General features: G+C 31.2%; 52 protein-coding genes and 1 riboswitch (1 of these 53 running past the window's edge). Of the genes, 38 read left to right on the forward strand and 14 right to left on the reverse strand.

Annotated elements, in window-relative coordinates:
• Position 1: 1 nt before the first annotated feature.
• From CIW83_RS17335 to CIW83_RS17360, 6 genes are all read right to left on the reverse strand, one after another.
• Positions 2 to 1,717: a hypothetical protein gene (locus tag CIW83_RS17335; RefSeq protein WP_094903542.1), complete on the reverse strand. Its 1,716-nt coding sequence runs from the start codon at positions 1,715 to 1,717 to the stop codon at positions 2 to 4.
• Between the two features lie 143 nt (positions 1,718 to 1,860).
• Entirely contained in the window at positions 1,861 to 2,892 is a 1,032-nt protein-coding gene (locus CIW83_RS17340) for an ABC transporter permease (RefSeq protein ID WP_094903545.1), read from the reverse strand.
• On the reverse strand, positions 2,889 to 3,926 hold the full coding sequence (locus CIW83_RS17345) for an ABC transporter (protein WP_094903547.1): 1,038 nt from the start codon (positions 3,924 to 3,926) through the stop codon (positions 2,889 to 2,891). The genes CIW83_RS17340 and CIW83_RS17345 overlap by 4 nt, the downstream gene beginning before the upstream one ends.
• Positions 3,927 to 5,510, reverse strand: coding sequence for a sugar ABC transporter ATP-binding protein (locus CIW83_RS17350; protein ID WP_369819408.1), 1,584 nt, complete (start codon positions 5,508 to 5,510; stop codon positions 3,927 to 3,929).
• Positions 5,511 to 5,572: 62 nt separating this feature from the next.
• On the reverse strand, positions 5,573 to 6,694 hold the full coding sequence (locus CIW83_RS17355) for a DUF3798 domain-containing protein (RefSeq protein WP_094903549.1): 1,122 nt from the start codon (positions 6,692 to 6,694) through the stop codon (positions 5,573 to 5,575).
• 196 nt (positions 6,695 to 6,890) lie between these two features.
• A complete protein-coding gene (locus CIW83_RS17360; protein WP_201259998.1) occupies positions 6,891 to 8,138 on the reverse strand; it encodes an HlyC/CorC family transporter in 1,248 nt (415 codons plus the stop codon).
• A gap of 199 nt (positions 8,139 to 8,337) precedes the next feature.
• On the opposite strand from CIW83_RS17360, the gene CIW83_RS17365 reads away from it, so the two are divergent.
• On the forward strand, positions 8,338 to 10,035 hold the full coding sequence (locus tag CIW83_RS17365; RefSeq protein ID WP_235601395.1) for a M3 family oligoendopeptidase: 1,698 nt from the start codon (positions 8,338 to 8,340) through the stop codon (positions 10,033 to 10,035).
• Between the two features lie 41 nt (positions 10,036 to 10,076).
• Here the strand turns inward: CIW83_RS17365 and CIW83_RS17370 are convergent, their stop codons facing one another.
• The gene (locus CIW83_RS17370; RefSeq protein WP_143598585.1) at positions 10,077 to 10,934 is read right to left on the reverse strand and encodes an aromatic acid exporter family protein; all 858 of its coding nucleotides are present in this window, start codon (positions 10,932 to 10,934) and stop codon (positions 10,077 to 10,079) included.
• Positions 10,935 to 11,154: 220 nt separating this feature from the next.
• On the opposite strand from CIW83_RS17370, the gene CIW83_RS17375 reads away from it, so the two are divergent.
• From CIW83_RS17375 to panF, 12 genes are all read left to right on the forward strand, one after another.
• Positions 11,155 to 11,529, forward strand: a complete 375-nt coding sequence (locus CIW83_RS17375) for a flagellar protein FlaG (protein WP_094903557.1) — start codon at positions 11,155 to 11,157, stop codon at positions 11,527 to 11,529.
• Between the two features lie 11 nt (positions 11,530 to 11,540).
• A complete protein-coding gene (gene fliD / locus CIW83_RS17380) occupies positions 11,541 to 13,223 on the forward strand; it encodes a flagellar filament capping protein FliD (protein ID WP_094903559.1) in 1,683 nt (560 codons plus the stop codon).
• A gap of 16 nt (positions 13,224 to 13,239) precedes the next feature.
• Positions 13,240 to 13,629, forward strand: coding sequence for a flagellar export chaperone FliS (gene fliS / locus CIW83_RS17385; RefSeq protein ID WP_094903561.1), 390 nt, complete (start codon positions 13,240 to 13,242; stop codon positions 13,627 to 13,629).
• 8 nt (positions 13,630 to 13,637) lie between these two features.
• Positions 13,638 to 14,108: a flagellar export chaperone FlgN gene (gene flgN / locus CIW83_RS17390; RefSeq protein ID WP_094903564.1), complete on the forward strand. Its 471-nt coding sequence runs from the start codon at positions 13,638 to 13,640 to the stop codon at positions 14,106 to 14,108.
• Positions 14,109 to 14,343: 235 nt separating this feature from the next.
• Complete coding sequence (locus tag CIW83_RS17395; protein ID WP_094903566.1) at positions 14,344 to 15,684, forward strand: MATE family efflux transporter; 1,341 nt, start codon at positions 14,344 to 14,346, stop codon at positions 15,682 to 15,684.
• A gap of 403 nt (positions 15,685 to 16,087) precedes the next feature.
• On the forward strand, positions 16,088 to 16,927 hold the full coding sequence (gene panB / locus CIW83_RS17400) for a 3-methyl-2-oxobutanoate hydroxymethyltransferase (RefSeq protein ID WP_094903568.1): 840 nt from the start codon (positions 16,088 to 16,090) through the stop codon (positions 16,925 to 16,927).
• Between the two features lie 26 nt (positions 16,928 to 16,953).
• Positions 16,954 to 17,877 (forward strand): ketopantoate reductase family protein, encoded by a 924-nt coding sequence (locus CIW83_RS17405; protein WP_094903570.1) that lies wholly within the window; start codon positions 16,954 to 16,956, stop codon positions 17,875 to 17,877.
• A 55-nt stretch (positions 17,878 to 17,932) separates the two neighbouring features.
• Positions 17,933 to 19,192, forward strand: coding sequence for a M20 family metallopeptidase (locus tag CIW83_RS17410; RefSeq protein WP_094903572.1), 1,260 nt, complete (start codon positions 17,933 to 17,935; stop codon positions 19,190 to 19,192).
• Positions 19,193 to 19,214: 22 nt separating this feature from the next.
• Positions 19,215 to 20,381, forward strand: a complete 1,167-nt coding sequence (locus tag CIW83_RS17415; protein WP_094903574.1) for a branched-chain amino acid transport system II carrier protein — start codon at positions 19,215 to 19,217, stop codon at positions 20,379 to 20,381.
• Positions 20,382 to 20,403: 22 nt separating this feature from the next.
• Positions 20,404 to 20,553, forward strand: a complete 150-nt coding sequence (locus CIW83_RS24995; RefSeq protein ID WP_369819409.1) for a hypothetical protein — start codon at positions 20,404 to 20,406, stop codon at positions 20,551 to 20,553.
• Positions 20,554 to 20,620: 67 nt separating this feature from the next.
• Complete coding sequence (locus CIW83_RS17420) at positions 20,621 to 20,962, forward strand: YhdT family protein (RefSeq protein WP_235601396.1); 342 nt, start codon at positions 20,621 to 20,623, stop codon at positions 20,960 to 20,962.
• Between the two features lie 15 nt (positions 20,963 to 20,977).
• Entirely contained in the window at positions 20,978 to 22,474 is a 1,497-nt protein-coding gene (gene panF, locus CIW83_RS17425; protein ID WP_094903576.1) for a sodium/pantothenate symporter, read from the forward strand.
• 154 nt (positions 22,475 to 22,628) lie between these two features.
• On the opposite strand, the gene CIW83_RS17430 is transcribed toward panF, so the two are convergent.
• On the reverse strand, positions 22,629 to 23,384 hold the full coding sequence (locus tag CIW83_RS17430) for an IclR family transcriptional regulator (RefSeq protein ID WP_094903578.1): 756 nt from the start codon (positions 23,382 to 23,384) through the stop codon (positions 22,629 to 22,631).
• A gap of 395 nt (positions 23,385 to 23,779) precedes the next feature.
• On the opposite strand from CIW83_RS17430, the gene CIW83_RS17435 reads away from it, so the two are divergent.
• The 12 genes from CIW83_RS17435 (at position 23,780) to CIW83_RS17485 (ending at position 39,156) form a co-directional block, all read left to right on the forward strand.
• Positions 23,780 to 24,484, forward strand: coding sequence for a TraX family protein (locus tag CIW83_RS17435; protein ID WP_094903580.1), 705 nt, complete (start codon positions 23,780 to 23,782; stop codon positions 24,482 to 24,484).
• A 152-nt stretch (positions 24,485 to 24,636) separates the two neighbouring features.
• Positions 24,637 to 25,335: a response regulator transcription factor gene (locus tag CIW83_RS17440; protein WP_094903582.1), complete on the forward strand. Its 699-nt coding sequence runs from the start codon at positions 24,637 to 24,639 to the stop codon at positions 25,333 to 25,335.
• Between the two features lie 95 nt (positions 25,336 to 25,430).
• Entirely contained in the window at positions 25,431 to 26,318 is an 888-nt protein-coding gene (locus CIW83_RS17445) for a HAMP domain-containing sensor histidine kinase (RefSeq protein WP_235601397.1), read from the forward strand.
• A gap of 99 nt (positions 26,319 to 26,417) precedes the next feature.
• Positions 26,418 to 27,191, forward strand: coding sequence for an ABC transporter ATP-binding protein (locus CIW83_RS17450; protein ID WP_094903584.1), 774 nt, complete (start codon positions 26,418 to 26,420; stop codon positions 27,189 to 27,191).
• Positions 27,166 to 29,058, forward strand: coding sequence for an FtsX-like permease family protein (locus CIW83_RS17455; protein WP_094903586.1), 1,893 nt, complete (start codon positions 27,166 to 27,168; stop codon positions 29,056 to 29,058). Before CIW83_RS17450 ends, CIW83_RS17455 begins: the two co-directional genes overlap by 26 nt.
• Positions 29,059 to 29,436: 378 nt before the next feature.
• On the forward strand, positions 29,437 to 29,970 hold the full coding sequence (gene hpf, locus CIW83_RS17460) for a ribosome hibernation-promoting factor, HPF/YfiA family (RefSeq protein ID WP_094903588.1): 534 nt from the start codon (positions 29,437 to 29,439) through the stop codon (positions 29,968 to 29,970).
• 130 nt (positions 29,971 to 30,100) lie between these two features.
• Entirely contained in the window at positions 30,101 to 32,839 is a 2,739-nt protein-coding gene (gene secA, locus CIW83_RS17465; protein ID WP_094903590.1) for a preprotein translocase subunit SecA, read from the forward strand.
• Positions 32,840 to 32,951: 112 nt separating this feature from the next.
• A protein-coding gene (prfB, locus tag CIW83_RS17470; RefSeq protein WP_255374505.1) for a peptide chain release factor 2 occupies positions 32,952 to 34,059 on the forward strand; the annotation gives its coding sequence in 2 pieces (ribosomal slippage) (positions 32,952 to 33,026 and positions 33,028 to 34,059; 1,107 coding nt in all).
• 472 nt (positions 34,060 to 34,531) lie between these two features.
• Entirely contained in the window at positions 34,532 to 36,631 is a 2,100-nt protein-coding gene (locus CIW83_RS17475) for a Tex family protein (protein ID WP_094903636.1), read from the forward strand.
• A 138-nt stretch (positions 36,632 to 36,769) separates the two neighbouring features.
• Positions 36,770 to 37,927: an amidohydrolase gene (locus tag CIW83_RS17480; RefSeq protein ID WP_094903592.1), complete on the forward strand. Its 1,158-nt coding sequence runs from the start codon at positions 36,770 to 36,772 to the stop codon at positions 37,925 to 37,927.
• A gap of 108 nt (positions 37,928 to 38,035) precedes the next feature.
• Positions 38,036 to 38,179, forward strand: a complete 144-nt coding sequence (locus tag CIW83_RS23950; RefSeq protein ID WP_235601398.1) for a hypothetical protein — start codon at positions 38,036 to 38,038, stop codon at positions 38,177 to 38,179.
• Positions 38,180 to 38,232: 53 nt separating this feature from the next.
• On the forward strand, positions 38,233 to 39,156 hold the full coding sequence (locus CIW83_RS17485; protein ID WP_235601399.1) for an ATP-NAD kinase family protein: 924 nt from the start codon (positions 38,233 to 38,235) through the stop codon (positions 39,154 to 39,156).
• Positions 39,157 to 39,222: 66 nt separating this feature from the next.
• Here CIW83_RS17485 and CIW83_RS24510 read toward each other — a convergent pair whose 3' ends face one another.
• The 4 genes from CIW83_RS24510 to CIW83_RS17500 form a co-directional block, all read right to left on the reverse strand.
• Positions 39,223 to 40,068, reverse strand: coding sequence for an NAD(P)/FAD-dependent oxidoreductase (locus tag CIW83_RS24510; RefSeq protein WP_201259999.1), 846 nt, complete (start codon positions 40,066 to 40,068; stop codon positions 39,223 to 39,225).
• 23 nt (positions 40,069 to 40,091) lie between these two features.
• A complete protein-coding gene (locus tag CIW83_RS23275) occupies positions 40,092 to 40,922 on the reverse strand; it encodes an FAD-dependent oxidoreductase (protein WP_201260000.1) in 831 nt (276 codons plus the stop codon).
• Positions 40,923 to 40,942: 20 nt separating this feature from the next.
• On the reverse strand, positions 40,943 to 41,296 hold the full coding sequence (locus CIW83_RS17495) for a carboxymuconolactone decarboxylase family protein (protein WP_094903594.1): 354 nt from the start codon (positions 41,294 to 41,296) through the stop codon (positions 40,943 to 40,945).
• A 77-nt stretch (positions 41,297 to 41,373) separates the two neighbouring features.
• Positions 41,374 to 41,805 (reverse strand): MarR family winged helix-turn-helix transcriptional regulator, encoded by a 432-nt coding sequence (locus CIW83_RS17500; RefSeq protein ID WP_094903596.1) that lies wholly within the window; start codon positions 41,803 to 41,805, stop codon positions 41,374 to 41,376.
• 127 nt (positions 41,806 to 41,932) lie between these two features.
• Positions 41,933 to 42,052, forward strand: a riboswitch (FMN riboswitch).
• Positions 42,053 to 42,196: 144 nt separating this feature from the next.
• Between CIW83_RS17500 and CIW83_RS17505 the strand changes: the two genes are divergently transcribed.
• From CIW83_RS17505 to CIW83_RS17525, 5 genes are all read left to right on the forward strand, one after another.
• Positions 42,197 to 42,805 carry an ECF transporter S component gene (locus CIW83_RS17505; RefSeq protein WP_094903598.1) on the forward strand — a complete coding sequence of 203 codons (609 nt, stop codon included), beginning with the start codon at positions 42,197 to 42,199 and terminating at the stop codon, positions 42,803 to 42,805.
• A gap of 176 nt (positions 42,806 to 42,981) precedes the next feature.
• On the forward strand, positions 42,982 to 43,314 hold the full coding sequence (locus tag CIW83_RS17510) for a PadR family transcriptional regulator (RefSeq protein ID WP_094903600.1): 333 nt from the start codon (positions 42,982 to 42,984) through the stop codon (positions 43,312 to 43,314).
• Positions 43,314 to 44,099 (forward strand): hypothetical protein, encoded by a 786-nt coding sequence (locus tag CIW83_RS17515; protein WP_094903602.1) that lies wholly within the window; start codon positions 43,314 to 43,316, stop codon positions 44,097 to 44,099. The genes CIW83_RS17510 and CIW83_RS17515 overlap by 1 nt, the downstream gene beginning before the upstream one ends.
• 17 nt (positions 44,100 to 44,116) lie before the next feature.
• On the forward strand, positions 44,117 to 44,806 hold the full coding sequence (locus CIW83_RS17520; protein WP_158220166.1) for an SGNH/GDSL hydrolase family protein: 690 nt from the start codon (positions 44,117 to 44,119) through the stop codon (positions 44,804 to 44,806).
• 35 nt (positions 44,807 to 44,841) lie between these two features.
• Positions 44,842 to 45,729: a DegV family protein gene (locus CIW83_RS17525; RefSeq protein WP_094903606.1), complete on the forward strand. Its 888-nt coding sequence runs from the start codon at positions 44,842 to 44,844 to the stop codon at positions 45,727 to 45,729.
• A gap of 77 nt (positions 45,730 to 45,806) precedes the next feature.
• On the opposite strand, the gene recQ is transcribed toward CIW83_RS17525, so the two are convergent.
• The gene (recQ, locus tag CIW83_RS17530) at positions 45,807 to 47,963 is read right to left on the reverse strand and encodes a DNA helicase RecQ (protein WP_094903608.1); all 2,157 of its coding nucleotides are present in this window, start codon (positions 47,961 to 47,963) and stop codon (positions 45,807 to 45,809) included.
• A gap of 165 nt (positions 47,964 to 48,128) precedes the next feature.
• Between recQ and CIW83_RS17535 the strand changes: the two genes are divergently transcribed.
• The 5 genes from CIW83_RS17535 to CIW83_RS17555 all read left to right on the forward strand — a co-directional run bounded on the left by CIW83_RS17535 (position 48,129) and on the right by CIW83_RS17555 (position 53,682).
• On the forward strand, positions 48,129 to 48,800 hold the full coding sequence (locus tag CIW83_RS17535; protein ID WP_158220167.1) for a response regulator transcription factor: 672 nt from the start codon (positions 48,129 to 48,131) through the stop codon (positions 48,798 to 48,800).
• 16 nt (positions 48,801 to 48,816) lie between these two features.
• On the forward strand, positions 48,817 to 49,854 hold the full coding sequence (locus tag CIW83_RS17540) for a sensor histidine kinase KdpD (protein ID WP_094903612.1): 1,038 nt from the start codon (positions 48,817 to 48,819) through the stop codon (positions 49,852 to 49,854).
• A 110-nt stretch (positions 49,855 to 49,964) separates the two neighbouring features.
• On the forward strand, positions 49,965 to 50,645 hold the full coding sequence (locus CIW83_RS17545; protein ID WP_094903614.1) for an ABC transporter ATP-binding protein: 681 nt from the start codon (positions 49,965 to 49,967) through the stop codon (positions 50,643 to 50,645).
• Positions 50,642 to 53,173 carry an FtsX-like permease family protein gene (locus CIW83_RS17550; RefSeq protein WP_094903616.1) on the forward strand — a complete coding sequence of 844 codons (2,532 nt, stop codon included), beginning with the start codon at positions 50,642 to 50,644 and terminating at the stop codon, positions 53,171 to 53,173. The genes CIW83_RS17545 and CIW83_RS17550 overlap by 4 nt, the downstream gene beginning before the upstream one ends.
• A gap of 8 nt (positions 53,174 to 53,181) precedes the next feature.
• Positions 53,182 to 53,682, forward strand: a complete 501-nt coding sequence (locus CIW83_RS17555; protein WP_094903618.1) for a M15 family metallopeptidase — start codon at positions 53,182 to 53,184, stop codon at positions 53,680 to 53,682.
• A gap of 57 nt (positions 53,683 to 53,739) precedes the next feature.
• Here the strand turns inward: CIW83_RS17555 and CIW83_RS17560 are convergent, their stop codons facing one another.
• Positions 53,740 to 55,878 carry a molybdopterin-dependent oxidoreductase gene (locus CIW83_RS17560; RefSeq protein WP_094903620.1) on the reverse strand — a complete coding sequence of 713 codons (2,139 nt, stop codon included), beginning with the start codon at positions 55,876 to 55,878 and terminating at the stop codon, positions 53,740 to 53,742.
• Between the two features lie 476 nt (positions 55,879 to 56,354).
• On the opposite strand from CIW83_RS17560, the gene CIW83_RS17565 reads away from it, so the two are divergent.
• The 3 genes from CIW83_RS17565 to CIW83_RS17575 form a co-directional block, all read left to right on the forward strand.
• A complete protein-coding gene (locus tag CIW83_RS17565) occupies positions 56,355 to 56,663 on the forward strand; it encodes a hypothetical protein (protein WP_094903622.1) in 309 nt (102 codons plus the stop codon).
• 30 nt (positions 56,664 to 56,693) lie between these two features.
• Entirely contained in the window at positions 56,694 to 57,143 is a 450-nt protein-coding gene (locus tag CIW83_RS17570) for a peroxiredoxin (protein ID WP_201260001.1), read from the forward strand.
• Positions 57,144 to 57,423: 280 nt separating this feature from the next.
• Positions 57,424 to 57,671 carry the beginning of an AraC family transcriptional regulator gene (locus CIW83_RS17575; protein WP_094903626.1) on the forward strand. Its footprint extends 625 nt past the window's final position, so 248 of the gene's 873 nt are visible here — the first part of the coding sequence; the start codon lies at positions 57,424 to 57,426; its stop codon lies beyond the right edge, outside the window.

The following is a 57,671-nucleotide window of genomic DNA, read 5'->3' on the forward strand; positions in this document are numbered from 1 at the left end:
TTTATCTGCTTTTTTTAAAGGATTCTAGATTTATCACACTACACTCATGTTTTCTATTATTTCTTGATTCTAAAAAGTTTAAAACAGTCTTTCCCAAAGAAGTCAATTTGATTTCATAATTTGGATATAAATTGCATTTAATAATTCCTAGATATTGTAAGTATATATAAGATGCAAAGAAAAACTTAAGATTATTTGAGAATTTTGGTAAAATGCTCCCAATTTCATAATTTGTATTTTCACTTAGGGAAGATAGAGATAACATTAAATCCTTCTTGGATTTTTCCAATATATTTATATTTTCTATATCGCAAAGTTCAGATATAAATTCACTTTTCCAAATATGTTGAAAAAATAATGCATATTTATCTTCATCTCTTAATCTCAAATAATTAGTTCCCTTATTAGAAACAGATAATTTATTGCCGTTTATTGAAAGTAATCCTAGATTAAGAGAAAGCTTATAAAACATATGGATTATAGGGAAATCCTTTTGATTAGGTGAATCTTTATCTACATGATTAGAAAGTTCTAATATTTTATTCATTTCTAAAAGATTCTTTCTTTTTATGTATTTATTTTTTTCTGTTAAATCTAAGGGTTTATCTAATACATATAGCATAAATTTATCATAATCCATAATAAGAGATATTGCATCTTCATTTAGAAAGTCTGATACAATATTTGATAGTTCCTTGTCTATTACAAAGGGTGATTTAACTAGCTTTAACTGATTCATAAAGTCAAATCTAGTTTTACTGATATTTAATAGTTCTTTATATACCTCTTTATAATCTGAGTCTTTATTACTTAAAAATCCCAAATAATTTTTAAAAGTTGCTATATAAGAATTAAGGTCTTCTTGAGATACTATAAATCCTTCTTTTATGGCATCCTTAAAGAAATAATGAAAATCTACTTGATCAAGATCATATAAAGTTAAATCTTCATCTGCTAGATAGTATTCAAAAAAATCTATTAAATTTGCGATATATCTCTTTACTATGGATTTAGACACTTTAAGTCCCAGATATGCTTCGAACTCGTCTAATTCGTCATATAAAACTGAAACAATATCTTCATCCATTTCCATTGCCTCAAAGATGCAATTTGTATAGATTTTATATAAGTTTATGCTATATTTCTTTAGGTACTCTTTCATAGTAAGTGTTTGGAAATTTAATCTCAAACGATTAAAATCAATAAATACTTCTTCAAGGAACATGGATTTAATAGAAGAAGGTAAATAACTAATATCCCCTACAAAAGTAAAATATCCTAGTAGATTTCCAACTCTAGCAAGAGCAAAATCTCCAATGGATATAGTATGTGCTAATTCTGGTTCCCATAATTTATAACTTTTATTTTGAAGTAAATCAACGACTTTGATAAATTCTCCATCAATGTCAAGGACTTCAAAGAGAGATATATTTGATTTGTTACGTTCAATTAGAATATCTTTTTCTTGCTCTGTTAATACTCCTGATTTTTCTTCAAGAAATTTCTCAATAAAGGTTTTCCCATCTTTCCCCATGAAGTCGATGCTTATCCAGACATTGAAAGCTAAAGTATGTTTTTGTTCACCAAAATCAGGATAAAAAAATTCAAGTTTATCTAAAATACTCTCATCCTGTATTTCCTTAGATATATATTTTAACAACTTTTTAGTTGCAGACTTATCAATTTTTTGTATTTGCTTATAAGTTAAATCTTGCATAATTCCCCCCAAAATATATTACGAATAATTCTTCATTAAAGTATATTATATACTATTATATAAGAGATTGCACAGAAAAAAATCCTCTTTTACAAAAAGAGGATTTTTTCAATTAATTCGGAATTTTAAATCAACACAATTTATTATATATCAGATAATTGTGTTCTTGCTTTATTTTGTTCCCAAGCATGAAGTAGAAGTGCAAGACCTATAACACCGTATGCAATAAATACCCTAAAGTATTCACCTATTTGGGCATTTCCCATTAGATTTTGACCAGCTAGTGGAGAAATTATAAACAGTAGATGGAATAGGAAGGTGCCTATTAGAGCTTCCCGCCAAGATGCTTTATTTACTGATGCACCACCTATTAGAAGGGATGCAACCGCAAAAAGACCTACCTGCTCATGATTGCTAAAGGTATTTAATGTACCCATATTTTGAAGATATACTATTTGTCCCCAAGCAGCCAGTACTGTTGAGATTATTATTGCAATAATTCTAGTTTTATCTACATTGATACCGGAAACACTGGATATATGCATATTTTGCCCTACAGCTCTCATTTCCTGACCTAATTTAGTTTTTAGGAAAAAGTAAAGAGCAAAAAATAATAAGGCAGTTACTATCAATGTAACAATAGGGTAAGAGGTGATGTCTTTAAAGAATAAATTATCTAGAGATTTTCTAATAATATTTAAGTCTATGGTGTTTCTAAGTCCCACACCTGTGGGCATAAGTATATTTTTATTACTAATAGGTATGACTTTACCAGCAAGTACTATAAATATTAATTGATATATCCCATTGGCGAAGAATCCTAAAATCATGGAAGTTATCATTTCTTTTCCTTTAGCTTTGTTTAGTACTTTTCCAACTAGGTAACCAAGGATTATAGCTACAGGAGTAGATACTAATATTGCAATTAAAAATCCACCTATTCCTCCTATACCATAATTCATTATAAAGATAAGACCAATTTGTCCAGCCATGGCCCCTAGAACTATACCGAAGTTCAGTCCCATTCCAGTTATAACTGGAATTATAAGTGACATTACTAATATCAGATTTCTTGATAGTCTAAAAATCATTTCATTAAAAAGAAAGTTAAGTGGCAAACCAGATAAGAAAAAGCCAACTACGCATATAGCCATGAATACTATTGGAACTATCATGCTGCATCACCTGCCTTTCTAGTTAGTGCATAGATAATAATACCATTACTGATTATTATTCTTATTATTTCAGCCATACTTCCTTCAGATAAAATATTGATTACAGGAAGTGCTACAACTAATAAACCTTGAAACAAGAAAGTACCGATTATCACATGAATTATTTTTGCTTTTTGCAGAGTTGCACCACCTATCAATATAGAAGCAGCTGCTGGAAGTGCTACATAAAGAGGTGCATTATATAATTGTAAGAAACCAAAGGACTGACTGTATACTATGATACCAATAGCAGCCAATACAGTAGATAGCATAATACCTAAAATTCTTTGCTTATCTACATTTACTCCATTTGAGGTTGCAAAGGCTTCTGAGCTTCCAGCAACTCTCATGGCAGTACCCTTTTTACTTTTTGAAAATATCCATACGACTGCTGCGAGAATTATAAATATAAGGATTAAACCTGTAGGAAACTTTATTTTACCAAGAGAAAAGGATAAAAATCTATCTAATACTCCTCCCATTGAGGATTCTAAGGAAAGTGTAACACGAAGTCCTGATCCACCCATTGCCCAAATTAAACTCTCGTTTTTAAATGGGGCAACAAGCCAAAATATACACATAAAGGACACTATTGAGTAACCAAAATAATTACCTACAGTCATTTCCTGTCCTTTTACTTTATTGAGCATTAGGCCATATAGATATCCTGCTATAGTTGCCAATGGAATTGCAATAGCCAAAGATACGGCGAAACTGGCAAATCCAGTAAGCCCCAGCTCAATACTGACTAAGGCACCAATAAGCCCAAATATAACTCCAAGGGGAAGGTTAAAGTTAATACCGATACCTGATTGTATAGAAGGAACCATGGCTAGTACTAAAATTACATTCATACCAAATCTTGTGAATATGTCTTGCCATATCCCTGATAGTGGAATATCTAATATAGCTGCTGCAATTAATAAGACGATTAAAAATGCTGAAATTATCAATCTAGGAAATCCAATTTTTCTGTATATTTTCTTAAAGTCCATTTAACTCACCACCTTATCTATATCTTCTCCAGCCATGGCTAGACCAAAGGCCTGATCTGATGCATCTGGTGGAAGGATTGCATGAACTTTACCTTCTGAAATGATGGCTATTCTATCAGATACCTGCCTTAGCTCAGCTAATTCACTGGAAGTGATTATTATGGTCATATTGAGCTCTTGATTTAGCTTAACTAAAGTATCTAGAACCAGTTTTTTAGCTCCTATATCTATACCGCGGGTAGGCTCTGATACCAGTAAAATATCTGGATTTAGAGTAAGAGCTCTAGCTATACATACCTTTTGCTGGTTTCCACCAGATAAAAATCTCGTATATTGATTAGATCCTGTACATCTAATATCTAAATCCTTTATCATTTTTTCTGCATGAAATTTAATTGATTTGCTATCAACTATTTTAAAAGGGCCAATTTTATTGATAAACTTTTCTTGAATTTCAAGGGATGTAAATGCAATATTAAAATCAATCGGTTCATCTAATAAAAGCCCAACACCTTTTCTATCCTCAGAGAGAAAAGCCACAGCGTTATTTAGCATTTCCCTTGGATTATTTAATGGCATTTCTTTACCATCTTTCAATATACTCCCCTTAGTTGGATAGAGTCCCATGATTCCATTGGCTATACCAATTTTACCTTGTCCAGCCAATCCTCCAAGGCCTAGAATTTCACCTTTTCTTATTTGAAGGTTAACGCCTTTAACTCTTTCACCAGGCATATCTACATATAAATCTTTTAACTCTAAATATGGTGAGGTATCAGAGTCAATATCCTTTTTATCCGATATGGTAGAAGTTATTTCCCTTCCTACCATAAGTTTTGCCATTTCAATAATATTAATCTCAGAAGTCGGTATAGATTTAACTAAGGAACCATCTCTTAAAATAGTGATAGAATCTGTGACCTGTTTGATTTCATCTAATCTGTGAGTGATGAACAAAATAGCTATACCCATATTTGATAGATTCTGTATGACATCTAGAAATTGATCAGCTTCAGATTCTGTAAGTACAGCAGTTGGCTCATCTAGTATTAGGAGTTTTAGATTTGATTTATCTATTTCCCTAGCAATTTCAATAAACTGCATATAGCCAACGGGTAGTCCTGCTACTGGAAGGTATTCATCTACAGTCATATTTAATTTATTTAAAGCATTTTTAGCATCTTCTTTCATCTTGGTGAAATTGAGTTTTTCTAGTTTTGGTCCTAAGACTTTAGATAGTGTTGTAGGTTTAGTGTTTTCACGATTTAACTTTATATTTTCCGTAATAGTAAATCCAGGAATAAGCATGAATTCTTGATGTACCATTCCAATACCCATTTCCATAGCTTCTGTTGGAGATTTTGGGTTGCATGTTTTTCCATCAAAGAGAATTTCACCTTCAAATCCTCCGGTAGAGTGTATAACGGGCATACCAAATAATATATTCATTAGGGTTGATTTGCCTGCGCCGTTTTCTCCTACCAAACCATGAATTTCACCTTCTTTAATAGTCAGAGAAACATTTTTAAGTACTTGATTTCCAGAGTAAGTCTTTGATATATTTTTCATTTGGAGTAAATCCACTTTATAACCTCCTTTACTTAAAGAGAAGGGAGTCGTCGAAACGACCCCTTATATTTAGTTTATTAGAATATTTGAGATCCTAGTACAAATAACAAGAAGTTTGGAGTATCTTCATTAAGCTCTGAGAATTTAACTTCATTATTCTTATCTCCAGTTACTTCTTTCATATACTGAACCATAGCATCTTTATCGAATTTTTCTATTTTACCTTCAGCGTATGCTTTAGCGTATTCTACACCGGCTTCAATTATAGCTACGTTTGCTGGTCTATTCCAAGTACCAAATCTTCCAGTACCACCTTTTTCAGCTATCTTAGCAGAGATTTGTTCTGATAGATAATCTAAATCTCCTGCTTTATCGGAAGGAATTTCAATACCTAAAGCACCAGGATAAGCATGATATGGGGATGGACAGCATTGTTCAGGATAGATTGCACCTGTTTCAAGAGCTTGTTTAATTAAAGGCTCCTGCATAGAGCAGTTTGTACTGAAGAATGCAGTATCTTTACCGTATTTATCTACTTGTCTTGGAACATCTTCTAATATAAATAGTTGTGCACCTGGCACACCTGCATCTGAAAGTGGATCTGGAGCGTCTACTTCAACAAACTGAATGCCTAGATCAGCACAAGTTTCTTTGAATATATCCCTTCTAGCTGCTAACAATTCCATAGACATATGTCTTGGGAATGAGTAATGTATAAATGTCTTAGCTCCCATTTCTTTAGCTTTATGAATCACAGATTTCCCACGTTGAAGCTGGTCAAGTTCAAGTAAGATATCTCCACGAGAAGCTATTGTATCAGGATTTTCATGAGGTACACCTAAGATAAATAATATATCTGGTCTAGTTTCTCTAACTTTATCTATAGCTGGTGCAGCTCCTTCAACTGCTTGAACGAAAACTATAGCTTTTACAGCTGGATCAGCTGCCAATGAAGCAACTTGAGCAATGGTAGTTTCCTGTTCTTGAGCAAACTTGTCAGGATAAGTAATGTGTTTAATCATATCACCATATTTCGCGACCATTCTTTCACCTGCACGAAACTCTTCTTCCCCTTGAGATACAGTGCCAGTCACTATACCAATTTTATAATCGGTTTTACCTGATGTAGTTTTAGTTCCGCAGCCAGTTAAGCTAATCACTAGTATAGCCACTAGAAACAATACAAATATTTTTTTCATAGCTATTCCCCCTTAATTTTTATTATAAAAAAAGCCCAATTACTAGTTGGGCTTATATTTAGAGATACAAGAATAGAGAATCAAAATGATATAAAAATTAAAGGCTTGTTCTTGTATCTTATTATTTAATTTGTATTAAATGGGAGGTAAAAATATTCCTATTATTTCTATTAAATTACTAATAAAAATATGACTGTTAAGTAAGTATCCTCATCTTTTCAATTCTATTTTTTTCTATTTTTTCGATTATAAATTTAAGGTTTTCATATTCAATTATTTCATTTTCTTCAGGGAAACGATCTAATATACCTATTACGAATCCACCTATGGAATCAAAATCTTCAGATTCTATATTAGTTCCTATCATTTCATTTAGGAGGTCAAGCTTTGTACTGCCATCTACTAGGTATTCGTCCTCTTTAATCACTTCGATATCTTCGTGTTCTTCATCATATTCATCCTTGATTTCACCAACTATTTCTTCAACAAGGTCTTCTGTAGTAACCATTCCAACAGTACCACCATATTCGTCTAAGATAATAGCTACGGGAATTCTATTTAATCTCATTTCATCGAAAAGTTCAGCAGTTGATTTAAATTCATAGGTATAATAAGCAGGTCTTATTATATCCTTTAACTTGAAATTGTCCTTGTTGTCAACATAAAGTATAAGGTCTTTTACATGCATTATACCAACGATATCATCTATATCTTCGTCATATACCGGAATCCTAGAGAAGTTTTCTTCTTTTAAAAACTCTAGCAATTCACTGTATGTAGAATTTATATTTACAACAGCCATATTGGTTCTAGGTGTCATTACGTCTTTAGCATGAGAGTCGCCAAATTCAAAAACATTATAAATCATTTGTCTTTCTTCACCCTCTAGAACTCCTTCTTCATGGCTTACATTTACTATGGTCTTTAGTTCATCCTCTGTAATTAGAGGCTGTGTTCCTGTTTTAGTACCACCTAATAGTCTAACTATACCATTAGTTACAAAAGTTAAAATAGAAATAAGAGGCTTAAAGACTATAGTTACAAAGCTAATAGGTCTAGCTACTTTAACAGATGTTTTTTCTGAATTTTGTGCAGCTAGCGATTTAGGTGTTACTTCACCAAAGACCAATATCAAAATAGTCATAACAATTGTAGAAATTAAAGTACCTTTACTGCCGTATAAGTCTATAGCTATTGATGTAGCTATTGCAGATGCTCCAATATTAACAACATTATTCCCTATTAAAATAGCCCCTAATAATTTATTTGGATTTTCAACAAGATTGCTAATTAATTTTGCATTTTTTTCATTATCTTCAACCATACGTCTTAATCTAATTTTACTTAAGGAAACGAGGGCTGTTTCAGATGCAGAGAAAAAAGCAGAAAGTCCAATAAGAATAAATAAAATAATAAATTCCCAAAATAAATGGTCTGACAACATCATCACACTCCAATTAAATATTGATTAGTTTATAAAATATCATACCATATTATACCACATTATTTTTATACTACTATAATATACATTAATATTATTAGGCATTTTAGAGATAATAAACAAAAATAAATATTTAATCTATTAATTAATGGAAAAATCTGATATTATTGAAAATAAGAACCAATTAGAATGGAGGGTTAATGTGCTAAAATTTAAAGATTATAAGTATGAGAGACCAGATTTATCTAAGATTACTGAGGAGTTTGATGAGATTTTAAAAAGATTCAGTGAGGCAAAATCTTTTGAAGAGCAAAATGAAGTAATGAAAGAAATAAATAAAGTAAGAAATCATGTAGATAGCATGGCTACTTTAGTGAGTATTAGACATTCAATCGATACTGAGGACGAATTCTATGCTGAAGAAAATGATTTCATTGATGAAAACAGACCGAAGTTTGAAAATTTAGTGTCTAAATTTTATAAGGAACTTGTTAACTCTAAGTTTAGAAAAGAATTAGAAAAAGCATGGGGAAAGCAAGTATTTACTCTTGCAGAACTGCAATTACAAACTTTTTCAGAGGAGATAATTGAAGATTTAATTAAGGAAAATAAACTTGTAACAGAATATGATAAATTAATTGCTTCAGCTAAATTAAATTTTGAAGGTGAAATAAGAAATCTAAGTCAGATGAGACCCTTTATGGAATCAAAGGACAGAGATATGAGAAAAAAAGCATCTGAAGTTACGACTGGATTCTTTAAGGAAAACGAAGAAGAACTTGATAGAATTTATGACGAACTAGTTAAAGTTAGAGATAAGATGGCTAAGACTTTAGGATTTGCTAGCTATGTAGAAATGGGATATAAAAAACTTGGCAGATCAGATTATGATGCGAATATGGTTGCTAATTATAGGAAACAAGTATATGAGGATTTGGTTCCAGTAGTTGCTGAATTAAAAGATAGACAGAGAAGAAGACTTGGACTTAAAGAAATGAAACATTATGATGAGCCTTTGGAATATTTAACTGGAAATGCGACTCCAAAGGGAGACCCTGATTGGATTCTTGAAAATGGAAAGAAAATGTATAGAGAACTATCTCCAGAAACTGATGAATTTTTTACATTTATGATAGAAAGAGAGCTATTAGACCTAGTTAGTAAAAAAGGAAAGATGGCTGGCGGATATTGTACTATTATACCAGAATATAAATCACCTTTTATATTCTCTAACTTTAATGGAACATCTGGAGACATTGATGTATTAACTCATGAAGCAGGTCATGCTTTTCAATCCTATTTAAGTATGGGATTTGAGTTGCCCGAATATGGCTTCCCAACATTAGAGGCTTGTGAGATTCATTCAATGAGTATGGAGTTTATTACTTGGCCATGGATGGAACTTTTCTTCCAAGATGAGGTAGAAAAATATAAGTTTAGTCACTTAGCTGGTGCAATTAATTTTATACCTTATGGAGTAACTGTAGATGAGTTCCAACATTATGTATATGAGAATCCAACTGCTACACCAGAAGAGAGGAAGCTTAAGTGGAGAGATATTGAAAAGAAATACCTTCCATTTAGAGATTATGGAGATAATACTTTCTTAGACAATGGTGGATATTGGTTTAGACAGGGACATATATTCAGTAGTCCATTCTATTATATAGACTATACTTTAGCACAAGTATGTGCATTCCAATTCTGGATCAAGACTAGGGAAGACAAAGAGAAAGCGTGGGAAGATTATATAAGACTTTGTAGAGCAGGAGGAAGTTTACCTTTCCTAGAGTTAGTTAAACTAGCTAACCTAGAAAATCCTTTTGTAGATGGAACAATAAAAAGAGTAGTAGAACCTATTAATGGGTGGCTAGATAGTATAGATGATAGTGACTTCTAATAGTTAAGACTAATAAATAACTTGTGCTTACAAAGCACAAGTTATTTATTTTCTAAGGGATGTTCTTCTAAAAAGCTTTTTATCTCGAGAAGTAGATTTAAGCTTTGATTTAGATGATAATTATATACAATATCTATATCTTCTTTAATTAAACCTTCTTTGGGATCTAAAGTTTTATCGAATAATTCCTTTAACAGTTTTTGATTTTTCCCATCGATATATGGGATTTTATCCATCTTTGATAATAAAGAAATATTAGTCTCTATAGAATCTGCAATAGATAATATTTTATTATATGAATTTGAATCTTTATTTCTAAATAAGTTAAGATCAATGTCATTACTAAGTGCCTCATAGTTTTCCGCCAATAACGTTATATCTGATCTAAGTTCTCTTAGGTCTACTTCTCCTTGTTTCCATATTATGGTATAGATTATTTTCTTACATTCATTATAAAGAGTATTTATAGAACCTCTTATTCTTTTCTCCATATTTGGGGCAGAAATAAAATAGTTTATTATCATTCCTACAATGATTCCTATGAAAGTATCTATTATTCTAAACAATGCATATGAAAATCTAGCTTCTAGTATTGGATTCAATGCGATACCCATAAAAACTATAGCTGATAATTGTAATGCCTTATTCCATCTCATAATATAACATAAATGGATAACAATTATAACACCAATTCCAATAAAAAAAGGATTTTGTGGAAATGCTAGAGAAAATAGCAATCCAATAATAGCACCTACAAATGTACCTAGCATTCGATTTTTTCCCATTGTAAAGGATTCAGAAACCGAGGCTTGCATTGCCATAATTGCCCCTATGCCTGCAAATATAGGACTTTTAGATTCAAATAGAGAACAAATCATAATACTTATTGAAACTGCCAACCTGTTTTAATAGTTCTCATGCCTATTCCTAAATTCATATTTTTTTTCAAAAATTTCCCCCTCTCTTATAAGGTAACAATATTATACCCCAAAAAACAATGATAACAATAATTTATAGACTAAGAAGGATATATATGTAAAAAATTAACTCATATTATTAAAGAATATGAGATATTAGTCGATATAATGTGTAGGAGATTATTAAGGGGAGGTAATATAGATGCAGGTTAGTACTATGGCAAATATCTCAACAAATTCAAGGATTAGCCAAGCTCAAACCAATACTGTCACATCAGGGAATGGAGAAATTAAAATACCAAAACAGGCAAGACAAAGTGAGGAACAAAGATATAAAGAGGATAAAAAATTTTCACAAGAAGAAGTTATAGATATAATACAAAAAGCAAATAAGGACTTTGTTGCTTACGATAGAAGATTTGAATTTTCAATACATGAAGCAACTAAAGAGATAATGGTAAAGGTCATAGATGTAACAACAGATGAAGTGATTAGAGAACTTCCACCAGAAAAGATACTAGATATGGTTGCAGCAATTTGGGAAGTTGCAGGAATTATAGTAGATAAAAAAATATAGGCGGTGATTTTATGAGTAATTTAAGAATATCAGGGTTAGCATCAGGTATGGATACAGATGCTATGGTTCAAAGTATGATGAAAGTAGAAAGGCTAAAAGTTAGTAGATATGAGCAGAGCAGGCAAATGGCTCTTTGGAGACAAGAAGCATATACTAGTATGAATAAGATGTTTGCAAACTTTATATTGAATACTAGAAAGGATATGGGACTGACCAAAGTCACTAGTACAGGTATAGCTCTTGGTAATTCATATTCAAATTTAGATTATATAAGGAAGGCAACGTCGTCAGATGAAACAGCAGCAACTGTGTCTAGTACAAGCAAGGCTGTTAATGGAAGTTATACAATTACAGTTGATAAATTAGCTACCAATGCAAAACTAAATAGTGCAAAGGTAGCTGAGAGTAAAAAATTTGACAATGAAATTACTATTAACTTAGGTACAGGTGGAGAAGATATTGTAGTTAAAAATGAAAATGGTGTTACCATGAGCGATGTGGCTAAGGCAATAAATAATGCTAAGCAAGGAGTTACGGCTTTTTTTGAAATAGATAGTAGTAAGGAAGGAGTACTATTTTTACAAACTACTAAAACAGGAGAGACTGCAACAATTAATCTTACTTCATCAAGTAGCGAATTTTTAAGCTGTTTTTCTGAAAAAACGGCACAAGGTATAAATTCACAAATCGATTTTAATGGACAAAAATTTAATTACTCTGATAACAATATAACTTTCAATGGTCTAAATATTGAACTTAAAGCACAAGGCACTACTACCATCAAAGTAGATACAAATGTTGATGGTATAATGGAAAAAATTCAAAAGTTTATCAATGATTATAATGAATTAGTGGACAAGGCATCTAAATCATTAAATGAGAAAAGATATTCAAGTTATCATCCTTTATCTCAAGAAGAGAAAAAGGCTATGCATGAAGATGATGCTAAGCTATGGGAAGAAAAAGCTAAATCAGGAATGTTAAATAGTGATGCAACCATTCAAAGAGCACTTCAAAATGCAAGAACTGATATATATAAAACAGTAGAAAATGTTGAAGGCTCTTTTAACCATATTACACAAATAGGTATAAGTACTGAAAAATATGCGAGAGGTACTACTGGTGGAAAACTTCAAATAGATAAGGAGAAACTTAGAGAAGCAATTGAAAAAGATCCAGAGGGAGTAATGGAATTATTATTCAAAGAACCTCCGGCAATGGCAGGTAGACCACCAGTTCCAGAGAAACCGGTACAAGGTGAAGGGGAACCAGATGATGAATTTGCTGAGAAAATGGCCCTATATGATGAAGAGTTTAAAAAATATCAAGAAGATTTACGTAAGTATGAAATTGAAGATAAGAAATATAGGAATGCTAATGGAGGCATTTTCACAAGAGTATATGATAATTTAATTGATGGAATGAAATCCATTATAGATAAATCAGGTCCAGGTGAAGATGCAGAATTATTTAGGTCAGTGAAGTCCAATATCCTTATAGATTTTGTAACTAAAAAATCAAGTATATCAGATTTAGATAAAGAAGTATCAGAAATGAATAGAAAAATAGATGATTTAAACGTAATGTTATACAGAAAAGAAGAATCATATTACGCTAAGTTTGCAAATATGGAAAAAATGTTACATCAGATGAATAGCCAAAGCAATTGGCTGACACAACAGTTAATGCGATAAATAAGGGGAGAATAAAATGACATATCAAGCATTAAACCAATATAAGCAGAACGCTGTCCTGACGGCTACTCCAGAGGAACTTACATTGATGCTATATGAGGGTGCTATTAAATTTATGAATATTGGGAAATATAGCATAGAGAATAAGGACATGGAAAAGGCACATTCCTCATTACTGAGGGCACAGGACATTATATTAGAATTAAACTATTCTCTAGATATGAACTATGATGTATCCAAAGGACTTAGAAAGTTATACGATTTTGTTTTAACTAAATTAGTAGATGCAAATATAAATAAAGATAGTAAGGCAATAGAGGAAGCACTTACCGTAGTAAATGATATGAGAGATACTTGGAAAGAGGTTATAAAACAAATAAAACAAAAAGTTTATCAAGCTAAGTAGGTGTGCAAATGACTTATGATAATGTAAAAAAAATGATAGAACTTTCTTTGAAAAAGAAGGATATATTAATTCAAATTTTAAAATTAACTACAACTCAAGCAAGCACAATAGAAAACGATAATATAGATAATTTAAGTAAAATATTAATTCAAAAAGAAAAATTAATGGAAGAGATAGATATCTTAGACAGGGATTTCTTATCATTGTATAATGATATAAAATCAGAGGAAGGCATAGATAATTTAGAAAAGATTAATATAGAAAAATATGCTAATATAAAATCTTTAAAGGGAATCGTCACCGAAATAAATGCCATATTAAATGATATATCGATGATAGATCGTAATAATACAATTAAAATGAAATCAAATGTTGATAAAGTTAAATCAGATCTTAAGCAAGTAAAGGAAGTTAAAAGAGCATATAAAGGATATAACTATGAAGCTGTGGAAAGTATTCTAATAGATGAAAAGCAATAGAAAGGATACAATCTAAATTTTTCGTACAAAATCTTTATATTTAAAAAATAGCATAAAAATAAATTGACATAGATATTCTATTATGCTATTATATACAGAAATTATGTAAATTGAATAAATCTCTAAGTATTGTCCTCGCCGGAGGATAATACTCTTTAAAAGAGATAAGAAATCGCATCGATAGGCCTGAGGTTGCGTCAGGTCTATTTTTTTTATTTATAAGGGGGAGTTGTATATGAAAAATACTGAAACATTACTTAATAAAAAGGAAAGTCAATCTAAGAACATACTTAAACTATTATTGTCCTATATTATTCCTGGAATAGCAGGACTTTTATTTAATTCAATATATATTGTAGTTGATGGGTTATTCGTAGCAAGAATGCTTGGAAGAGATCCACTTGCCGCTGTGACAGTTGCTGTACCTATTGTAGAAATATTGATTGCATTAAGCATGCTTGTATCTGTGGGGGCAGGTATAATGATTTCTAATAGTAATGGTATGGGGAAGTACAATGAGGGGAGGAGAATTTTCAACTTATCTGCCAGACTTTTAGTTATAGTATCTATATCTATAGCAATATTTAGTTTAGTACTAAGATACCCTATTGCAAAAATATTAGGATCTACCCCTGATATAATGGATATGGTAGTAGAATATACCACATATCTTTTTGCATTTAGTCCTACTTTTATGTTTAGTTATGCTATGTGTACATGGCTAAGAAATGATTCAAAGCCGAAACTTGTGATGTTTGCTCAAATTGTTGGAGCATTGTCAAATGTGTTTCTTGATTGGTATTTCATGGGGCCATTAAAAATGGGTGTAGGTGGAGCAGCACTAGCGACTGGTCTGGGCCCTGTATTTAGTATACTGATAGTGCTTCCACATTTCATATTTAAAAAAGGGAACTTATATATTGAGAAGACAAAAATGAACTTACAAGTTATTTGTGAGATTCTATTAAAAGGTATTCCATCTTTTACTATGGAATTCGCATTAGGTATAACTGCTCTATGTGTTAATATTGCAATTGGAATACATATGGGAGCTCTAGGTTTTGCAGCATTTGGAATAGTAGGGTATATAGCTCTCATTGTTTTATCAATATTTTTAGGTATGGCAGAAGGTTCACAGCCATTGATAAGTTTTTTCTACGGAGCTAATGAAAAAAATAGTATAAAGGTGATTTTAAAAATCAGCTTAGGAATATCATCGACAATTGGAATAGTGTCATATTTATTGCTATTTAAATATGCAGAGATTCCAGTATCTATATTTGCAGATAATGATATTGAACTGGTTAGAGTGGCCGTCAAAGCTTCTATGTACTATTTCCCTGCTTTATTTGTATCAGGTATCAATATACTTATGGCATCTTATATGCAGTCTATAGGATATTGGAAGAAATCCGTACTTATATCACTATGTAGGAGTCTGATTATACTGTTTCCCTTATTACTAGTTTTACCAATGTTTTTAGGAGGAAATAGTATTTGGATAGCAGTTCCTATTGCAGAAATATTAACAGTTCCTATAGTTTATATGCTTTGGAAGAATAAAGGATTGGCATAAGTAAATTCTCAAGGGACTTTCTTGAAAAAACTAAATAGATATTAAAAATATAAAATATAAAGTTTAGGTGTAAAAGATTTCTAGATAAAATTATATTAAGATAATAATCAATAAGATAGGTTAGAGTGAAAAGATATATTTACATTCTAATCTATTTTTATTTTATTGATAATTTATTTTGTTAAATGTGATAAAATATTCTAATTATTTTAATAATTTTAACTACATTAGATTGACTTAAGAAAATATTATTGTTATAATGACATTATGCCGTATTACAATATAATGTACCGCAATACGAAACAAAAAGATTTAAAACAAAGAAACATCAAATAATACTACAAATAGCAATGCTTATGAGTCGTATTGTTTAAGATATAATAATAAAAATAGGGGTGGTAAAATGTCAGAAGGAAAGAAGAAGATGACAGTCACGGATTTCAAAAAGTACAAAGAGGAGGGAAGGATGTTTACCTATGTGACAGCATATGATTATACAACTGCTACTATCGTAAATGATAGTAATTGTGAAGTCATACTTGTTGGTGATTCATTAGGAATGGTAATGTTAGGATATGATGGGACAACTTCGGTTACAATGGAAGATATGTTACATCATATAAAGCCAGTGGTGAAGGGGGCTCCAGATACATTTATAGTAGGGGACATGCCATTTGGGTCATATAATGTTAGTAAAGAACAAGCTGTTGAGAATGCAAATAGACTATATAAAGAAACAGGATGTGATTGTGTAAAATTAGAAGGTGGAACAGAAATGGCAGATACAATAGCAGCTATAGTGAAGGCAGGTATACCAGTAATGGGACATATAGGACTTACACCACAAACAGCAGGAATGGTAGGTGGATTCAAGGTACAGGGAGGAACACCAGAAGCAGCTAGACAGCTAATAGAAGATGCAAAGACATTGGAAAGAGCAGGAGTATTTTCAATAGTAGTAGAATGTGTACCAAAGGGAGTAGCAAAAGCGCTAAAAGAAGCTGTAAGTATACCAATATTAGGAATAGGAGCAGGACCATATGTGGACTGCCAAGTATTAGTAACACAAGATCTATTAGATATGTATGGAGAGTTTAAACCAAAATTTGTAAAACATTTTGCACATATCAGACAAGAAATGGTAGACGGTCTAAACAAATTTCATCAAGAAAGCATTGATGGCACATTCCCATCAAAAGAATACTGTTTTAATGCAAGTGTAGAAGGATTTGAAATAGAATAAACAAAAAACATGGAGAGATGATTAAAATGAAGATAGCCATAATAGGCTCTGGAGCCATGGGAAGTTTGTATGGAGGAATTTTAGCAGAGGCTGGAAGTGAAGTATATTTTATTGATGTTTTCGAAGAACATGTAAATAAAATAAATGAAAATGGTTTATGTATAGTAGAAGATGGTGTAGAAAGATATATTAAAAATGTAAAAGCTACAACAGATGCTAAGAAAGTTGGTAGGGTTGATCTTGCTATAGTATTTGTAAAGTCTACTATAACAGATATTGCAGTAAAGCATAATAGTGCTGTATTTGATAAAAACACAATTGTATTGACATTACAAAACGGATTAGGGAATATAGAAAAAATTAATTCTGTTGTTGATATAAATCAGATAATTGCAGGTACTAGCTCAAATGGTGCTAGTATGATAGAGCCTGGCAAGATTAATCATGCAGGTAATGGAGGAACCACCATAGGAGAGATAGATGATATAATTACAAACAGGATAAAAGAACTAGGCAATCTATTAAATCTACCAAAATTAGGACCAGCAAAAATATCAGAAAATGTAATGGGATTAATATGGGACAAGCTACTTATAAACGTTGGAATAAATCCATTAACAGCAATAACAGGATTGAAGAATGGACAATTATTAGAAAATGAAGAAAGTATATTATTGTTAGAAAAATTAGTAAGTGAAGGCATTGAAGTGGCAAAAGCATTAGAAATTAAATTAGGATTTGAAAATTCGGAGCATTGTAAAGAGATATGTAGAGCAACATCTGGAAATACATCTTCAATGTTGGCAGATATAATTAATAGGAGAAAGACGGAGATTATGAATATCAACGGTGTTATTGTAAGAGAAGGGAAAAAGTTAGATATTCAAACACCTGTAAATGAAATGATGACTAATCTAATTTTATTGAAAGAAAAAAGTTATTTTAGCTAATTACATCAAATCCAAATAATTAATTTACTATTAAAATCATGGGAGGATTATAAATATGAACAGTTCTGTGATAGCGGACAATTCTATTGTATTAGAAAACTTAAAGACTGATGAAATGATAGAATTCATTCAGAAGCTAGTTAGAATCAATAGTGTGTATGATCCTGAAGTAGAAAATGCAAATGAGGCAGAAGTTGCACAATTTATCTATGAATTTTTAGAACAAGAGGGATTTGAAGTTCATTTAGACGAAGTAGTCCCTGGAAGACCAAATGTTATAGCTATATTTACTGGAAGTGAAGAAGGAAAAACCCTTCTATTTGAAGGTCATACAGATGTAGTATCTGCTGGAGATATAGAAAAATGGGATTATAATCCATTTGGAGCAGAAATAGTCAATGTAGATGGCAAGGATAGAATGTTTGGACGTGGAACAAATGATACCAAAGGAAATGTTGGTGCCATGATATATGCGACAAAGGCTATAAAAGATTCAGATGTGCCATTAAAAGGAAAAATAAAGCTTTGTATTCCAGTTGATGAAGAAGGTCTAATGATTGGGATAAAAGATTTTATTAGAAAGGGTTGGGCAGATGATGTAGATGCAGGCATTATTTGTGAGCCTGAAGAGAAAAATTTATGCCTTGTACAGAAAGGTGCTTTAAGACTTGGTATTACAATAAATGGAAAGATGTCCCATGGAGCTATGCCTTTAACGGGTAATAATCCAGTTTGGGGAGTTGGTAAAGTAATAACAGAACTTAGAAAGCTTGAAAATGCAGAAAAGGATAGATTAGGTAAACATGAATACTTAGGTTGGCCAAGCATAACACCTACGACGATTCAAACACCTATAAAGGGAGTGGCTCAGATTAATGTAGTACCTACTGATGCATATATGACATTGGATATAAGGACTGTACCTGGTCAAAATCATGATGCCTTAGTAAATCAGGTTCAAGGAATTTTGGATAGACTAATGGAGCAATATCCTTCTGGTGATGACAAGTTTTATGCAACACTTGAGATTATTGACAATAGACCAGTTGTTGAGTGTGACATTGACGAACCAATAGTTAAGGCACTTGCAAAAGCTTATACAGAAGTTATGGGCTCTGAACCTATTTATAATGGGGTGCCTGGTGCAACTGATGGGACTTTTTTAACAGCATGGAGGAATATTCCTGTAGTAGTTACAGGGGCTGGAGATAGGGAAGTTCCCCATCAAGTTAACGAATGGTGTGAAATTGATGATTTGATTGAAACGGCTAAAATGTATACATTAGCAGCTTTAAACTTTTTAAATGGAAATTAACTTTGATTAAGAGGTGAATTGGATGAAAAAGCATACCTTATCTGCCATGACATTATTACCTTTAGGTGGTGCCCTATTTTCAATGCATTTTGGAGCTTCTAGTATGATTTGGCCCATGACTTGGGGAAAAGAAAGTGGAACATCCATAATACCAGCTTTTTTGGGTGTATATGTAACAGCAGTTTTTATTCCATTTTTAGGATATTTTGCACTTGCTAAGGGAGAAGGAACATTCCTTGGACTATCTAGGAGAATATCACCTATATTTGCAAAAATATTTTGTAATATAACAATTTTGGTGTTGGGGCCATTATTTGTCATACCTAGGATGAGTGCTGCTGCTTGGGGTGCTTTTTTGCAAATCACCGGTTATGAACCTTTTAGTATGATACCTCTTTTGATATTTACCTCAATATACTATGCATTAGTTTATTGGTTTATTTCGGGAAAAGATAATACCATGGATAAAATCAGTAAGATACTATTTCCTACATTGTTAATTACGGTTGCAGGAGTTATAACTAAAGGGCTATTTACTCCCTTGTCCATACAAGGACCTAAGATGTATAGTGAGCCTGCCTTTGTATATGGATTTTTACAAGGCTATGCGACTATGGAGTTGCCTTGTGCTCTATTGTTCGGAGGCCTTATAATTAATAGTTTAAAATCAAAAAATATAGGGAAAGACAGTATAAGTAGATATTTGATAATCGTAGGATTAATAGGCACGAGTATACTTGCTTTATCTCATTTTTTCCATATGGTTATTGGCTCAACCACTTATGGATTCTTTGATGATTTAAAATTTTCTGCTTTATATGCGGCTGCAGTAGTCCAATTATGGGGGACTGCTGGAGGTATAGTGTTTAATATAGGGCTTTTATTTGCTGCATTAACTTGTGCTGTTGGAATAACAGCGTCTACATCTGAGTTTTATGAAGAAGTAAGTGATAAACAAATTAAATATAAAAATGCAGCTATTATAATTTCAATACTTAGTGGAATCGTGAGTATACTAGGTTTGGAAAACATAGTAATATTGACCGAGCCAATGTTAACTGTAATCTATCCTCCAGCAATAATGCTAACTCTATGTTATGCTTTGATTCCAAATATAATCTACAATGAAAGATTAATGTCTGGTATGAGAGTTGGCAGTGTCAGTATCATTGGTGTTTGGCATTATTGATGGACTAATTGGATATATGAATATGTTTAATTTAAATATAAGTGCTTTTGAGAAAGTTTATCGATTGTTACCTCTATCCAATTATGAGTTAGGTTGGATCTTATTTTCCATATTAGGATATTTTGTTGGGTACTTTTTCATCAAGAAAACATCAGCTATTAAAATGTTTTGAAATGACGATATACAAGTTTAAAGACTTAGTATTGTTATATAAATTTAAAAAGGGATGGTGAATAATTGTGAAAGAAGTAGAACAAAAAAAGAGAATCGACAACAGTGAAGGGGATTTCATGGAAGACCCCAGGTATAAACAATGTAATAAAGAAGCAATGTATGGTGTAATATTAGGAATTGTGAACTTGATTTGGTGGTATGTATTCGGATATGGAATGGGCAGTAAACCAGTGGAAGAGTACACATATATTCTAGGCTTCCCAGCATGGTTTTTTATGAGTTGTATAGTAGGTGCAGTAATATTTACGGCTTTAACTTTCATAATGGTAGATAAAGGATTTAAGGACATGCCACTTGATAAATTCACACAGGAAGAAGCAGAAGAATATATAAGATTAGTTAAATAAGGGGGAGGCTAGAATATGAGCAATCTAAATCTTCAGGTTTTAGTTCCAATAGTATTATACTTTATAGCTATGTATTTCATTGGAATCTACGCTGCAAAGCTTCTTAGCAAGGTAAAGAAATCAAAAAATGGTGATGGTACAGAATACATGGATGAGTTCATGACTGGTGGAAGGGATACTGGCGGATTTGTATTAGCTATGACACTTGTGGCTACTTATTTAAGTGCAGGTAGTTTTATTGGTGGGCCAGGTACTGCATATACTCATGGTCTTGCATGGGTATTTCTAGCAATGGCACAGATGCCAACAGGTTATTATACTCTTGCAGTATTGGGTAAAAAGTTTGCAATAGTTTCTAGAAAAATAAATGCTAATTCAATAACTGACTTTCTTAGAGTTAGGTATGAGAGTAAAGCAGTTGTTATAATATCATCCTTATCCATTATTTTTTTCCTAATAGCTGCAATGGCAGCCCAATGGATAGGTGCTGCAAGATTACTTCAAGGATCTACAGGAATAGATTATACTATAGCATTAGCTTTCTTCGGAATCACAGTAGTAGTTCATACAGCAATAGGAGGATATAGAGGTGTAGTATTAAACGATACTATGCAGGGAATAGTTATGACAATTTCAACTTTAGCTTTATTTACCGTAGTTCTAGTTAAAGGTGGGGGTATTGCAAATATTGTACAAAATATGAAGGCCATAGATCCGGGGATGATAACTCCTTTTGGGGTACAAGATGGATTTATGACAAAGCCTTGGGTTACATCGTATTGGGTCTTAGTAGGATTTGCCGTAGTTGGATTTCCAAGTGTTTCCCAGAGGGCTATGAGTTATAAAGATTCTAAGAGCTTAAATTCAGGGATCAAAGTTGGTACACTGGTTTCCATATTAATATTAACAGGAATGCATTTAGTAGGTGCATTTGGTAGTACTCTAGTATCTGGAATAAGCTCAGGAGACCTAGTAGTACCTACATTGGCAGTTACACTATTTCCAAGTGTAATAGCTGGTATAATATTATCAGGGCCTTTAGCAGCTGTTATGTCCACAGTAGATTCTCAATTATTAGTTGTTGTAGGGGCGATAGTGAATGACCTAATTATAAACTATATTAAACCTAAATTTGCTAAAGATTCACATAAGGTGTCAAGATGGACTATTGGATGGGCAGTAATAGTTGGCATAATAATATTTTTAGTTTCTATGGAGCCGCCAGAATTAATGGTTTGGTTAAACTTATTTGCTACGGCTGGACAGCTTTCAACATTCTTATGGCCAACTATCTTGGGGCTATATTGGAAGAAAGCTAACAAGGAAGGTGCAATCGCTAGTATGATAGTGGGTATTGGTTCATATATAATACATAACTACTATTTACCAAGACCATTTGGACTTCATGCAATAGTGCCTTCATTATTATATTCATTGCTTGCATTTATAATAGTATCAAAAATTACAAAACCACCTTCAAAGCAAACAATTCAAACATTTTGGGGTATATAGAATGATATCTAAAGGTTTATCAATTTAAAAGAAATTATAGTAGAGATTAGAAATAATCTCTACTATTAATATTTCATCGTTAATTATAGATTATATTATAATAGCTTAATCTAATTCATCAACTAATAAAATGATTATATCTACTACTTTCTAATTAATATAAATCATTTTGTATTTTAATAGCATAACCCTTTAGTAGAGATGAATAATAAGGAATATCGTCTTTATTAAATCTAATTGCAGGTTTGGAAATACTTATACTAGCAATAGCATTTCCTATGGAATTTACGATAGGGACGCCTATACAGATAAGACCTTCAACATATTCCTCATTGTCGATTGCATATCCAAGTTTTCTAACCTGTGCTAAATTCTCATATAATTCCTCATCAGAAGAAATAGTTTTTTCTGTATACTTAATATAATTTTTTTCAAAAGAAATTACTTCATTATTAAATGCAGCAATAGCTTTACCTAAAGCACTGCAATAAAGTGGAACCTTAATACCTAATTCTAATTCTACTCTCAAGGGTGACTTAGAAACCATCTTATCTAGATAAACAACAGCGTTGTCATCGAGTATACCTAAGTTAATAGTTTCATTTACTTCATTATATAGTTTGATTATGTGAGGCTTCGCTACATCTTTTATTGCCATATTATTTACTACACTACTACCCAATTCATATAACTTTATTGAAGGGAAGTATTCTGATGTTGACATATCTTGGTCAATATATTTTAAATATTTCAATGTATTTACTATACGTTGAGTAGTACTTTTACTATAACCTGTTAAGTCACTTAGCATACTTATACTAAGTTTTTTATGTTCAGTTAGTACTTCTAATAAATGAAAAATTTTTATAGCAGATTTAATAATATTTTTATCATCTAAATTATTATCCAAGACTTTACCTCCATTTTGAAATAATAGTTATTCTATCAAATAAGTTTGTAAATGGCAAGTTAATAAGTATTTAAGGTCATGGATTCTTCTTAACTAGTCAATCATATATTGCTATTACATATGTTATTATAACCAATAGAGGATTATCATAAGTAAATTCTAAAGGAGCTTTAGAAAAACTACCTAAGTTCCTTGAGAATTATTATTTTAAATTATTTAAAAAACATATCATATAAAATAAAAAGATAATATCTATGCACTCATAGATATTATCTTTTATTATATTTATTACATAATTGTAAGAAAACTATTAAAAAATGTAATTTAAATAAATTGATAAAATATGGTTTAGATCTTAAAATTATTATATGAATAAACAAAGGAAGGAGATTTTTATGAATGCATTTATATTAAAGATTATAATGGCAATTCTTATGGTTTTTGATCATGTAGCAAGTGTCATAGGAAATGCTCCTATTTGGTTTACATGGTTAGGGAAGTTAGTGGCTCCAATATTCTTCTATTTAGTAGTAGAGGGATTTTTTCATACAAGTAATAGAAAAAGATATGCTTTAAGATTATATCTTTGGTCAATAACAATGTTTGCTGGATCAGCATTATTATCTATATTGGTTCCCAGCGCACCATATATAAAGAACAATATATTTTTATCTCTTGCCCATGGGGTTACTATGTTAATAGGTATAGACTATATTAAAACTTCAAAGGATTATAAAAAAGGTCTACCTCTAGCTATAATATTTGGAATTTTAGGTTTGATTACGGAGGCTTCAATACTTGGTGTCTTAATGTTTTTAATATTTTATTTCTGCAGAGATAAGAAAACATTATTATCAACAGTGTATGTATTAGTATTTACACTTTTGATAGTTCCAATATCACTTAATACTGGTGAAGGAACAGTATATGAGAAACTATTATTATATGATCCACAGATACTTATGATATTTGCTGTACCATTTATTCTTTTATATAATGGAGAAAGAGGACCTAATAATAAGTTTACTAAATACTTCTTTTATGTATTTTATCCATTACATCTATGGATATTAGCTATAATAAAAGCTTTCATGATATAAGATTTATTTTCATAGATATAATAGGCTGACAGTTTTACTTTCAGCCTATAAAAATGTAATGATTAAAATATAAGACTTATAATTTATCTTGTTATTATGTAAAAAGGGTATAATACAATTGGATTTATTAACTGTAGAGGATGGTGATCTTAATGAGTTATAGGATAATGATAGTAGAAGATGATATAAATATTGCCGAGCTTTTGGGTTCACATATTTTTAAATATGGATATACACCTTATGTAGCTAAAAATTTTGATGATATATTAAGTGAATTTAATGAGTTAGAACCTCATTTAGTATTGTTAGATATAAATTTGCCTAAATTTGATGGATATTATTGGTGTAGAAAGATCAGGCAGGTTTCTAATTGTCCAATTGTATTTATTTCTGCTAGGAGTGGAGAAATAGAGCAGATTATGGGAATCGAAAGTGGCGGTGATGACTATATCACTAAGCCTTTTTATTATGATGTTGTAGTAGCTAAAATAAAAAGCCAACTAAGAAGAGCCTATGGCAGCTATGCAACAAATTCTTCTGAAAGAATATTAGAATTAGAAGGAGTAAGCTTATATCCTGAAAGACCAGAGATTGGATATAAAGATAAAAATATATTATTAACTAAGAAAGAGGCAGTTCTTGCAGAAATACTTATGAGAAACTATCCAAAAACAGTATCAAGACAATTGTTATTAGAGAAATTATGGGATGACGAATCCTTTGTAGAGGAGAATACTCTGAATGTAAATGTAGCAAGGCTAAGAAAACGATTTGAAGAGTTGGGCATAGATAATGCTATAGAAACTATAAGGGGAGTTGGTTATAAAATAGTAGTTACTTGGAGGAACTAGTATGAAGTTATTTTTAAAGGAACATATTTCATATATTTTAATATATATCTTTAATTTTTCTATATTATTTATTTTTTATAATTGGATAGGAGGGTTTGACAGCTTTTCAAATAGGATATATTTTATTTTCTTATGTTTGTTTATACTTTTTTTCTTTTTTAATATATAAGTATTCTTCAAATAGAGAACTATATAAAAGATTATCGTCAAAATCTAAAAATATGGAAGAGATTTTAGTTTCCTTAGGAATATCTCCATTATCAATAGAAATAAATAATTTATTAAGAGAGCAATATAGATTATATCAAAAAGATATTGAAAAATATAAAGACAAACAAAAAGAAAATTTAACCTTTATAAATCAATGGGCACATCAAATGAAAACACCTCTTTCTGTAATAAATTTAATAGTACAGGAAAATGAAAATGAGCTCTATATGGATAATATAAAGAATGAATTAGAAAAGTTAAATAGAGGATTAGATATGGCTTTGTATATGGCACGGCTTGATGCTTTTACTCATGATTTTCATGCTGATAAGATAATGATAGAGCCCTTGATAAAACAAGTTATCAATGATATGAAGAGATATTTTATTATAAATAATGTTTTTCCAGAGATAGATATTCAAGAGAATTTAACTGTTTTTTCAGATTCCAAGTGGTTTATGTTCATTCTTGAGCAACTAATTACAAATGGTGTTAAATATTCCTATATGAAAAGTAACAAAATATATATAAAAGCCTATAAGGAATTGGATGAAGTAAAATTAGAAATAATTGATAGAGGGGTAGGGATTCCTAAAAAAGATATAAAAAGAGTTTTTCAGCCTTTTTATACTGGAGAGAATGGAAGAAGATTTGGAGAGTCTACTGGGATGGGGTTATATATCGTTGAAGAAGTATGTAAAAAATTATCTCATGATATAGAGATTGAATCGAAAGAAAACTTAGGAACTACTGTGAGGATAATATTTAACTAAGATTACAAAGATGTAATCTAGATGAAATAAAAGTCGATAGTAGATATTTTCAAGGGATAATATAATAAGGCTATATTATATAAGAGAGGAATGGCATATATGAGAGAAATACTTAAAATAAGCAAACTTAATAAAGTATATGAAGGCAAAGTCGCCTATAAAGCCTTGAAAAATATTAACCTTAATATTGAAGAGGGAGAATTTGTCGGTATAATGGGACCATCAGGAAGTGGAAAGACTACATTATTGAATATTATATCTACTATTGATTTACCTACATCAGGAGAAGTGATTATTAATGGTTCTAATCCTCATGATTTAAATAATAGTGAATTAGCTATGTTTAGAAGGAAAGAATTAGGTTTTGTATTTCAGGATTTTAATCTATTAGATACCCTAACTATAGGGGAAAATATAATACTTCCTTTGACTTTGGATAAATATCCAGTAAAAGAGATGGAAGAAAAGCTCAAAGAAATAGTGAAAAAATTAGGGATTGAAGAAATACTGGATAAGAGAACTTATGAAATATCTGGAGGGCAAGCTCAGAGAGCAGCAATTGCCAGGGCAATAATAAATAGTCCCAGTCTATTATTAGCTGATGAACCAACTGGAAACTTGGATTCTAAGGCGGCTAAGGATGTTATGGAACTATTTTATAATATAAATGTTAAAGAAAAGGTTACTACTTTAATGGTTACTCATGATCCGTATACAGCTAGTTTTTGTCATAGGGTAATATTTATAAAGGATGGAGAGCTATATAATGAAATTTATCGTGGAAATAAACGAGAATTATTCTATCAAGAAATCATGGATATTCTTTCCTTGTTAGGAGGAGATAAAAATGACTTTACATCAATTGGCTTTTAATAATATTAAAAGAAATATGAATGCTTATACTGCATATCTTTTTAGTTGTATATTTGCAGTATTTATATTTTTTTCTTTTGCAATATCTTTATTCCATCCATTATTATTTAGCTCCTATGAAACTGGGTCTTCAATATTTATAGCTTTAACTATAGGAGAGGTTATAATTTTTTCCTTTGCTTTTTTATTTGTACTATATTCATTAAGTACATTTTTGAAAGCTAGAAAGAAAGAATTTGGAATTTTAACTATATTGGGAATGACTAAGAAAGATTTTAATAGACTAATATTTGTTGAAAATATAATGATAGGAGTTTTATCTATTTTATCAGGTTTGATAATTGGATTGGCTTTATCTAAACTATTTTTGATGTTCACTAGCAAGTTCTTAGGAGTTGAAAATTTAGGTTTTTATTTTCCATTAAAAGCTATAGCCCTGACTACTATCTGTTTTTCTATAATTTTTATACTGATTTCATTTATTACACCAAAACTAATTAGTATGGAAAAGACAGTGGAACTTTTAAAGGCAGGAAAAAAACCTAAGAAAGCTCCTAAAATTTCAATATCATTAGCCTTGATATCTATTTTTATGATAGGTTCTGGATACTATTTAGGTTTAACAGGAGATAGATATACACAAAGCTTTGTTCCCTATTTAATGGTGGGATTAATAGTTTTAGGTACTCTACTGTTATTTAATCAATTTAGTGTACTTGTATTGAATCTATTGAAAAAAAACAAAAAGATTTATTTAAATAAAACAAATTTACTATGGATTTCTAATCTTTCTTATAAAATAAAAGATAATGCAAGAATGTTATTTTTAGTGTCTATCACTTCTGCCGTAACTTTTATATCTGTAGGTTTACTTTATTTAATGAAGACTAATCAGGTTTCTTCAACTAAGATTCACTTTCCATTTCCTTTTACCTATGTATCCATGGAAGGAAATCAAGTGGAATTCACCCATTTGTCCAGAATAGAAGAAAGTCTCAAAGCTAAAGGGTTTTCTTATGGCAAATACGAGATAGAATATATAAAGGATACAATGGAAGGCAAAAAAGATTTCTATGCAATAAAACAATCAGACTTTAATAATATGGGATATGCCTTAGGTATAAAAGATATAAATGTTAATGAAAGTGAAGGAGTATTAATAAATTCTTATATGGACAGGAGAGAATGGGAAAAAGTAAAAGCATTCTATTCAGAAGTTTATCTAGATAGGAATGGATTAAAGTTTAATATAGTAGATACTATAGATGAAAATGTAGTTACTCAAGGCTTATTAAATACTATCATAGTAGTGGATGACCAGACTTTTAATAGTTTAAAAGGCAATATAGAGAAAGTATATCTTTATGATACAGAAAGATGGACGGAAACGGGAGAGATAGCTGTATCCTTGAAAAATGAATTTCAGCATAAATACGAAGACCCTTTTATATTCCTTACAGCCGGAGACATGTATGAAGTAGAACTACAGCAAGCAAATATATTATTATATATTGGATTTTTTATTGGAGTAATATTCTTTATAGGAGCAGGAAGCTTTTTATATTTTAGATTTTATAGTTCTCTAAATGATGAAAAGGAAAAATATAAAAATATTTCAAAACTGGGTTTATCCAATAAAGAGTTAAAAAAAGTTACAACAATTGAAACGACCATTTTATTCTTTACTCCATATATTGTTGCTGCAATCCATTCTTTAATAGCTATAGAGATGTTAAAATCATCCTCTCAGGATATTATAGGCTCTAAATCTGTTGTAGTATTAATTGGATTTTTTATAGTGCAAGGGATATATTTTTTAGGAGTTAGGCAGAGGTTTAATAAGCATTTAGTAAAATATATAAGATAAAGAATATATTATGTTTTAAATAGATTTTTTAGAGATACTTCAATGAGATATACTATGAGAAAAGTAATTATTATAGTTATCCACCATTTGTCCATAACATATCCACAGGTAAAAAAGGACAAAATTAAATTATTGACAGTTTTACACAGACTTATACACATTATCCACAGAAATAATTCACAATCCACAATTTTAAATTCACATTTTATTAACAAAATGCATTTTTCAGAAAAAATTGTTAATAAAATTAGGATATTATGTTTTGTTTTAAATTAAAAAAAACTTAATATAATGTTATTATATTAAGTTTTAGGGTAATATATATAACAAATAGTATAAGCTATTATCTATAATGCTTATATGAAAGGAGCTGGGTTTATGAAATTAAATTTCACTGGAAAAAATATGGAAATAACAGATGCATTACGCGATGTAACAGAGAAAAAGCTAGGAAAATTGGACAAATATTTCCAAAAAGATATTGAGGGAAATGTCACTTTCAGTTCAGAAAAGAATAGGAAAATAATTGAGGTAACCATAAACCTACCTGGCACTATTATTAGAGCTGAAGAATCAACAGACGATATGTATGCATCCATTGATAAGACAGTTGATGTATTAGAAAGGCAAATTAGGAAACATAAGACAAAATTACAAAAAAGATACCAAAATAATGAAACCATTAGATTTGAAAATGTATTGCCTCTACCAATGGAGGATGATTCCGAAAAACCAAAACTAGTAAGAAGGAAGAGATTTGGACTAAAACCAATGTCATCAGAAGAAGCAATATTACAAATGGAGCTACTTAGACATAATTTCTACGTATTCTTAGATTCAGATAATGAAGGTGTAAGTATAGTTTATAAACGAAAAGACGGTAATTATGGATTGATAGAGCCAGAGCTTTAATATAGAATTACTTAAAAGGCAGGACGTATACCCTGCCTTTTTTATGTCAATCTTATAGTTGAAAGGAATATTAATAAGTGATAAAATAATATGATAGCTGTAATATTGAAGTTGAAAGGTGTGGTTTGGAATGGCGAGCCTATTTGAAAAATTATTTGGTACCTATAGCGATAGGGAATTAAAAAAGATTACACCTCTAGTAGATAAAATAGAATCACTAGATGGAGAGATGCAAAAATTAACAGATCAACAGTTAAAAGAAAAGACATTAGAATTTAAGAATAGATTAAATCAAAATGAAACCCTTGATGATATTTTACCAGAGGCTTTTGCAGTAGTGAGAGAGGCATCATATAGAGTACTTGGTATAAAACATTTTAGAGTTCAATTAATTGGTGGAATAATACTTCATCAAGGTAGAATCTCAGAGATGAAAACAGGAGAAGGTAAAACTTTAATGGCTACCTTACCAGCATATTTAAATGCCCTAACAGGTAAAGGTGTTCATATAGTTACAGTAAATGATTACTTAGCCAAAAGAGATAAAGAATGGATGGGTAAGGTATATGAATTTTTAGGTCTTACAGTTGGATGTATTGTTCATGGTATAAGTAATCAAGAAAGAAAGGCTGCTTATAATTACGATATTACCTATGGTACAAATAATGAATTTGGTTTTGATTATCTTAGAGATAATATGGTTATCTATAAAGAGGACATGGTTCAAAGACCGCTTTATTTTGCCATAGTTGACGAAGTGGATAGTATACTAGTAGATGAGGCTAGAACCCCTCTTATTATTTCAGGAACAGGAGACAAATCTACAAAGCTTTATGAAATGGCTGATAGCTTTGCAAGAACATTGACTAGTAGAATAATGGATCCTGGCGAAGAAAAGATGGATCCATTTAATAGAGAAATTAAAGAAGAAACTGTAGATTATGTAATAGACGAAAAAGCTAAGTCATGCTCTATTACTGAAAAGGGTACTGCAAAGGCAGAATCTTTCTTTGGTATTGAGAATTTATCTGATATAGAAAATATGGAAATAGCTCATCATGTTAATCAGGCTTTAAAAGCTAGATCTATAATGAAGAGAGATATTGATTATGTAGTGAAAGATGGAGAAGTAATTATTGTAGATGAATTTACTGGAAGACTTATGTATGGTAGAAGATATAGTGATGGACTTCATCAAGCGATAGAAGCTAAGGAAAAATTAAATGTAAAGAGTGAGTCCAAGACTCTGGCAACTATTACATTCCAAAATTATTTTAGAATGTATACTAAACTTTCTGGTATGACTGGTACTGCTAAAACAGAAGAAGCTGAGTTTAGAGAAATATATGATATGGACGTAGTTGAAATACCTACAAATAAACCTGTAATAAGACAGGATTTAGCAGATGTTATTTATCGTAGTGAAGAAGCTAAGTTTAGAGCTGTAGTAAGAGAGATCAAGGAGAAACATGCAACAGGTCAGCCTATATTAGTAGGTACTATTACTATTGAAAGATCAGAGTTGCTTTCCAAAATGCTAAAAAAAGAAGGTATTCCTCATGAAGTATTAAATGCAAAGCATCATGACAGAGAGGCAGAGATAGTAGCTCAAGCCGGTAGATTCGGTTCGGTTACTATAGCTACCAATATGGCTGGTAGAGGTACAGATATAGTCCTTGGAGGTAATCCTGAATTCCTTGCAAAGCAAGAGATGAGAAAGAAAGGATTTACAGATGAAATCTTATCTTTAGTAGATAGTTTCTATGATACGGATAATGAAGAAGTTCTAGCAGCAAGAAAGACTTATCAAGAATTACATGATAAATATAAAGTAGAAACTGATGCAGAAAATAAAAAGGTATTAGAAGCTGGTGGACTTCACATAATTGGTACAGAAAGACATGAGTCAAGACGTATAGATAATCAGCTTAGAGGACGTGCTGGCAGACAGGGAGACCCTGGTTCTTCAAGGTTTTACATATCCTTAGAAGATGATTTGATGAGATTATTTGGTGGAGAAAGAATAATTAATCTAATAGATGGTTTAAAAATGCCAGAAGATGAGCCTTTGGAACATTCAATGCTTACAAAATCCATAGAAAATGCCCAAAAGAAGGTAGAGGGAAACAACTTTGGTATTAGAAAGCATGTATTAAAATATGATGATGTTATGAATAAACAAAGAGAAGTTATCTATGGAGAAAGAAGAAAAGTATTAGAGGGAGAAGATTTAAGATCTCATATCCAGGAGATGGCTAAATCTCTAGTAATGGATAATATTGAAATATATACTAGACAGAGTAAATATCCAGAGGAGTGGGATCTAGAGGGATTAGAAAATTATGTAATGAATCTTTTCGATATCAATAAAAAATTCTTATCTTTCACAGATATAGAAAGTATTACAAAAGAAGCATTAATAGATAAAATAATTGAAAAGGCTGAAGAAAAATATAAAGCTAAGGAATTAGATTTTGGTGAAGAAAGATTTAGAGAAGTAGAAAGAGTAGTTTTGCTTCAAGTAGTAGATAGTAAATGGATGGATCATATAGATGCTATGGATCAGTTAAGACAAGGAATTGGTCTTAGAGCATATGGGCAAGAGGACCCTGTTCGTGCATATCAGAATGAAGGATTTGATATGTTTAATGAAATGACCCATAGTATTTGGGAAGATACTGTAAGATTCCTCTATCAAGTAGAAAATCCTGAAAAGGTTCAAAGAAAGAAAGTAGCAGAACCTGTATCTACCAATGCAGATGAAATAAGCAAAACTATTGTAAATAAAGAGAAAAAAGTAGGAAGAAATGATCCTTGTCCATGTGGCAGTGGAAAGAAATATAAGAAATGCTGTGGACAGAATGAGTAGTTAATAGTGAATAACTAATAGTGAATAGTTAAAAGACAAAAGACCCTAAACATCTACTAAAAACTTTTCACTATTCACTTTTCACTATTAACTAAAAAAATGGGGTGATATATTGCAGGATATTTATTTAGATAAAGAAAAACTTAATGAAATAAAAGAGACTGTTGAAGAATTGGGTGTTTCACTTTGACATCCAAGGACTTAGGGATAAGGTTATTGATTTAGAGCAGCAATCCTATGAAGAGGATTTTTGGAAAGAGATAGATAAAGCCCAAAAAACCATGCAGGAAATTAAGTCCTTGAAAAATCAAGTTAAAGAGTATGATGATTTGATAGAAGCAATAGAGGATTTAGAAACGTTAATAGATTTAGTCCTTGAAGAAGAAGCTTATGATATGTATAAGGAAATAGAAACAGGACTTAAGGAATTGTCCATAAAGGCAGATGAATTCAAATTAAGTACCCTATTATCCGGTGAGTTTGATAAGAATAATGCGATTCTTTCGATACACTCTGGAGCAGGAGGATTGGAAGCTCAAGATTGGGCTGAAATGCTCTTAAGGTTATATAGAAGATGGGCAGAGCAAAAAGGATTTCAAGTTGAAACCTTGGATCTTTTAGCAGATACTGAGGGTGGTATAAAATCTGTTACATTACTTATAAAGGGATATAATGCATATGGATATTTAAAATCTGAAAAAGGAGTTCATAGATTAGTAAGAATATCTCCATTTGACTCTGCTGGAAAGAGGCATACATCCTTTGCTAGTATAGATGTATATCCAGAGTTAGATGATGAAGTAAATATTGAGATTAATCCTTCAGATTTAAAAATAGATACTTATAGATCTGGTGGTGCTGGAGGTCAGCACGTAAATACAACAGACTCCGCGGTGAGAATTACACATATTCCCACGGGTATCATAGTTCAATGTCAAAATGAAAGATCTCAAATCAGTAATAGGCACACTGCTTTAAATATGCTAAAGGCTAAGTTAGTACAATTAAAAGAAGAAGAGCAAAAAGAAAAAATAGAAGACCTTCAGGGCAGCTATAATCAAATAGGCTGGGGATCACAAATAAGGTCTTATGTATTCCACCCATATAGTATGGTGAAAGATCATAGAACCAATGCAGAAGTTGGAGATGTATATGGTGTAATGGATGGAGATATTGATATTTTCATAAATGAATATTTAAAACAAAAAGCCCTTTCATAAAAAGGGCTTTTTAATCGTAAAGTATCAAACATTAATTTAACTTTGGGATTTAAGACTTTGCTTGTTATTAAAGCTTTTTTATAGTAAAAGAGGAATTTTTGATTTTACGTCGAATAATTAATAATAGGAAAGTTCGTTTATGACCTAACCCAGTGAACGTAGATCCTATCGGACACCACTAAATTAAGCCCTATGGGGTAAATAGAGGTTGTGAACTGTAGGTAGGTCAAACGCAACACTTGCTACGCTCACTAACGTTCGCTTCGCTGTTCGTTTTGTCTACAATTGGCTAGTACTTATTGGACAAAAAGGCAACGAATAGAATTTATCATTGGGAGTGTCCGTTAGGACCAAATCTATGCGAACTTGAGAGCCCTTACAGGACTACTGAATTATATCCTGCGGAGCAAAGCAAGGTTGCAAATAAATTTGTGTTTCGAGACTGCGATAATTAAGTGGAGGGAAGATGAATATGGATATTTTAAAAGTGCTTGTTGATGAGTTTAAATTAAAACCTTATCAAGTAAAAAATACAGTGGAATTATTAGATGAATGTAATACTATACCATTTATAGCCAGATATAGGAAGGAACAGACAGGAGAGTTACAAGACGTTGTTATAAGAGATTTATCAAATAGGTTAACTTATTTAAGAAACCTAGAGGCAAGAAAAGAGGAAGTTATAAGGCTTATTGATGAGCAGGGAAAACTTACTGATGAACTGAGAAAAGAAATTATAGATTCAGAAACACTCCAAAGAATTGATGATTTATACAGACCATTTAGACCAAAGAGAAGAACTAGAGCTACTATTGCAAAGGAAAAAGGCTTGGAGCCTCTTGCAGAAATCATATTTACTCAATCCTTAGATAAGGAAGAATTTAAAAATAGAATAATTAGCTTTATAGATGAAGAAAAGGGAGTAAATAACGAAGAAGAAGCTTTAGCTGGTGCTATGGATATTATTGCTGAAATAGTATCTGATGATCCGGATAATAGGGAAATCATTAAGAAAATTATTAATGATAAGGGGATTTTAGTAGTAGAAGGAGTAGACAAGGAAGAAAAAACTGTATATGAGATGTATTATGATTATAAAGAGCCTGTAAAAGCCATAGCAAATCATAGAATATTAGCTATAAATAGAGGAGAAAAGGATAAAAAGTTAAAGGTTGCATTAAATATAGATGGTGTTGATTTAATAGAGTTACTAGGAGATAGACTGATAAAAGATAAAAGCAAAGATACTGCAATTTACATACAAAGAGCGGTGGATGATGGCTATAAGAGACTACTCTTTCCTTCAATAGAGAGAGAAATAAGAAATAACTTAACAGAAAGAGCTGAAGAGGAAGCTATAAAGGTTTTTGCAATAAACTTAAAACCGTTATTGCTTCAGCCGCCAATTAAAGGAAAAACCGTAATGGCAATAGATCCTGGATTTAGAACTGGATGTAAGGTTGCCGTAGTTGATGAAACAGGCAAAATGCTAGATTATATTACAGTGTATCCTACAGAGCCTCAAAATAAGATAGAGGAAACAAAGATTAAGTTAAAAGCGTTAATCCAAGAGTATAGTGTAGACATAATATCCATTGGAAATGGTACAGCATCTAGAGAAACTGAAATGGTAGTAGCTGAAATGTTAAAGGAAGTAAACAGAGAAGTCTCCTATATAATAGTTAGTGAAGCAGGAGCATCAATATATTCTGCATCAGAAGTAGGAATAAAAGAATTTCCAGATTTAGACGTATCCATTAGAGGAGCTGTATCTATTGGAAGAAGGCTGCAAGATCCTATGGCAGAATTGGTGAAAATTGAACCAAGACATATTGGTGTAGGACAATATCAGCATGATTTAAACCAAGGGAAACTTGATGAAGCTCTTACAGGAGTTGTAGAGGATTGTGTAAATAGTGTAGGAGTAGATTTAAATACTGCATCTCCATCTCTATTAAAATATGTAGCTGGAGTATCTACTAGAGTTGCAAATAGTTTAGTTAAAGCTAGAGAAGAAATGGGTAAGTTTACCAGCAGGAAAGAACTTCTCAAGGTAAAGGGATTAGGAGAAAAGACTTTTGTCCAATGTGCAGGATTCTTGCGTATCCCTGGAGGTGATAATCCTTTAGATAATACAGGAGTTCATCCAGAATCCTATGAGGTAGCAGAAAAGCTACTTAAGATGGATTACTCTAAAGGAGAAATAGAAAAGATATCAGAGGAATTAGATATTGGGATTCCAACCCTTGAGGATATAATCAAAGAACTTGAAAAGCCAGGGAGAGACCCTAGAGATGAGATGCCGAAACCTATTTTGAGGCAAGATGTTCTTAAAATAGAAGATTTGAAGAAAGATATGGTACTAAGTGGTACTGTAAGAAATGTAGTAGACTTTGGTGCCTTTGTGGATATAGGAGTAAAAGAAGACGGCTTAGTTCATATATCCCAACTTTCTAATAGATTTATTAAGCATCCTAAGGAAGTTGTTAAAGTAGGGGATATAGTTAAAGTTAGAATAGTGGAAGTAGATATGGAAAGAGGAAGAATCGCTTTAAGTATGAAGGAAGCTTAGGCAATTAACAGTTTACAATTCATAATTCATAATTATAGGGAGCGAGTTTTGCTCGCCCGTAAATAATCATTGAATAATCAGAATATAAAATATATAATATTATTTAGGGTAACGAAATAAAAATAAGGGGGAATTTTAGTGATATTTATTAAAAATGGTACAATATACACTATGGCAGGAGATGTAATAGAAAATGGTTCAATACTTATAAAAGAGGGTAAGATAGTAGAAGTAGGGAAAGATATAATTGCCCCGCTAGATGCAGAGGTAATTGATGCTGAAGGTAGAATGGTAACTCCAGGATTTATCGATGCTCATTGTCATTTAGGAATGTGGGAAGAAAGTATAGGATTTGAAGGTGACGATGGAAATGAAATGACAGATCCTATAACACCTCAGTTAAGGGCAATCGATAGTATCAATCCTATGGATATTTCATTTGAAGAAGCATACCAAGGTGGAGTAACTACTGCTATAACTGGTCCAGGTAGTGCAAATGTAATAGGTGGTACTTTTGTAGCTATAAAGACTTATGGAAATAGAGTAGATGATATGATAATAAAAGACCCAGTGGCTATGAAGATAGCTTTTGGTGAAAATCCAAAAAGAGTATATAATGCTCAAAGCAAATCTCCTATGACTAGAATGGCTACAGCTGCAATACTTAGAGATACTCTATTTAAGGCAAAGACTTATCTGGAAAAGAAAGAAAGAGCAGAAGAACCTTCAAAAATGCCTGATTATGATATGAAGATGGAAGCTCTAATACCAGTTCTTAAGAAGGAAATTCCTTTAAAGGCTCATGCTCATAGGGCTGATGATATATTTACAGCTATTAGAATAGCTAAAGAATTCGATGTAGATATTACACTAGACCACTGTACAGAAGGTCATTTAATAGCTGACCAACTAGCTAAGGAAGGAAAACCTGCTATAGTAGGACCAACATTTGGTAATAGATCTAAATTTGAATTAAAAAACAAATCTTTTGATACTCCTAGAATATTAAACGAAGCAGGAGTTAAATTTGCAATAATTACAGATTCTCCAGTAATACCTTTACAGCATCTGCCATTATGTGCAGGACTTGCTCACAATGCAGGACTTCCTGAAATGGAAGCATTAAAAGCTATTACAATAAATGCTGCTGAGATAGTAGGGTTACAAGATAGAATAGGAAGTATTGAAGTAGGTAAAGATGCAGATATTGCTATATTTGATGGAAATCCATTAAAAGACATAGACTGTAAAACCTTTGCTACAATAATTAATGGAGAAGTAGTTTATAAAAGATAGTGAATAGTGAATAACTAAGAGTGAATAGTTGAAAATACAAAGCGTTTTAATCTTTTTAACTATTCACTTTTCACTATTAGCTATTCACTGCATTTTGGAGGTGTTTATATGAAGCTAGGATTTATAGTTAATCCTATTGCAGGTATGGGAGGCAGAGTAGGATTAAAGGGGACAGATGGACCTGAAGTTCTAGAAAAGGCTAGAACCCTTGGAGCAGTACCAGAATCTCCAGATAAGCCAAAAAGGCATTAAAGGTTCTATTACCTCTTAAAGATGAACTGGAGATATACACCTATCCAGGAAATATGGGTGAAGAAGAGGCAAATGACATAGGATTCGAACCAATAGTATTAGAAACTGAAAAGAATAATTTTAGTCCTAAGGACACAGAGGAAGCTGCAAAAAAGATGGTTGAGAAAGGAGTAGATTTAATACTATTTGCTGGCGGAGATGGTACTGCTAGAAATATTTATTCTGCCATTGGTACAGGGGTGCCAGTTGTAGGAATACCGGCAGGAGTTAAAATTCACTCCGGAGTTTATGCAAACCACCCAAAGGCGGCAGGAGAAATTGCTTTTAAATATCTTCAAGATGAACATATGGAGACAATAGAAGCTGAAGTAATGGATATAGATGAAGATGCTTTTAGAGAAGGTGTGGTAACGGCAAGACTATATGGATATATGAGAATCCCGCTAGAACCAAAATTAATTCAAACAACTAAATCAGGCGGTGGATTAGGGTCAGAAGAAGAGGCTCTAAATGGAATTGCTGATAGAATTATCGAGGAAATGGAAGAAGAACCAGATACTTTCTTTATAATAGGTTCTGGAACATCAACTCGACCTATTATGGAAAATCTAGATTTACCTAATACTTTATTAGGGATAGATATAGTAAAAAATAAGGAATTGATAGCTTCTGATGTAAATGAAAAGCAGATTCTAGATATAATCAGCGGATATAAGGCTAAAATAGTTGTAACTGTTATAGGTGGTCAGGGTTATATCTTTGGAAGAGGTAATCAGCAAATTAGTGCAGAGGTTATCAAAAGAGTAGGGAAAGAAAATATCCGAATAGTAGCACCTAAGAATAAAATTTTAGCTCTGGAGGGTAGACCACTTCTGGTTGATACAGGAAATGAAGAGGTAAATAGTATGTTCAATGGATATATGAAGGTTATAAATACCTATTATGCTGAGTCTATAGAAAAGGTAGAAGGATTATAGCTATGAAAAAAGGCCCTAAATTGGAATACAAATTTCATTTAGGGCCTTTTTATTTTTAGAAGCTAATTAATTGTGTATACATATTCCGCTTGAGTCCAGTAGAGCTTCAAATATGGCTTCTGAGGTAGTTGGGTGAGGATGGATTGTTTTAGTTAAATCCTCTACCTTAAGTTTATTAGTCATTGCTATAGATATTTCATTGATTAAATCTGTAGCATTTGGACCTACTATAGAAGCACCAAGTATTTCCTTAGTGGATTTATCAACAATAATTTTTACGAAGCCTTCTGAAACTCCTAATGTTAAAGCCTTTCCATTGGAGGCAATAGGGAATTTTCCTATCTCTATATCCATATTATTATCTAGGGCATATTTTTCACTAATTCCTACACTTGCGATTTCAGGATCTGTAAATATAGCACTTGGCACAACATTATAATTCATATTATCTTTTATACCCATTATATTATTAGCAGCTACAACACCCTGAGTAGAAGCTATGTGAGCCAATTGTATTGTTCCAGTAGCATCTCCGACAGCAAAGATATTTGGAATACTTGTCATCATTTTTTCATTAACCTTTATACCACGTCTATTATCATTTAATTCCATATCTAATTTATCGATACCAAGGTTATCTAAATATGGTTGTCTGCCTATTGATATCAGCACTTTATCTGTGGTTAAATATTTTTTATTTCCATTATTAGTAAAGGTAATAATACATCTTCCCTTCTCGTCCTGAATAATTTCTTCTACCTTAGAACCAGTATATATACTGATTCCTTTATTTTCAGCAATTTCTTCTATTTCTTGAGATACATCCTCATCTAGACCGGGTAAAAGTCTATCCATGAATTCCACTACAGATACTTTTGTACCAAAGGTATTGAAGATAAATGAGAACTCCATTCCTATTACTCCACCGCCGATTACTACCATTCCTTTGGAAGTTCATTTATTTCCATTATTTCCGTACTGCCTAATACATTATCTAAGTCAATTCCCGGTATCGGTAATTTACTCGTAGTTGAGCCTGTTGCAATAATTATATATTCTGCTTTTATTGTAGTTTCTAGATATTTGGTTTTTACAAATACAGTATTCTTATCTAAGATTTCACCAGAGCCTTTAACAAATTTAATATTGTTTTTTTCCAATAAATGACTAATTCCTTCTCCTAATTGAGTAATAACTTGATTTTTTCTGGAGATTACCTCATTAATATCTAGACTATAATTTTCAACCTTGCAGCCATAGTTGTGAGATTCCTTAATATTTTTAAAGACATCTGCAGATTTTACCAAAGACTTTGTAGGTATACATCCTCTGTTTAGGCATGTTCCCCCTATGCTATCTTTTTCAACAAGGATTACATCTGCCCCTAATTGAGCCAGCCTAATAGCAGCCACATAACCACCGGGACCTGAACCTATTATAGCTACTTTAGCATCTAGCTTTTCTTCTTTAGGCTTTATTAAACCTTTAAAATAGTCAAAGGAAGGTTCTTCTTTCTTTTCAATCTGAACTTCTTCTCCATCTACTACTGCCAAAATATCTCCTAATTTTAGATTTGCTCCTAATTTTACTTTTATATCTTTAATAACTCCCTTTACATTCACATCTAAATCCATTGTTGTTTTATTTACTTCTATTGCAAGTAAAGGAGTATTTGGGTCTATGCTATCTCCAGGTTTTTTATAAATCTTAGTAACCTTACCCTTCTTAATTCCATTTAAGCCTTCAAACTTGACTTCGAGAATCATTTTACTTCCTCCCAATCCTATTATTTGAAATCGTTTTCAAATTCATCTATGCTGGCTTTAAGTAAGGTTGAAGAGTATGCCATAGAAGGACCTCCACCGAAAGCTACTGCCACCATAGCGGCCTCCATAATTTCCTCTCTAGTAGCACCGCTTTCTAATGCCTTATAAACATGGAAGGCTATACAGTATTCACAACGATTATAAGCACCAATTGCAACACTTATTAATTCCTTTGTTTTAGTATCAAGGGCGCCGTCTTCATAAGTAGTGCCTAATAAATTCATGAATGCACCTAAATGCTTTTCATTACTAATACCTACATCTTGTAAACCGTTAATAAACTCATTTAAATAATCTCTTGGACCTTTGGACATTTAAATTCCTCCTTATATTATACTTGCTATACTAATACTTAGTATAGCAAGTATAATATAATAGGTCAACAAAATTTTCACAATTTTTGACCTATATTTAATAAGATTTTTTCTATTACCTTCAAAAATATTTGAATTTCCTCTTCTGAAATATCCATAGTGAAAGTATCTGCCATCTTTTGGCCTTCTGGTAATAGTTCCTCCCTATAATGTTTACCTTTATCTGTCAACGAAATGATAGTTATTCTTCTATCATTTTTATCCTTAGTTCTAAGAATATAATCTTCCTTTTCCATTCTATCTATTAATCTGGCAACTGTGGATTCCTTTATATCCATTAAATCTCCTAATTCCTTTTGATTGATTCCATCGTATTTACCCAAATAATAAAGGGCTATCCATTGGACCCTGGTTATGCCTAATTTCATCAATCTATCATTGAATTCATCTGCCATTTTTTTAGCTGCTTTATTGGTAATAAAAGAAATACATGCATCTAAATCAAACAATATAAACACTCTCCTATCTATATATATTATAACCTATGATTAAGGTTTTGTGAAAGAGGGGAGTATTATATTTTGAGGATGCTTAATACTTGACAATAGATATATGGAGATTTATAATTAAATTAAGATATATCTTCAGGGGGAGGTGTAAGTCCTCACCGGCGGTAAAGCCCGCGAGCCGATAAATTCGGTTGACTTGGTTAGATTCCAAGGCCGACAGTTACAGTCTGGATGGAAGAAGATGTAGTAGACTTAAATTATTTTGATTAGTCTATTTTTGGACCCCGGAGATTTTCTTCGGGATTTTTTTATGACCTAACACAGTGAGCAAATAGATTTGAGTTGCAAAACTGCGATAATCCCGAGAAAATAAAACTTTTGGAGGGATTTTATGTACACATTAAGTAAAGAGACATGGAATACTAAAACCATGGTAAAGATTTCTGTGCTTGGAGTAATTTCTTTTATTCTTATGTTTTTTGAAATTCCAATGCCATTTTTAGCGCCAACATTTATGAAGATTGACATTAGTGACTTACCATCTTTAATTGGTTCCTTTGCCATAGGACCTATGGCAGGAGTAATAATTCAACTTTTAAAGAATGTATTAAATGTTTTAATCGAAGGAAGCACGACTGGTGGAGTAGGAGAATTGGCTAATTTTGTAGTAGGTTCTGCATTTGCTTATACAGCAGGGTTTGTATATTATAAGAAGAAGACCTTTGGAAGAGCTGTAGTAGGGCTATTATTAGGAACTGTAATCATGACTATAGTTATTACCCTTGCAAACTACTTTATAATGTTTCCTCTATATGCAAAGCTAATGGGGCAGGATATACAAGTATTTGTAGATATGGGTACTGCAATAAACAAAAATATAACAGATTTAAAAACCATGATGCTAATTTCAGTAGTACCTTTTAATCTACTAAAAGGTGTTATGATAACAGCATTAACATTATTAATATATAAAAGAGTATCGCCTATACTTCATAAATAAAAAATTGATAGAGAACATTCTCTATCAATTTTTTATTTAAACTTCTTATCAATGAATGCTAGGTTAGCAATTTTTTGAAGATAAGAGCACATTTCAAGTGAGGATTATATATATTGACATGTATTGGCAATAGGGTTACAATATATCTAACCTGATTAGGTATCGGAGGAGATAAATTGAGTTATTCAAGCGAGGTTTTGAGAGGAAATACAGAAACTATCATTTTAGCCATTCTTATGGAGAATGATTCATATGGTTATGAAATTATGAAAACTATTATAGAGCGCGGAAAAGGATTAATAGATATTAAAGATGCTACAGTCTATACTGCTTTCAAACGTATGGAAAAAGATAAATTGATTACAAGTTATTGGGGAAACGAAGAAAGCGGTGCAAGGCGAAAATATTATAGAATTACCCCCCAAGGTAGGGAAATATATATTCAGAAAGTCAATGAATGGAAGGAAATAACTATTATTATGAATAATTTGATTGGGAGTGGGCTATAATGGAGGAAAAATTAAAAAGATATATAAATAGGAAGTTTCTGCTATACCCTAAAACAAAGGAGATTCTGGAAGTTCGTGATGAGTTATACTCCATAATGCTAGATAAATATAATGATTGTTTAAATATGGGGATTACACAGGAAGAGTCTTATAAGAGGGCAACTGAAATGATGGCTGATTATAAGGAAGCAATTAGAGAAGTAGAAAAAGGTAGTTCTCTTGGAGCATTGAAAAAAACCTTTGTTAATATAGGCTCATTTACTACATTTTATTTCATTATACTGACATTTATATATTTTTTTGTAAGCGTGATTATTTTAAAATCTTTTAATAAAACATGGCTAATTGTTGTAGGGGGTTCTTTTATATATTTAGTATATTTTTCAATAAGCTTATATGAATATGCTAAATTGTTTAGTTTCAAAGCACTCGGAAGATGGGGTATAGCATTTATCTATATTAGTTTAATACCATTAATCTATGTATTTCCATCATTATATTTATCTATAGTATATTCAAAAAATATATGGAACCGTAGTTGGCTAATAATTATAATTATAGTATTTTTCTACATAATAACAGATTATATAGTAAATAGAAAGCATATATCAATTGTAGAAAAAGATATTCGACTTTTTGCTTCAGGATTTATATTAACAACATTTTTATATTTATTCATATCAATGAAATTTAAGATTTGGAGTATTGCTTGGGTTCTATATGTGCTTTATTTATCATTGATATCAATTATATTCCACATTGGTAGAAATAAAAGAATGGATTAAAGGGAGAGATGCTAATTATGAGTCTTATAGATATTTGTGTTTTTGGAGATTCGATTGGCAAAGGCATAGTATTACAGTCTGAAACAAGTCGATATAAGGTAATTAAAATGAATTTAGAGAAAATATTTGGGTTGGAAGAAATAAATATTAGAAACTATTCTATGTTTGGATGCACTGTTTCAAAGGGTTTATCAAATATTAAGAGACATGCAACTGAAATTATGAAATATAAAAATGTCTTTTTAGAATTAGGCGGTAATGACTGTGACTTTAATTGGAAAGAAATAGCCGAGAATCCAGAAAAAGAACATTTTCCTAATACACCGATTATTGAATTTAGAAGATTATATGAGAGTTTAATTGGAGAAATACGTAATAACGGTGGGAGTCCAATAATGATTAATCTTCCACCTCTTGATCCTAAGAGATATTTTAATTGGATTTCTAAGGATTTAAATGAGAGAGGTATATTGCAATGGCTTGGTGATGTTAATATGATTTATAGGTGGCAAGAAATGTATAATGTAGAAGTTATGTTATTGGCTAATAAAATGGGTGTTCCAATAATTGATATACGTTCTGCATTTTTGAAATATAATAATTATAGTGATTTTTTATGCTCTGATGGTATTCATCCCAACGATGCTGGATATGAGCTAATTTATAAGACCATTGGAGAGCAGTATATGTTTACTATTGGTTATTAAAATTAATAATTATAATTATGGAAGGAGTGTTAAATATGTCTAAATTTGTTTTAACATGTTGTTCTACAGCAGATATGCCCTATGAATATTTTTTAAAAAGGGATATACCTTTTGCTTCTTTTCATTTCAACATGGACGGGAAAGAATATATAGATGATCTCGGTCAGACTATGTCTTTTGAAGAATTTTACAGTAAAATTGAGGGGGGAGCAATGCCTACTACCTCTCAGGTAAATGTAGGAGAGTTTATAGATCTTTTTGAACCTTTTCTTAAGGAGTCAAAAGATATTTTGCATATTTCTCTTTCTACAGGTTTATCAGGTGCTTATAATTCAGCATGTATGGCAAAGGAAGAATTATTATCCAGATATCCGGAACGGAAAATTATGATTGTTGACTCTCTGGGTGCTTCTTCAGGTTATGGATTACTTACTGATTTAGCTGCTGATATGAGAGATAGAGGTTCAAGTATTGAAGAGGTTTATGAATGGTTAGAGGGAAATAAATTAAATGTACATCATTGGTTTTTCTCTACTGATTTAACGCATTATAAACGTGGTGGTCGTATATCTGCTACATCTGCAGTTGTAGGGAATCTATTAAATATATGTCCTTTATTAAATATGAGCTATGATGGAAAGTTGATTTCCCGTGAAAAAATTCGTGGGAAGAAGCATGTAATTGCACAAATAGTGAAAAAAATGAAGAAACATGCAGAGAATGGGATAGAGTATTCAGGTAAATGTTTTATATCCAATTCTGCATGTTATGATGATGCACGTATGGTTGCTGATTTAATTGAAGAAAAGTTCCCTAATTTAAAGGGGAAGGTAATGATTAACAGTGTAGGTACCGTAATAGGTTCTCATACAGGCCCTGGCACAGTTGCTCTTTTCTTCTTAGGAGATAAGAGAATAGATTAATTTTAAACGATTATTCCTCCATGGATTAGTTAACATTTGCTATTATAGCATAGTATTAATCATATGGAGGATAATTATTATTTTAGTCCATTTTTAGCAATAACTACTTTTATGTCTTCATAAGTAAATTCTTCTGGTAATAATTCTTTTATTGGTTTTAACCTTTCAAATCCTATTCTATTTATTACTTCCAGTATCTTTTCCTCTTTTATAGGGGTGAGAAATCTTGACCAATTTACAGTTTGGCCTTGTTCTTCACATTTAGAAAGATGCTCAATAATAGTATTTATGGTAAAATTTCTTGTTTTTGATATTTCTTCTAAAGATAATCCTTCCTGATAACAATTGTAGGTTGATTTATACCTATCCACTAAATCCTCTCTTACTATTTTTTCATCTCGGGAAATGATTGAGGAAACTCCATTTTTTATACAGTAATCAGTGATTACCTTTAGAAAGACTTCACCATAGCTTTCATATTTCTTTAGGCCTAATCCTTTTATCATCATCATAGATTCCTTATCTTGAGGAAAAAGGGATGCCATTTCAATTAGTGTAGAATCATGGAATATCATAAATGGAGCTAATTTCTTATCTTGAGATAGAGAATATCGTACTGATTTTAATTCTTGGAATAATTCTTCATCGAAGTTTTCATTCATATCCTTTATTGATAATCCCTTTTTATCTTTAGATGATTTAATTTCTATTAAATGCTTCTTATGATATACTTTAACTTGTCCTCTTAAGACCTCTCCAGCAGTTTGGGATAATTTTAATACTGGAAATTTATCTGCTGTTACATAGATATATCCTCTAGAAACCAAGGTCATTATAATTTCTCTTAATGAGCCTTCACTATATTCCTTCATAATCCCATAGGTTGAAACATTATCTAGGCCAAACTCTATTATCCTCTTATTTTTTGAACCTCGAAGTACCTGAATTACTGTAGTCAGTCCATATCTTTCCTGGACCCTATATATACAGGACAGTATTTTTTGAGATTCTATGGTAATATCCACCATCTCAGACCTATCTAAACAATTTCCGCAATTTCCACAGCTTGACTCAGTTATCGTTTCCCCAAAATACTCCAATATACTATTTCTCAAACAGTTATTTGTATGACAGTAGTCAATTAGATATTGAAGATTTTGATATAATAAAGTTTCCCTTTCCATAGATATAGGATTGCTCTGTATCAATAATTTTTGCTTTACTATATCTGAAGGTGAATATAATAGGGTACAGCGACTGGGTTCTCCGTCACGGCCTGCACGTCCGGCTTCTTGATAGTATGCCTCCATATTTTGAGGCATATTATAATGGATTACAAATCTAACATCTGGCTTATCTATGCCCATACCAAAGGCATTGGTGGCTATTATTATCTGAACTCTATTAAATATAAAATCATCTTGATTTCTCTGGCGAATATTTGCATCCATTCCACCATGATATCCTATTACGGAAAAGCCTTCTTCACTTAGCTTCTCAGTTAATGATTCTACAGTTTTCCTTGTGGAGCAGTAGATGATCCCTGACTCATTTTGAAAGCTATTTCTTATATAATCTACTATATATGAATATTTATTGCTTACCTTTAGAACCTGATAATATAAATTTGGCCTATCAAATCCGATTATAGACTCTATAGGATTTTTAAGGGCTATCAAAGACTTGATTTCCCTAACTACTTCTTTGGTGGCTGTTGCCGTATAACAAGCGACTATAGGTCTATTATAAAAGGTTTTGATAAACCTTGGAATTTCTACATAGGATGGTCTAAAATCATGACCCCATTGGCTGATGCAATGAGCCTCATCAACTGCCACCATAGATACTTTGATGCTATTTACTAAATTAATAAAGGAGAAAGTATTTAAACGTTCCGGAGCTACATAGATTATTTTATATTTGCCTTCTTTTATTTCTTGTACTCTATAATTAAATTCATTATCATCTAAAGTACTGTTTATGAATGTGCCTGATATTCCGATCTCATTTAATGCATCTACTTGATCTTTCATCAGTGATATTAAGGGTGAAACAACTATTGTAACACCTTCCAGCAATATAGCCGGTAATTGATAACAAAGGGATTTTCCACCTCCTGTAGGCATTATACCTAGGACATCTCTTCCTGCTAAAATTCCTCTTATTAAATTTTCCTGACCCTCTTTAAACTCCGTATATCCAAAATAAGTTTTAAGAGCATTATAAATATCCAAATATACCACCTCATACATAATTTTATACTTTTATTCACCTAATATCAAGAATATAAGAGAAGATATAAAGGTGTTATCATATGCTATTTTTATGATATAATGTGTGTCGTAGGTCTGCATTTTGTGAAATTGATAATATTGATGAAATTACAGAGGAAGAGTTATATGGAAAAATCTAAAATTTTAGTGTTAGAAGACAATAAAATAATAAGAGAAGGAATTAAGGAGTATTTGGAAGAAAATAATTATATAGTCGAGGAAGTTACTACAATCGAAGAATTTTATAATAAATTTATTGATGATATAGATATATTTTTATTAGACATTAATCTTCCAGATGGAAATGCCTTTAATATTGTCCCTAAAATAAAAAAATTGAAAAAACCTATAATTTTTCTTACTGTTAGAGATGAAGAAGAAGATATAATAAATGGTCTAAAAATTGGAGGAGATGACTATATTACAAAACCTTTTAAACTAAGTATTTTAAAGGCGAGAATAGAAACTGTTTTAAGAAGATATAAAAATGAAAATGGTAGATTTATTTATTATGATAAAATGGTTTTAGATATTGAAGGAACGGCACTCTACATAGACGGTAACGAAGTAGAATTAAGACCTAAGGAATATTTATTATTAGAAACTTTCATGAAGAATATAGAAAAAACCTTGACCAGAGATTTTCTTATGGAAATTACTTGGGATAACTATGAAGAATTTGTTAATGACAATACTTTATCAGTCACTATTAAAAGATTAAGGGAAAAACTTGAAATCTACGGTAAAAATATTAAAACTATAAGAGGTTTAGGATACAAATTAGAGAGCTATAAATAGACTTAGGAGAATAAATATGAAAAACAAGAAAATATTTATAATTATATTTCTTACAAGCTTAATATTATTCTTTTTCTTATATAAAGTTATTGACGGAATATATTATAGAGAAGTTTCCGATTTAATTGATTTGGAGGTTTATGGATATGGCGGTTCTATGACCATTTATGGAGATAGATCTCTTGTATTAATATTAATAGTCTTATTTAGTATTATTACATCTTCTGTTTTTATTTATATTTATAATCAAAGGGAAAAAAACTTTTTAGAATATATAAAAATGATAAAATCAAAGTTAAGCTCCTTATCTAAAGGTGATTATTTCATATCTATAGATGAAGTAAATAGTCTTGGAGCATTATATGATGAGCTATATAAATTAGTTCTAGAATTGAGAGAGGGTAGAGAACTAGCTATAAGAGATAAGCTGAAGCTTAAAGAAAATTTAGAGGATATATCCCATCAATTAAAAACGCCTTTAGCATCTATAGAAATACTCATTGAATTATATAAAGAAAATAAAGATGAAAAACATCTTGATAAAATCGACTGTGAGATTTCTAAAATAAATTATTTAATATCTTCAATGCTTACCATTGCAAGACTGGATGTGAATCAAATAGAATTTAAGTCTGAAGAATTTTCTATTAGAGAGGCAATCAATGCTAGTATAGAAAGTTTGGAAGCCCAAATCCAAGAAAACTCCATAGAAATTTTAGCAGACGGAGAAGATTTCACAATAATTGGGGATTTTTATTGGATTGTGGAGGCCTTAATAAATATTGTTAAAAATAGTATTGAATATGGAAGATCTCAAATTCAGATTATGACTAGAAAAACCAATGTTTATTCAGAAATTATAATCAAAGATGATGGAGAAGGCTTTTCAAAGGAGGACCTAAATAAATTGTTTCAAAGATTTTATAAATCAAAAAATAGTGCAGCAGGAGCAGGTATAGGACTCAATCTTTCAAGAAATATATTGGAAAAACATAATGCTACAATCTTCGCTGAAAATGACAGGGGGGGAAAATTTACAATTAAATTTTATTAAAAGCCAGAAAAGAGCATATCTTTATTCATTATCTTTTCTGGCTTATTTTTATTTATATTCTGTCACTTAAATGTAAGATTCGTCGTATATACTTTAATTGAGGTGATAGTATGGAAATATTAAAGACTATAAATATAACAAAAAGTTATAGGGATGGAAATCAGACAAAAACAGTACTTGATAATGTAAATATCTCTATAAATCGAGGAGAATTTATAGGGATATTTGGACCTAGTGGAAGTGGTAAAAGCACTTTATTAAATCTCATAGGAGGTTTAGATAGACCTTCCAGAGGAGAAGTATATATCGAAAAGGAGAGAACTGACAATCTCACTCAATCAAAGCTTGCAATATACAGACGTAGAAGGATAGGTATAGTCTATCAATTCTACAATCTTATGTCTAATTTAACTGTAGAGCAAAATATTTTACTTCCTTTACTAATGGATGATAAGGAGCCAGATTTAGAATTATATGAAAAAGTCATGAATATAATTGATTTAAAAGAAAGATTAAAAAGTTTCCCCGAAGAATTATCAGGAGGAGAACAACAGAGAGTAGCTATTGCAAGAGCATTAATTAACAAGCCTTCTATCGTCTTACTAGATGAGCCAACGGGTAACTTAGATAGAGAAAATAGAAATAAAATATTTGAACTATTAAAATATTCAAACTCAGCTTTTAATCAAACTATGTTAATAGTCAGCCACGATGAAGAAATAGTTAATAAAACTGATAGAATGCTTCAAATAGAAGATGGAAGAATTATTAGGGATGTGAGTTTGCAATGAAACTCTATGATATATATATTAAAAACTCCCTGAATAGAGAAAATAAAAGGTTAAAAACACTTCAAATTACCATATTTTTAGCTGTGATAGCTTTCTCGTTGTTTATATTATTATTTGGCACCATAGTAAGAAACGATCAAGAAATGGCAGAAAAGATAACAGGAGATTTTCATATAAGGATACCAGTAAGTTTAGACAGTGAAAAGGTCAATATCTTAGAAAGTAATGTAAATATTAAAAAACTAGGTTATTTAGGGAAAAAGGGAATTGAAAAAGGCTCCGATAATAATTTTTCTTTTCATATATTTTTAGGAGATAAGAATTATTTTGATACCATGAAGGTAGTTTTATCAGAGGGGGAACTGCCAAGGAAAGAAAATGAAGTTCTAATTCCTAAATTGACAGCTAAAGATTTAAATCTCCAAGTTGGAGAATATTTAAATACAATTGATAAAGATAATGTTAAGCATGATTATAAAATAACAGGATTAATGAATTATTATACAAGAAGTTGGGAAGAAGAAATCCCGATTTACAGCTATATGGATTCTGATGCTTTAAAAACCAACGCTTATAGGGTAGTTATTTGGTATAAAAATATAAAAGATACTTATAAATTGACACCTAAATTATATGATATATTAGGAATTGATTATGAGAAAGCCATAAATGAAGGAGATTTTGGATATAACTTTTTATATCTTAGCAGCCATTTTGTAAATCCAGATGATATGCGTATATATACAAGCAGCGAAAGATATCCAAAGATATTTGTAATGGGATTGATACTAATTGGAGGATTTTTTATAATCATAATTAAAAACATTTTTTTGGTTTGGGAAAAATCTCATATAAGGGAATATGGTTTGCTTCTAAGTGTTGGAGCCAGAAAAATAGATATTGTGAAGATGATTATAAAAAGATTGATTAAAATTGCTATTAAACCCATACTTTTAGGGGTTATTGCCGGGACAATGCTAGACTTTTTCATTATAAGAATTCTCAATAAATATTATCTTTTGTCTCAGATGAATATGTCTTCCGAAAACATTAAGAATTTAAGAGTCATAATTAGTCCCCTATCAATTTTAATAATCTTAGTGGTAAGTACATTGATTTTATTAGTTGCATCTTTATCACCTGTATTTAAGCTTTCAAAATTAAATCCTATAGACTCTATGAAATTGTATCGAAGTGATGATAAACATTCTAGAAAATCCTATAAGCTTAGGAGAAGTAATTTCATTGGAGATTTGTCAAAAATAAATGCGAAGAAAGATAGAAAAAAGACCTTGATAACCACATTGTCAGTATCAATATCATTATTACTTCTCAGTGTATTATTAGCACTTTCTTCTGCCCTGGATCTTGAACTAAAACACAATAGACCTAATGAGTTATCTTATTATAATCACAAAATTAATTATTTTAGTCCACAGGCTATACCTAAGGACTTAATCTCAGAATTGACTAATAATTTTGAAGAAGAATATATTAGTTATAGAAAGTATGGCTTTTATATAGAATTGAGCAATGATTATGAAAAGATATTAGATCAAGAATACCTACGTGAATTATATCCTAAATATGTAGAGGACAATAAATATGAAGAAATTGGTATAAATCTAATAGGAATTGAAGGCAATAAATTTGGGGATATTGTTGAAAACTTTAATTTAAAATTGGAGGATTTTAGTGATGGAAATAAATGTATCATAGTAAATACGATTCCAATTGATTTTACTAAGCCTTACAGTAGATTAGAATATACAGATGCTATTGATGAAAATGTGGAAACTATTAGAGTAAATGCAAATCCATCATCCTTTAAAGAGAAATTAGAAGGCTTTGATTTAGAAGTTTTAGATTATACAATGGACCCAAATATATTAAAAATTCCACAATCTAGGACCTCCTTAATTGCTATAATGCCAATGGATAATTTTATTTCGATTTTAAATAGCTTAGATATGGCAGGAGATGTCTTGTATTTGGAAAATCTTTATTTGAAAACATCTGAATATGCAAGCCTTGAGGAAATCAAAAATAAAACAAAAGAGTATCTTAATATTAGAGATCTAGAATTTTTCAATAGAGAAAATTTATATGCTTTTGAGTCAAATTCTAATAAAATGTTATATTCATTAATTTTAATAGTTACTATATTTATTGCAATAGTTGGAATATCAAGTTCTTATAGTGCAACTAACAGTATGAGAGAATCTAGGAAACAAGAATTTGTTTTATTGCAGATGGTTGGGATGGATAAAAGCATCTTAAAAAAACTAATAATCAGAGAAGTTAATTATAATATGCTATTTATAGTGATTATAAGTATTTTCTTTCTCTTAATATCTGCTTATATCGGCACTACCGCTTATGATTTTTTCAAGACCTTTGAGGTATTATTAAATATGAAAATTTATCTTTGGTTATTATATTTACTCTTGATATATATAATCCTTAGGAAAAATTATCTTAAGAATTTAAAAGATGTAGAATTGACAATGAATAGTAGAATTATGTAGGTGAGAATATGAGGAAGAGTATAATATTATTTTTATTGCTTTTACTGTTACTATTTGTAATTTTTCCAAGGACTGGTGTATATGCATTTCTCTTTGATAGAGGAAATTATGGATATATAAATGAATCTTCAACTGAAATAATTTCAGATTTAGATGAACTTAGTCCCAGGACTAGAGAATTGGCAATCAAGTTTTTAGAAAAGTGTGAAGAAAAGGGGCTTTCTGTACGAATTACAGAAACTTATAGAACCCAAGCTCGACAAGAGATGCTATATAAACAAGGGAGAACTACATCCGGTTTAGTTGTCACATGGACTAAGAATAGTAAACATACAAAGAGGCGTGCATTTGACATTTGCGAAAACAATACTGATGATCCCTATGGAGATTTGGAGTTTTTTAGAAAATGTGCAGAAATCGGTAAGGAAGTGGGGCTTACTCCAGGCTATTATTTTGAAAGATATCAAGATATGCCTCATTATGAATTAAATAGATGGTGGCTGCGGTAATTATCAAGTATCCCCCTGAAGAAATGGATAGCTATCCATTTTTTCAGGGGTTTTATATTATTTCTTCTTAGGGTTTAGTTTTTCCACATCACATAGTAGAGCTTTATAAATAGGGAATCCAGAAATATAGTCACAATTTTCATCATCAGTTAAATGATTAGTATTGGATTTTGCCCAAGCTTCAGCTTGACAAGCAGAGCCACCCCCCATATTCAATTCTATTTCACCTGATGGAATTTCATCAGTAACTTTAGCTACAAATTTGACCTGATTTCTTTTAGTTTTAACTCGTACCTTATCTCCATTTGCTATATTACGATTTTCTGCATCATCTGTATTGATCCATACCAAGGGTTCTGGCTGCATCTTTAGTAAACCAGGTATATTTAAAAATTGTGAGCGGAAGGTAGTAGGGATACGTGTCCCTGTATTTAGAATTAAAGGATAAGTTTTTGCCAATTCTGGTTGACTCACAGGACTTTCTATAGGCTCCATATATTCTGGCAATCCTGGATATCCAAACTTTTCAAGTAATGATGACTTAATTTCAAATTTCCCAGAAGGTGTAGGGAATCCCGGCTTACCATCTTTACGAAATTTACCATTTTCATATTTTTTAAATGTTCTTTCTGCCATAGGATACTTGATGAAACCATCCCTATTCAATTGTTCCGCCAACTCTTTGCTTCCTAGGGCCCTCTCCAAAAGCTCAGACTCATCCTCAGGATAATTCTCACCATAGCCAAGTCTCTTTGCTATATCATGTATAATGAAAATATCCGTGCGTGCTTCACCAACTGGGGCTACTACACGGGTTCTTTTTCTGATGGTAGGGCCATGTACAACATAGGATTCATCTTCAAAATATGTAGTTGCAGGTAATACAACATCTGCATACTTACAATCTTCTGTAAAGTATCTATCTATTACAACAAAAAATTCTAATTTAGATAGAGCTTCAGCAAATTTATTTGGATTTGGATAGCTGGTTAAAATAGATGAACCTAAGTTTAATAAACCCCTTACTGGATAAGGATTATTTTCTAAAACTGCTTGAGGGAATTTCATAAAGTGGGCATTTTGCATTAATTCACAGAACAAAGGATATTCATTGGCACCAATAGGTTTTCTATCTGGTTTTTCACAGTAAATTTCTTTTACTCTATTTACTGCTGGTGAATTTAATAGTATGCCTCCTGGAATATCTATCTTTCCTAATAGTGCCCAGATAGTATAGACTGCTCTTATGGTTTGTACTCCTGAATTGGAATATTCCAATCCGGTATACATTACTAAGGTAGTCTTTTCTTCCTCTGCTATTTGATAAGTTAGATGACGTATTGCCTCTGGTTCTAAGCCAGGAATAGCTGCCCATTCTTCAAGTGTTTTAGAAGCAACATAGGATTTAAGTTCTTCGAATCCTTCAGTCCATTTTTCCGCAAATTCTTTATCATAAATATCTTCTTCTATAATAATCTTTAAGATTGCAAGTGCTAATGCTCCATCTGTACCCGAACGAACCAGATGATATTCTTCAGCCCGTTTACATATATCTGTTTTAAAATGGTCAATTGCAGTTATCTTAGCACCTTTGCTTACAGCAACTTGAATAGCATGAAATTGGAATTGAGGAGATTTAGTAATTGGATTAGCCCCCCAGACTACAATTCGATTTGCATTGGCTATATCTGGTAAAATACTATTTCCATAAACACCAAAAGTTGTAATTGGAGCAAATGCTCCAAAGGAGTTATAACATACTGATCCAACACTTGATACATTAGGTGATCCTAATGGTAGAAAAAAACCTGGAACTGCACGGTTTTCAGGGTTTACAATCCCCAGAAAGTCGGAGGTGCTTGCTTCGAATCCACCACGACCTGAATGGTTAATCAGAGACTCCGGTCCATATTTTTCCTTTACCTTCAAGAATCCATCGGCAACATAATCTAATGCCTCTTCCCAGCTAGCTTCTCTAAAATCTCCTTCTCCTTTTTCACCCACACGAATAAGGGGTTTCTTCAGCCTATCTGGAGAATAAAGAATTTCTTTTGCAAATTTTCCTCTTAAACAAAGAGCACCAAAAGGTTCATCTTTTGCAGGAAAAATATCAATTAATTTTCCATCTTCTAAATTAACATCAACTACACAAGAACCAGGACATACTCCACATATCACAGATTTTTTAACTTCCATATTAATAGTACCGCCTTTCTACACCCATGTTATTATTTAAACAATACAATTCTATTATATTTACTTTTTTATCTCCAATTAATAATATCTATACCAGCGATTATTGATATAGAAATTATTAAAACACAGAGGGACGGTTCTTCTGTGTTTTAATTTAAGTAATATCAAGAATTAGAGTAATGTATAGATAAAATTCTATTATATTGTTTCAAAAGTTAAGTTATGATATTGTATGTATAAAGAAAGAGGGACAATAGTAATTTTAATTTTCAAAAGTTTATAAAGTCATAATCGGCCAAGGAGAATTAGATTATGAAGAATAATATTAAAGATTAATATTACATTTAATTACTGTAGTATTATCATTCATTTTATTAGTAATCTTTGTTGCAACCGCTTCTAAATTTGGAAAGTATACAACTAATATATTAAGTAGGCTGTTTCTGACTGTATCATTAATAAGATTTTATGTTTATATGGGGACATTCTTAGATATTAATAAGGATAGGAAGTATGATTTTTATGTAGGTGGTATTATTAGCATTATTGGTATTGGATTATGGTTATACACATTTTTAATGACAAATGGAAGTTTAATAGAAGTACCTAAAGAGGTAAGTACATATTGGATATTATTCAATTCGTACTATATGCCATTTACAATGATTGATTTTCTTTTAGGTATACAGCATATACCATTATTGTCATTATTGAATATTTTTATGCCATCCTTGTTTATGGGATTTGGTCTAAGATATAAAAGGGTAAGAATAGAGAAGAAGTAATATAATCATTATGAGATGAGGAGGATTAATATGTTAAATTATGATTTTGTATTAAAAGAAACTAGTGGAAATGATATTTCAATAAAGGATTTTAAAGGCAAAAATGTAGTAGTATATTTTTATCCAAAGGATAATACAGCAGGTTGTACTACAGAGGCATTAGAATTTATGGACTTATATGATGAATTTGAAAAACTAGATACTGTTATAATAGGAATAAGTAGAGATAGTTTAAAATCCCATGCTAAATTTAGAGATAAGCATGATTTACCATTTTTACTTCTTAGCGATGAAGATGAAGAAGTTCATAATCTATTTAATGTAATGAAACTTAAAAAGATGTATGGAAAGGAATATATGGGAGTTGAAAGATCTACTTTCATATTCAATAAAGATGGAGAATTGATAAAGGAGTTTAGAAATGTGAAAGCAAAGGGACATGCAGAAAAGGTATTGGAATTCATAAAGAATGGAGAGTAGAAAACCTTCAATTTTCAAGTGTCAAATTTAATAAATATTAAAAAAAGTATTGGCATATCAATGCTATTTTTATTGATTACTGGTATGTTTTTAGCTGATTTAAGCACAGATATTGGAGATTAATCTAATAATGGGATGATTAGCAGGAGATAATATTTTAGTAAAATAGAATATTTAAAGTATAATTTGATTATGATTCTAAGCCTGCAGATCTGTGCAGAAAACATCGGGCATACATATTAACTTCCTGATACTATATTGATAAAAGGAGGTCATATAGATGGATTCGCTAAAAAGTATGAATGAAGCATTGAAGTATATTGAAGAAAATCTTACTAATGATATTGATTTTAAAGAAGTAGCAAAGATTGCATTATGCTCAGAATATCATTTTCAGAGAATGTTTTCTTTTCTTGCAGGTGTTACCTTATCAGAATATATTCGTCGCAGACGTCTTACACTTGCGGCTTTCGAGCTTCAAGATGGTCAGATAAAGGTGATTGATTTAGCCATGAAATACGGATATAG

The sequence above is a fragment of the Tissierella sp. P1 genome, assembly GCF_002266425.1.
In the GTDB taxonomy this organism is placed as follows: Bacteria; Bacillota; Clostridia; order Tissierellales; family Tissierellaceae; genus Tissierella; species Tissierella carlieri.

Excerpts from the sequence above, each read along its gene's own strand:
- CIW83_RS17335 (WP_094903542.1), bottom strand. The coding sequence starts at position 1,717 with ATGCAAGATTTAACTTATAAGCAAATACAAAAAATTGATAAGTCTGCA.
- CIW83_RS17535 (WP_158220167.1), top strand. The coding sequence starts at position 48,129 with ATGGAAAAATCTAAAATTTTAGTGTTAGAAGACAATAAAATAATAAGA.
- CIW83_RS17495 (WP_094903594.1), bottom strand. The coding sequence starts at position 41,296 with ATGTCCAAAGGTCCAAGAGATTATTTAAATGAGTTTATTAACGGTTTA.
- CIW83_RS17435 (WP_094903580.1), top strand. The coding sequence starts at position 23,780 with ATGAATGCATTTATATTAAAGATTATAATGGCAATTCTTATGGTTTTT.
- CIW83_RS17410 (WP_094903572.1), top strand. The coding sequence starts at position 17,933 with ATGAACAGTTCTGTGATAGCGGACAATTCTATTGTATTAGAAAACTTA.
- fliS (WP_094903561.1), top strand. The coding sequence starts at position 13,240 with ATGACATATCAAGCATTAAACCAATATAAGCAGAACGCTGTCCTGACG.
- CIW83_RS17505 (WP_094903598.1), top strand. The coding sequence starts at position 42,197 with ATGTACACATTAAGTAAAGAGACATGGAATACTAAAACCATGGTAAAG.
- CIW83_RS17555 (WP_094903618.1), top strand. The coding sequence starts at position 53,182 with ATGAGGAAGAGTATAATATTATTTTTATTGCTTTTACTGTTACTATTT.
- CIW83_RS17375 (WP_094903557.1), top strand. The coding sequence starts at position 11,155 with ATGCAGGTTAGTACTATGGCAAATATCTCAACAAATTCAAGGATTAGC.
- CIW83_RS17340 (WP_094903545.1), bottom strand. The coding sequence starts at position 2,892 with ATGATAGTTCCAATAGTATTCATGGCTATATGCGTAGTTGGCTTTTTC.
- CIW83_RS17545 (WP_094903614.1), top strand. The coding sequence starts at position 49,965 with ATGGAAATATTAAAGACTATAAATATAACAAAAAGTTATAGGGATGGA.
- CIW83_RS17345 (WP_094903547.1), bottom strand. The coding sequence starts at position 3,926 with ATGGACTTTAAGAAAATATACAGAAAAATTGGATTTCCTAGATTGATA.
- CIW83_RS17520 (WP_158220166.1), top strand. The coding sequence starts at position 44,117 with ATGAGTCTTATAGATATTTGTGTTTTTGGAGATTCGATTGGCAAAGGC.
- CIW83_RS17485 (WP_235601399.1), top strand. The coding sequence starts at position 38,233 with ATGGGTGAAGAAGAGGCAAATGACATAGGATTCGAACCAATAGTATTA.
- CIW83_RS17440 (WP_094903582.1), top strand. The coding sequence starts at position 24,637 with ATGAGTTATAGGATAATGATAGTAGAAGATGATATAAATATTGCCGAG.
- CIW83_RS17475 (WP_094903636.1), top strand. The coding sequence starts at position 34,532 with ATGGATATTTTAAAAGTGCTTGTTGATGAGTTTAAATTAAAACCTTAT.
- CIW83_RS17560 (WP_094903620.1), bottom strand. The coding sequence starts at position 55,878 with ATGGAAGTTAAAAAATCTGTGATATGTGGAGTATGTCCTGGTTCTTGT.
- CIW83_RS17395 (WP_094903566.1), top strand. The coding sequence starts at position 14,344 with ATGAAAAATACTGAAACATTACTTAATAAAAAGGAAAGTCAATCTAAG.
- CIW83_RS17550 (WP_094903616.1), top strand. The coding sequence starts at position 50,642 with ATGAAACTCTATGATATATATATTAAAAACTCCCTGAATAGAGAAAAT.
- CIW83_RS17405 (WP_094903570.1), top strand. The coding sequence starts at position 16,954 with ATGAAGATAGCCATAATAGGCTCTGGAGCCATGGGAAGTTTGTATGGA.
- CIW83_RS17515 (WP_094903602.1), top strand. The coding sequence starts at position 43,314 with ATGGAGGAAAAATTAAAAAGATATATAAATAGGAAGTTTCTGCTATAC.
- CIW83_RS23275 (WP_201260000.1), bottom strand. The coding sequence starts at position 40,922 with ATGATTCTCGAAGTCAAGTTTGAAGGCTTAAATGGAATTAAGAAGGGT.
- CIW83_RS17360 (WP_201259998.1), bottom strand. The coding sequence starts at position 8,138 with ATGTTGTCAGACCATTTATTTTGGGAATTTATTATTTTATTTATTCTT.
- CIW83_RS17450 (WP_094903584.1), top strand. The coding sequence starts at position 26,418 with ATGAGAGAAATACTTAAAATAAGCAAACTTAATAAAGTATATGAAGGC.
- CIW83_RS17525 (WP_094903606.1), top strand. The coding sequence starts at position 44,842 with ATGTCTAAATTTGTTTTAACATGTTGTTCTACAGCAGATATGCCCTAT.
- hpf (WP_094903588.1), top strand. The coding sequence starts at position 29,437 with ATGAAATTAAATTTCACTGGAAAAAATATGGAAATAACAGATGCATTA.
- CIW83_RS17570 (WP_201260001.1), top strand. The coding sequence starts at position 56,694 with ATGTTAAATTATGATTTTGTATTAAAAGAAACTAGTGGAAATGATATT.
- CIW83_RS17415 (WP_094903574.1), top strand. The coding sequence starts at position 19,215 with ATGAAAAAGCATACCTTATCTGCCATGACATTATTACCTTTAGGTGGT.
- CIW83_RS17455 (WP_094903586.1), top strand. The coding sequence starts at position 27,166 with ATGACTTTACATCAATTGGCTTTTAATAATATTAAAAGAAATATGAAT.
- CIW83_RS17565 (WP_094903622.1), top strand. The coding sequence starts at position 56,355 with ATGGGGACATTCTTAGATATTAATAAGGATAGGAAGTATGATTTTTAT.
- fliD (WP_094903559.1), top strand. The coding sequence starts at position 11,541 with ATGAGTAATTTAAGAATATCAGGGTTAGCATCAGGTATGGATACAGAT.
- CIW83_RS17355 (WP_094903549.1), bottom strand. The coding sequence starts at position 6,694 with ATGAAAAAAATATTTGTATTGTTTCTAGTGGCTATACTAGTGATTAGC.
- secA (WP_094903590.1), top strand. The coding sequence starts at position 30,101 with ATGGCGAGCCTATTTGAAAAATTATTTGGTACCTATAGCGATAGGGAA.
- CIW83_RS17540 (WP_094903612.1), top strand. The coding sequence starts at position 48,817 with ATGAAAAACAAGAAAATATTTATAATTATATTTCTTACAAGCTTAATA.
- flgN (WP_094903564.1), top strand. The coding sequence starts at position 13,638 with ATGACTTATGATAATGTAAAAAAAATGATAGAACTTTCTTTGAAAAAG.
- CIW83_RS23950 (WP_235601398.1), top strand. The coding sequence starts at position 38,036 with ATGAAGCTAGGATTTATAGTTAATCCTATTGCAGGTATGGGAGGCAGA.
- panF (WP_094903576.1), top strand. The coding sequence starts at position 20,978 with ATGAGCAATCTAAATCTTCAGGTTTTAGTTCCAATAGTATTATACTTT.
- panB (WP_094903568.1), top strand. The coding sequence starts at position 16,088 with ATGTCAGAAGGAAAGAAGAAGATGACAGTCACGGATTTCAAAAAGTAC.
- CIW83_RS24995 (WP_369819409.1), top strand. The coding sequence starts at position 20,404 with ATGTTTAATTTAAATATAAGTGCTTTTGAGAAAGTTTATCGATTGTTA.
- CIW83_RS24510 (WP_201259999.1), bottom strand. The coding sequence starts at position 40,068 with ATGGAGTTCTCATTTATCTTCAATACCTTTGGTACAAAAGTATCTGTA.